The 55,224-nt window shown below is 62.7% G+C and carries 55 protein-coding genes, 1 tRNA gene, 4 pseudogenes and 1 riboswitch; of the genes and pseudogenes, 34 read left to right on the top strand and 26 right to left on the bottom strand.

All coding sequences use genetic code 11. From position 1 onward, the window contains the following. Positions 1-3: 3 nt before the first annotated feature. Positions 4-573 (top strand): CatB-related O-acetyltransferase, encoded by a 570-nt coding sequence (locus APH44_RS01820; RefSeq protein WP_054890988.1) that lies wholly within the window; start codon positions 4-6, stop codon positions 571-573. A 7-nt stretch (positions 574-580) separates the two neighbouring features. Here the strand turns inward: APH44_RS01820 and APH44_RS01815 are convergent, their stop codons facing one another. The 10 genes from APH44_RS01815 to APH44_RS01770 all read right to left on the bottom strand — a co-directional run bounded on the left by APH44_RS01815 (position 581) and on the right by APH44_RS01770 (position 9,221). Further along, positions 581-820 carry a DUF1427 family protein gene (locus APH44_RS01815; RefSeq protein WP_054890987.1) on the bottom strand — a complete coding sequence of 80 codons (240 nt, stop codon included), beginning with the start codon at positions 818-820 and terminating at the stop codon, positions 581-583. A gap of 4 nt (positions 821-824) precedes the next feature. After that, positions 825-1,478 carry a hydrolase gene (locus APH44_RS01810; RefSeq protein ID WP_054890986.1) on the bottom strand — a complete coding sequence of 218 codons (654 nt, stop codon included), beginning with the start codon at positions 1,476-1,478 and terminating at the stop codon, positions 825-827. A gap of 147 nt (positions 1,479-1,625) precedes the next feature. Further along, a complete protein-coding gene (locus tag APH44_RS01805; RefSeq protein ID WP_054890985.1) occupies positions 1,626-2,543 on the bottom strand; it encodes a LysR family transcriptional regulator in 918 nt (305 codons plus the stop codon). Positions 2,544-2,661: 118 nt separating this feature from the next. Then, positions 2,662-3,717 carry an ABC transporter substrate-binding protein gene (locus tag APH44_RS01800; protein ID WP_054890984.1) on the bottom strand — a complete coding sequence of 352 codons (1,056 nt, stop codon included), beginning with the start codon at positions 3,715-3,717 and terminating at the stop codon, positions 2,662-2,664. A gap of 16 nt (positions 3,718-3,733) precedes the next feature. Next, entirely contained in the window at positions 3,734-4,870 is a 1,137-nt protein-coding gene (locus APH44_RS01795) for an FAD-binding oxidoreductase (protein ID WP_054890983.1), read from the bottom strand. After that, complete coding sequence (locus tag APH44_RS01790) at positions 4,867-6,222, bottom strand: NAD(P)/FAD-dependent oxidoreductase (protein ID WP_054890982.1); 1,356 nt, start codon at positions 6,220-6,222, stop codon at positions 4,867-4,869. The genes APH44_RS01795 and APH44_RS01790 overlap by 4 nt, the downstream gene beginning before the upstream one ends. Next, positions 6,219-6,509, bottom strand: coding sequence for a (2Fe-2S)-binding protein (locus APH44_RS01785; protein ID WP_054890981.1), 291 nt, complete (start codon positions 6,507-6,509; stop codon positions 6,219-6,221). Before APH44_RS01785 ends, APH44_RS01790 begins: the two co-directional genes overlap by 4 nt. Position 6,510: 1 nt before the next feature. Next, the gene (locus APH44_RS01780) at positions 6,511-7,305 is read right to left on the bottom strand and encodes an ABC transporter permease (RefSeq protein WP_054890980.1); all 795 of its coding nucleotides are present in this window, start codon (positions 7,303-7,305) and stop codon (positions 6,511-6,513) included. A 3-nt stretch (positions 7,306-7,308) separates the two neighbouring features. Further along, complete coding sequence (locus APH44_RS01775) at positions 7,309-8,199, bottom strand: ABC transporter permease (RefSeq protein ID WP_054890979.1); 891 nt, start codon at positions 8,197-8,199, stop codon at positions 7,309-7,311. After that, positions 8,196-9,221, bottom strand: a complete 1,026-nt coding sequence (locus APH44_RS01770; RefSeq protein WP_054890978.1) for an ABC transporter ATP-binding protein — start codon at positions 9,219-9,221, stop codon at positions 8,196-8,198. Before APH44_RS01770 ends, APH44_RS01775 begins: the two co-directional genes overlap by 4 nt. Positions 9,222-9,458: 237 nt before the next feature. On the opposite strand from APH44_RS01770, the gene APH44_RS01765 reads away from it, so the two are divergent. Next, the gene (locus APH44_RS01765; protein WP_054890977.1) at positions 9,459-10,283 is read left to right on the top strand and encodes an IclR family transcriptional regulator; all 825 of its coding nucleotides are present in this window, start codon (positions 9,459-9,461) and stop codon (positions 10,281-10,283) included. Positions 10,284-10,301: 18 nt separating this feature from the next. Here the strand turns inward: APH44_RS01765 and APH44_RS30610 are convergent. The 3 genes and pseudogenes from APH44_RS30610 to APH44_RS01755 all read right to left on the bottom strand — a co-directional run. After that, a pseudogene (locus APH44_RS30610) lies at positions 10,302-10,814 on the bottom strand (methyl-accepting chemotaxis protein); the annotation flags it as partial. Positions 10,815-11,159: 345 nt separating this feature from the next. Next, a pseudogene (locus APH44_RS30605) lies at positions 11,160-12,209 on the bottom strand (HAMP domain-containing protein); the annotation flags it as partial. A 284-nt stretch (positions 12,210-12,493) separates the two neighbouring features. After that, entirely contained in the window at positions 12,494-13,846 is a 1,353-nt protein-coding gene (locus tag APH44_RS01755) for an APC family permease (protein ID WP_054890975.1), read from the bottom strand. 595 nt (positions 13,847-14,441) lie between these two features. Between APH44_RS01755 and APH44_RS01745 the strand changes: the two genes are divergently transcribed. Further along, positions 14,442-15,950: a YdgA family protein gene (locus APH44_RS01745; protein ID WP_054890973.1), complete on the top strand. Its 1,509-nt coding sequence runs from the start codon at positions 14,442-14,444 to the stop codon at positions 15,948-15,950. Between the two features lie 261 nt (positions 15,951-16,211). Continuing rightward, positions 16,212-17,270 carry a quinolinate synthase NadA gene (gene nadA / locus APH44_RS01740; RefSeq protein WP_054890972.1) on the top strand — a complete coding sequence of 353 codons (1,059 nt, stop codon included), beginning with the start codon at positions 16,212-16,214 and terminating at the stop codon, positions 17,268-17,270. Positions 17,271-17,364: 94 nt separating this feature from the next. On the opposite strand, the gene APH44_RS01735 is transcribed toward nadA, so the two are convergent. Next, complete coding sequence (locus tag APH44_RS01735) at positions 17,365-18,798, bottom strand: M48 family metalloprotease (RefSeq protein WP_054890971.1); 1,434 nt, start codon at positions 18,796-18,798, stop codon at positions 17,365-17,367. 119 nt (positions 18,799-18,917) lie between these two features. Between APH44_RS01735 and APH44_RS01730 the strand changes: the two genes are divergently transcribed. Both APH44_RS01730 and APH44_RS01725 read left to right on the top strand, forming a co-directional pair. Then, a complete protein-coding gene (locus APH44_RS01730) occupies positions 18,918-19,157 on the top strand; it encodes a sulfurtransferase TusA family protein (RefSeq protein ID WP_054890970.1) in 240 nt (79 codons plus the stop codon). Between the two features lie 22 nt (positions 19,158-19,179). Further along, positions 19,180-20,250 carry an AI-2E family transporter gene (locus APH44_RS01725; protein WP_054890969.1) on the top strand — a complete coding sequence of 357 codons (1,071 nt, stop codon included), beginning with the start codon at positions 19,180-19,182 and terminating at the stop codon, positions 20,248-20,250. A gap of 68 nt (positions 20,251-20,318) precedes the next feature. Here the strand turns inward: APH44_RS01725 and APH44_RS01720 are convergent, their stop codons facing one another. Both APH44_RS01720 and APH44_RS01715 read right to left on the bottom strand, forming a co-directional pair. Further along, positions 20,319-20,792 (bottom strand): peroxiredoxin, encoded by a 474-nt coding sequence (locus APH44_RS01720; RefSeq protein ID WP_054890968.1) that lies wholly within the window; start codon positions 20,790-20,792, stop codon positions 20,319-20,321. 9 nt (positions 20,793-20,801) lie between these two features. Continuing rightward, complete coding sequence (locus APH44_RS01715) at positions 20,802-21,359, bottom strand: glycine cleavage system protein R (protein WP_054890967.1); 558 nt, start codon at positions 21,357-21,359, stop codon at positions 20,802-20,804. 260 nt (positions 21,360-21,619) lie between these two features. Here APH44_RS01715 and dapA point away from each other — a divergent pair, with 260 nt between their 5' ends. From dapA to APH44_RS30295, 7 genes and pseudogenes are all read left to right on the top strand, one after another. Then, entirely contained in the window at positions 21,620-22,507 is an 888-nt protein-coding gene (dapA, locus tag APH44_RS01710; RefSeq protein WP_054890966.1) for a 4-hydroxy-tetrahydrodipicolinate synthase, read from the top strand. 17 nt (positions 22,508-22,524) lie between these two features. Then, on the top strand, positions 22,525-23,640 hold the full coding sequence (gene bamC, locus APH44_RS01705; RefSeq protein WP_054890965.1) for an outer membrane protein assembly factor BamC: 1,116 nt from the start codon (positions 22,525-22,527) through the stop codon (positions 23,638-23,640). Then, positions 23,641-24,399, top strand: a complete 759-nt coding sequence (locus APH44_RS01700) for an MBL fold metallo-hydrolase (RefSeq protein ID WP_054890964.1) — start codon at positions 23,641-23,643, stop codon at positions 24,397-24,399. Between the two features lie 29 nt (positions 24,400-24,428). Next, positions 24,429-25,139: a phosphoribosylaminoimidazolesuccinocarboxamide synthase gene (gene purC / locus APH44_RS01695; protein ID WP_054890963.1), complete on the top strand. Its 711-nt coding sequence runs from the start codon at positions 24,429-24,431 to the stop codon at positions 25,137-25,139. A 91-nt stretch (positions 25,140-25,230) separates the two neighbouring features. Continuing rightward, positions 25,231-25,320, top strand: a tRNA-Ser gene (locus tag APH44_RS01690). A gap of 225 nt (positions 25,321-25,545) precedes the next feature. Further along, positions 25,546-27,072: a TIR domain-containing protein gene (locus APH44_RS01685; protein ID WP_054890962.1), complete on the top strand. Its 1,527-nt coding sequence runs from the start codon at positions 25,546-25,548 to the stop codon at positions 27,070-27,072. Positions 27,073-27,222: 150 nt separating this feature from the next. Continuing rightward, positions 27,223-27,427 (top strand): annotated as a pseudogene (locus APH44_RS30295) (lysis protein); the annotation flags it as partial. Between the two features lie 163 nt (positions 27,428-27,590). Here the strand turns inward: APH44_RS30295 and APH44_RS28885 are convergent. Then, a complete protein-coding gene (locus APH44_RS28885; RefSeq protein WP_253781934.1) occupies positions 27,591-29,096 on the bottom strand; it encodes an AAA family ATPase in 1,506 nt (501 codons plus the stop codon). Between the two features lie 804 nt (positions 29,097-29,900). Between APH44_RS28885 and APH44_RS01675 the strand changes: the two genes are divergently transcribed. Continuing rightward, positions 29,901-30,545, top strand: a complete 645-nt coding sequence (locus tag APH44_RS01675; RefSeq protein ID WP_125931594.1) for a hypothetical protein — start codon at positions 29,901-29,903, stop codon at positions 30,543-30,545. A 258-nt stretch (positions 30,546-30,803) separates the two neighbouring features. Here the strand turns inward: APH44_RS01675 and APH44_RS01670 are convergent, their stop codons facing one another. Then, a complete protein-coding gene (locus tag APH44_RS01670; protein ID WP_253781936.1) occupies positions 30,804-31,709 on the bottom strand; it encodes a LysR substrate-binding domain-containing protein in 906 nt (301 codons plus the stop codon). 95 nt (positions 31,710-31,804) lie between these two features. Here APH44_RS01670 and APH44_RS01665 point away from each other — a divergent pair, with 95 nt between their 5' ends. Beyond that, positions 31,805-32,218 carry an ester cyclase gene (locus APH44_RS01665; RefSeq protein WP_054890958.1) on the top strand — a complete coding sequence of 138 codons (414 nt, stop codon included), beginning with the start codon at positions 31,805-31,807 and terminating at the stop codon, positions 32,216-32,218. A gap of 69 nt (positions 32,219-32,287) precedes the next feature. Then, positions 32,288-32,557, top strand: coding sequence for a DUF2790 domain-containing protein (locus tag APH44_RS01660; protein ID WP_054890957.1), 270 nt, complete (start codon positions 32,288-32,290; stop codon positions 32,555-32,557). Between the two features lie 54 nt (positions 32,558-32,611). Here the strand turns inward: APH44_RS01660 and APH44_RS01655 are convergent, their stop codons facing one another. From APH44_RS01655 to choX, 3 genes are all read right to left on the bottom strand, one after another. Further along, a complete protein-coding gene (locus APH44_RS01655) occupies positions 32,612-33,904 on the bottom strand; it encodes an MFS transporter (RefSeq protein ID WP_054890956.1) in 1,293 nt (430 codons plus the stop codon). A gap of 157 nt (positions 33,905-34,061) precedes the next feature. Beyond that, a complete protein-coding gene (locus APH44_RS01650; RefSeq protein ID WP_054890955.1) occupies positions 34,062-34,982 on the bottom strand; it encodes an alpha/beta hydrolase in 921 nt (306 codons plus the stop codon). Beyond that, on the bottom strand, positions 34,982-35,917 hold the full coding sequence (choX, locus tag APH44_RS01645; RefSeq protein ID WP_054890954.1) for a choline ABC transporter substrate-binding protein: 936 nt from the start codon (positions 35,915-35,917) through the stop codon (positions 34,982-34,984). The genes APH44_RS01650 and choX overlap by 1 nt, the downstream gene beginning before the upstream one ends. Positions 35,918-36,239: 322 nt before the next feature. On the opposite strand from choX, the gene hda reads away from it, so the two are divergent. From hda to APH44_RS01630, 3 genes are all read left to right on the top strand, one after another. Continuing rightward, positions 36,240-36,944: a DnaA regulatory inactivator Hda gene (gene hda, locus APH44_RS01640; protein WP_054890953.1), complete on the top strand. Its 705-nt coding sequence runs from the start codon at positions 36,240-36,242 to the stop codon at positions 36,942-36,944. 125 nt (positions 36,945-37,069) lie between these two features. Beyond that, complete coding sequence (locus APH44_RS01635; protein WP_054890952.1) at positions 37,070-37,711, top strand: C40 family peptidase; 642 nt, start codon at positions 37,070-37,072, stop codon at positions 37,709-37,711. Positions 37,712-37,846: 135 nt separating this feature from the next. Beyond that, positions 37,847-38,383, top strand: a complete 537-nt coding sequence (locus APH44_RS01630; protein ID WP_054890951.1) for a C40 family peptidase — start codon at positions 37,847-37,849, stop codon at positions 38,381-38,383. 35 nt (positions 38,384-38,418) lie between these two features. On the opposite strand, the pseudogene APH44_RS30285 reads toward APH44_RS01630, so the two are convergent. Then, positions 38,419-38,998, bottom strand: a pseudogene (locus APH44_RS30285) (hypothetical protein). 136 nt (positions 38,999-39,134) lie between these two features. Continuing rightward, a riboswitch (cobalamin riboswitch) is annotated at positions 39,135-39,355 on the top strand. A 142-nt stretch (positions 39,356-39,497) separates the two neighbouring features. Here APH44_RS30285 and cobO point away from each other — a divergent pair. The 14 genes from cobO (at position 39,498) to APH44_RS01560 (ending at position 51,208) form a co-directional block, all read left to right on the top strand. After that, positions 39,498-40,109 carry a cob(I)yrinic acid a,c-diamide adenosyltransferase gene (gene cobO / locus APH44_RS01620; protein ID WP_054890949.1) on the top strand — a complete coding sequence of 204 codons (612 nt, stop codon included), beginning with the start codon at positions 39,498-39,500 and terminating at the stop codon, positions 40,107-40,109. Then, positions 40,106-41,404 (top strand): cobyrinate a,c-diamide synthase, encoded by a 1,299-nt coding sequence (locus tag APH44_RS01615; RefSeq protein WP_054890948.1) that lies wholly within the window; start codon positions 40,106-40,108, stop codon positions 41,402-41,404. Before cobO ends, APH44_RS01615 begins: the two co-directional genes overlap by 4 nt. After that, positions 41,401-42,051: a 5,6-dimethylbenzimidazole synthase gene (gene bluB, locus APH44_RS01610; RefSeq protein WP_054890947.1), complete on the top strand. Its 651-nt coding sequence runs from the start codon at positions 41,401-41,403 to the stop codon at positions 42,049-42,051. Before APH44_RS01615 ends, bluB begins: the two co-directional genes overlap by 4 nt. Then, positions 42,048-42,956 (top strand): adenosylcobinamide-phosphate synthase CbiB, encoded by a 909-nt coding sequence (gene cbiB, locus APH44_RS01605; protein ID WP_054890946.1) that lies wholly within the window; start codon positions 42,048-42,050, stop codon positions 42,954-42,956. The genes bluB and cbiB overlap by 4 nt, the downstream gene beginning before the upstream one ends. Next, complete coding sequence (cobD, locus tag APH44_RS01600) at positions 42,949-43,941, top strand: threonine-phosphate decarboxylase CobD (RefSeq protein WP_054890945.1); 993 nt, start codon at positions 42,949-42,951, stop codon at positions 43,939-43,941. Before cbiB ends, cobD begins: the two co-directional genes overlap by 8 nt. After that, positions 43,938-45,392, top strand: coding sequence for a cobyric acid synthase (locus tag APH44_RS01595; RefSeq protein ID WP_054890944.1), 1,455 nt, complete (start codon positions 43,938-43,940; stop codon positions 45,390-45,392). Before cobD ends, APH44_RS01595 begins: the two co-directional genes overlap by 4 nt. 1 nt (position 45,393) lies before the next feature. Further along, positions 45,394-45,915, top strand: coding sequence for a bifunctional adenosylcobinamide kinase/adenosylcobinamide-phosphate guanylyltransferase (gene cobU, locus APH44_RS01590; protein WP_054890943.1), 522 nt, complete (start codon positions 45,394-45,396; stop codon positions 45,913-45,915). Then, entirely contained in the window at positions 45,912-46,967 is a 1,056-nt protein-coding gene (gene cobT / locus APH44_RS01585; protein ID WP_054890942.1) for a nicotinate-nucleotide--dimethylbenzimidazole phosphoribosyltransferase, read from the top strand. Before cobU ends, cobT begins: the two co-directional genes overlap by 4 nt. Then, on the top strand, positions 46,964-47,533 hold the full coding sequence (gene cobC / locus APH44_RS01580; protein WP_054890941.1) for an alpha-ribazole phosphatase family protein: 570 nt from the start codon (positions 46,964-46,966) through the stop codon (positions 47,531-47,533). The genes cobT and cobC overlap by 4 nt, the downstream gene beginning before the upstream one ends. Beyond that, entirely contained in the window at positions 47,533-48,267 is a 735-nt protein-coding gene (locus tag APH44_RS01575) for an adenosylcobinamide-GDP ribazoletransferase (RefSeq protein ID WP_054890940.1), read from the top strand. Before cobC ends, APH44_RS01575 begins: the two co-directional genes overlap by 1 nt. A gap of 553 nt (positions 48,268-48,820) precedes the next feature. Next, on the top strand, positions 48,821-49,225 hold the full coding sequence (locus tag APH44_RS01570; protein ID WP_054890939.1) for a MarR family winged helix-turn-helix transcriptional regulator: 405 nt from the start codon (positions 48,821-48,823) through the stop codon (positions 49,223-49,225). A gap of 63 nt (positions 49,226-49,288) precedes the next feature. Then, a complete protein-coding gene (locus APH44_RS01565) occupies positions 49,289-50,491 on the top strand; it encodes an MFS transporter (RefSeq protein ID WP_054890938.1) in 1,203 nt (400 codons plus the stop codon). After that, positions 50,488-50,610 (top strand): hypothetical protein, encoded by a 123-nt coding sequence (locus APH44_RS30280; protein ID WP_256093865.1) that lies wholly within the window; start codon positions 50,488-50,490, stop codon positions 50,608-50,610. The genes APH44_RS01565 and APH44_RS30280 overlap by 4 nt, the downstream gene beginning before the upstream one ends. 46 nt (positions 50,611-50,656) lie before the next feature. After that, positions 50,657-51,208: a glutathione peroxidase gene (locus APH44_RS01560; protein WP_054891091.1), complete on the top strand. Its 552-nt coding sequence runs from the start codon at positions 50,657-50,659 to the stop codon at positions 51,206-51,208. A gap of 24 nt (positions 51,209-51,232) precedes the next feature. On the opposite strand, the gene APH44_RS01555 is transcribed toward APH44_RS01560, so the two are convergent. Beyond that, entirely contained in the window at positions 51,233-51,490 is a 258-nt protein-coding gene (locus APH44_RS01555) for a DUF2798 domain-containing protein (RefSeq protein ID WP_054890937.1), read from the bottom strand. A 118-nt stretch (positions 51,491-51,608) separates the two neighbouring features. Between APH44_RS01555 and APH44_RS01550 the strand changes: the two genes are divergently transcribed. Continuing rightward, positions 51,609-52,538 (top strand): LysR family transcriptional regulator, encoded by a 930-nt coding sequence (locus tag APH44_RS01550; RefSeq protein WP_054890936.1) that lies wholly within the window; start codon positions 51,609-51,611, stop codon positions 52,536-52,538. Positions 52,539-52,581: 43 nt separating this feature from the next. Here APH44_RS01550 and APH44_RS01545 read toward each other — a convergent pair whose 3' ends face one another. The 3 genes from APH44_RS01545 to APH44_RS01535 all read right to left on the bottom strand — a co-directional run bounded on the left by APH44_RS01545 (position 52,582) and on the right by APH44_RS01535 (position 54,943). Next, complete coding sequence (locus tag APH44_RS01545; protein ID WP_054890935.1) at positions 52,582-53,844, bottom strand: OmpP1/FadL family transporter; 1,263 nt, start codon at positions 53,842-53,844, stop codon at positions 52,582-52,584. Positions 53,845-53,989: 145 nt separating this feature from the next. Next, positions 53,990-54,472, bottom strand: a complete 483-nt coding sequence (locus tag APH44_RS01540) for a hypothetical protein (RefSeq protein ID WP_054890934.1) — start codon at positions 54,470-54,472, stop codon at positions 53,990-53,992. A gap of 246 nt (positions 54,473-54,718) precedes the next feature. After that, positions 54,719-54,943 carry a hypothetical protein gene (locus APH44_RS01535; protein WP_054890933.1) on the bottom strand — a complete coding sequence of 75 codons (225 nt, stop codon included), beginning with the start codon at positions 54,941-54,943 and terminating at the stop codon, positions 54,719-54,721. Between the last annotated feature and the right edge of the window lie 281 nt (positions 54,944-55,224).

The following is a 55,224-nucleotide window of genomic DNA, read 5'->3' as shown; positions in this document are numbered from 1 at the left end:
GCGATGGACAAGCTTGAGCGTGCGGCGGAGAAGATCCGCCTGCGCTATCCGCGTAGCACGGTCGGTGTGGGCAGTTATGGTATCCCCGAGGTCACCGATTTTGGTGATGATGCCGTCCTGCGCATCGGTAATTACACCTCCATCGCCGCAGGTGTTCAGGTTCTGTTGGGAGGCGAGCATCGAACCGACTGGCTGACCACCTATCCCTTTCCGGCAATGATCGACGGCCTGGAAGACATCAAGGATTACGCCCCCAGCAAGGGCGACGTGGTGATCGGCAGCGACTGCTGGATCTGCACCAACGCGGTGATCCTTTCCGGAGTCACCATCGGTCATGGCGCCATCGTTGCCGCCGGGGCGATGGTCACCCGCGATGTACCGCCATTTGCGGTGGTTGGTGGCAACCCGTGCAAGTTCATCCGCTGGCGTTTCGACGAGCCGGTGCGCGAAGCCTTGCTGGAGGCGGCTTGGTGGGACTGGCCGATGGAAGAGGTCAAGCAGGTGGCGCGCATGCTCAGCAGCGCTGACCTGGACGCCTTCCTCGGCTACGCCAGAGCCCGTCAGGGCCGCTGACGCCTCGTCAGTCGGGCGGCAGGTCGCGCAGTTCTGCGGGGCGCCGTTGCTCGGTCGTTGTGGTCTGCTCGGCCGTGTGATCAATGCGCAGCAAGCGCTTGCCCAGCGGCAGCGCCTGCTCGCCGACCAACATTCCCAAAAGCCCGACCAACGCGATGACCGGCGGTGCAGGGGAGCGCACGCCGGTCAGCGAATAGATCAGGCCCACCACCACGCCGATGCCAAGCGATAGCAGATAGGGCTTCATCAGCTCACCCCTGGTGGGCGGCGAACATGGTCTTCACGTACTGGATGCCGACCCCGAAGGCGCCGCCGTATTGGCGTGCAACGCCCGTGGTGAGATCGTAGGTTTCAGTGCGCGCCCAGTCACGCTGCAGCTCCAGCAAGTAGGTCAGGGCGGTGATCGGCCGGGCGCCGGCCTGGATCATGCGCTGCACGGCGCGCTCGTGGGCTTCGGCGGTGCAGTCGCCGCAGGCGTCGGTGACCACGTAGACCTCGAAGCCCTGCTCGAGCGCCGACAGTACCGGACCGTTGCAGCATACCGACGTCCATAGCCCGCAAATCACCAGGCGTGGCTTGCCCACGGCGTTGATCCGGGCGACGAACTGCTCGTCTTCCCAGGCGTTGGACGTAGTGCGGTCGATGATTGCAGCCTCCGGAAAGGCCTTGCTGACCTCCTCGAACAGCGGGCCGGCGAACGAGTCGCGGGAAATCGTCGAGATGATCGTCGGTACGCCAAAGCCCTTGGCGGTTTCGGCGAGGATGCCGGTATTGGCGCGCAGGTTGGTGATGTCGATCGACTTGGTGTTGAAGGCCATCTGTGACTGGTGATCGATCAGCACCAGGGCGTGGTCACCGGGGCTGAGCAATGAGCGGGCGGGCTTGGCGGTAGCGTTGATAGTCATGGCGGGATCCTTCTGGCAGCAGGCTGCATGAGTACGTCGAAAGATCGGGAGGGCAGGGCGCCCCCTCGACGCCAGCGAGTCTAGAGCGCCATCTGCGCGAGCAGTGTGCATGCATGCACGGGCGCTCGCGCAAGGGTGCACGGGGCTTCAGTCGAGTCGCCCGCAGCCTTCGATGAAATCGCGCCGGGCGATGATGGCCTCGGCGCAATGCTGCATGAACGCGTGCACCCTGCCGGACTTGCGGATATCGGGATGGGTGAGGATCCACAGCTCATCGTAGACCTCCGGCTGCACCGGGCTCAGGCGCACCAGACCTGGCTGCAGGTCGCCATGCATGCAGGGAAGAAGACCGACACCGATTCCTGCCGCGATGGCCGCGGCGACGCCTGCGACCGAGTCGCTGCGGTAGATCACCTGCTCGGCGGCCACGGTCTGCTCGACGAAGTCGAACGCCCGCAGGCCCGACAATCCCTTGCCGTAGGAGACCCAGGGCATCCCCACCAGTTCACGAGCCTGCGGCATCGGCAGTGGCTGCACAGGTTTGCGGCCATAGACCGCCCAGGCAATGGTTGCGACCTTGCGCCCGAACAGGTTTTCCGGTGGTGCGAGGGTGGCGCGAAAGGCGATGTCGGACTCGCCCCTGGCCAGGTTCAGCGCAGAGTTGCCGACGCTCACCTCGATGCGGATCTGTGGGTTGGCGGTCTGGAAGCGGGCGACGATGGGGGTGAGGAAGTCCAGCAGCAGTGCATCGCTGGTGGTCATGCGCAGCTCGCCTTTAAGTCCTTGGGCGTGACCAGAGACGCGGCGGGCGACGCTGAGAATCTCCAGCTCCAGACGGCCAGCCAGGGCCACCAGTTCGCTGCCGGCGTCCGTTGCGACATAGCCGCTGCGACGGCGGTCGAACAGGCATACGCCCAGACAGGTTTCCAGCGCTGTCAGGCGTCTGGAGACAGTGGAGTGGTTGACCTGCAGGGCAGTGGCGGCGGCCACCAGGTTACCGTGATCGGCAATGGCCTTGACGATGCGCAGGTCATCCCAGCAAAGCGTTTGCAACGGGTCGTTCATGGGGCTCTTTGACTCGGCTGAGGCGGCTTTGCCCGCAGAGTAGGCCCAGGTCCGCTACCGGGCAAGCCTACCGGCGTTAGGTCAGGTCGGCTCCGCTCCGCCTGTATCCGCGCCCTGGTCAGCGTTCGATCGAGCGACTCCAGCGCGCGTTCCACTGCGGCCGCTGCTGGTTGACTTCGTCCCAGTTCACCACCACGGCGCTCTGCTGGTACTGCTGCATCGCTTCGACCTGGCCGCGCGTGCGCTCGGTGGTCGGGGTCGTGGGGTTGGACGGAATCTGGTCGCCTTCCTCCAGCGCCGGGGCCTGGGCCGCAGGCGTCAGCAGGTAGGCGGCGAGCTTCTGCGCCAGCTCCGGCTGGTCGTTGTTGGCCACCACGCATTCGGCGAAATTCAGCACCACCGCTCCTTCCTTGGGCTGGGCGTAGGCCACCGGGATGCCCTTGGCCTGCAGGGTGGTGACCTGGGTGGGCGTCAGCGGGAATAGCGCGGCTTCGTCGGTCTGCACCATCTCGGAGATCTTCGCCGAACTGGCGATGTACTCCAGCACGTTTGGCCCGACCTGCTTGGGCCAGGCCTTGAAGCCCGGTTCGACGTTGCTTTCGTCTCCGCCCTGCAAACGGTTGTACATCAGGAAGCCATGCAGGCCGAAGGTCGAGGAGGCCAGCGACTGGAACACCAGTTTGTCCTTGAAGCGCGGGTCTTGCAGGTCGCCCCACGAGGTAGGTGCTGCCCAGCCGTTCTTCTCGAACAGCCGAGTGTTGTAGGCCAGCCCCGTGACCCCGAGGCTGACAGCTACGGCTTCTTCCTTGATACGTGCCTTCTGCGGAATCTGCGACAAGGCCTCGCTGGGCTGCAGCTTGCTGCACAGCCCCATCGAGATGGCCCGGTACATGATGCCGTCGTCGAGCATCACCACATGCATCTGTGGCTTCTTGCTGTTGGCCTGGACCTTGGCCAAATGGTCGGCCGAAGTGCCGGGCACGATCACCACCTTGACGTTGTTCGCCTGTTCGAAGGCCGGTAGCACCTTGTCGGCGTAGGTACGCTCCATGGTGCCACCGTTCATGCCCAGGTACAGGGTCGGGGTGGCGGCCTGCAGCGTGGGGCTGGCGGCGAGCATAGCCAGTGACAGGCAGGACAAGCCGGTGCCGAGAATACGTTTGACGTGCTTCATGAAAGCGACCTTCCTCTTAGTGGTTACAGGCCAGGTCGTGACGGACCTGGAAACGACGGATGGAAAATGCCTCGATCGGCTGGCGGCTGGCGCCGTCGCAGACCAGTTCGGCCAGTGCCTCGCCGACTGCCGGGCCGATCTGGAAGCCCGCACCGGCAAAGCCGAAGCCATGCAGCAGGCCGGGTTGGGTGGTGCTGGCGCCGATCACCGGCTCGTGGTCGGGCAGGTAGCCTTCGGTTCCGCTCCAGGTGCGGATCGCCTGGGCGCCGGCCAGAAACGGGTAGAGTTCGACGGCGTTGCGCAGTATCGCCAGCACCGCTGATTGCCCTGGGCGGGCGCGGTATGCGTCGAGGGCGAAGCCACGCCCGCCGCCGAGCACGCAATTGCCGCGGGCGACCTGGCGGGCATAGATGCCGCCGCCCTCGACACCGGTGCTGGCATTCATCACCCAGGGCAAGGGTTCGGTAACCAGCATCGCCGGGTGGCCAGACTCCATCGGCACCGGCTCGCCGAACTGCGCAGCCAGGTCGGCGGCCCAGGCACCGGCACAATTGAGCAGCCATGGTGCGCGCAGGCGCAGGCCGCTCTGGGTGTGCAGGATGAAGCGCTGGCCATCGTGCTCGACACGGCTGTCGCCGGCCTGCTCGATGACCCGTGCGCCTTTCTGGCGGGCGGCGCGGGCGAATGCGGGGGAGACCAGGCGCGGGTTGGCGTGGCCATCATCAGCGCAGTACGAGGCGCCGACGGCGATCTCGCCGACCCAGGGGTAGCGGGCGCGCAAGGTGCTGCGGTCGAGCAGTTGCAGGTCCAGGCCGTGGTCGCGGCTGGCCGCTTCATAGGCTTGCAGCGCGACGAAGTCGGCCTCGCTGCGCGCCAGTTTCAGGTGTCCGGAGCGCAGGTACTCGCCATCGATGCCGATCAGCGCAGGCAGTTCGCCCCAGATCTGGTGCGCCCGCTGCGACAATGGCAATTGTGCCAGGCTGCGCCCCTGGCGGCGCACGCCGCCGTAGTTGACACCGCTGGACTGGGCGCCGCAGAAGCCACGTTCCAGCAAGGTCAGCGAACGGCCACGCCGGGCCAGGGCAAGCGCCGCCGAGGCGCCGACGATACCGGCCCCCATGACGATCACCTCCGAGTCGATCCACGGGCTCATGCGTCACGCTCCACGCCGAAGGGCAGGGGTTTGATCGGCGCCTGGGCGCGCAGGCGGCCGACCTCGTGCAGGGCCTTGCCGCTGCAACTGGCGATGATTTCCGCAGCTGCCGCGCCGCACATGCGGCCCTGGCAGCGGCCCATGCCGACCCGACAGTGAGCCTTGACCCGGTTGATCTCCCAATGGCCTTCGCCGACCACGGCGCGCAGCTCGCCGACGCTGATCTCTTCGCAGCGGCACACCACCAGATCATCCGCTGCCTGTTCGGCCCAGCGCTCGGGGAAGGGGAAGGCGGCTTCCAGCCCTTCCCGGAAACGGCCAATGCGTGTCAGGCGTTTTTCCAGGGTGCGGCACCGCTGGGGATCGACGGTGTGGCCGAGGTCCTGCAGCAGCGCCAGGGCGGCGCGTTCTCCGGCCATTTCGGCGGCGTCGGCGCCCATGATCCCGGCGCCGTCACCGGCAAGGTAGACATCATGCTGGCTGCTGCGCCCGGCCTCGTCGCGGCGCGGCAACCAGGCGCGGTTGAGCGTATTCCAGTCGAATGCACAGCCGAGCAGGTCAGCCAGCTGCGTTTCGCTGCGCAGCGCATGGGCGAAGGCCAGCGCATCGCATTCGGTGTCATGAAGCTGGTCGCCCTTGCGCCATATCGCTCGTTGCACCTGTTGCCCGCCTTCGATGCGTTCCAGCGTCGCGCCGTGGTGCACCGGCACGCCATGGGCGCTGAGCCAGGCGCGGTAGTACAGGCCCTTGCCCAGGGTTGCCGGTTGCTCCAGCAGTTCAGGCAGGGCGCGGCACTGGGCGCTGAAGGGCGCGCTGTCGAGCACGCCGAGGACCTTGGCGCCGGCCTTGGCGTACTGGTAGGCCACCAGGTAAAGCAATGGCCCGCTGCCGCAAAACAGCACGCGCTCGCCAATGGCGCAGCCCTGATGCTTGAGCGCGATCTGCGCAGCTCCCAGGGTGTAGACCCCGGGCAGCGTCCAGCCCGGCACCGGTAGCACCCGGTCGGTGGCGCCGGTGGCGATGATCAGGCGCTGGTAGGGCAGGTGCGCGGCATGGCCGTCGCGCAGGGTGTCCAGGGCGCCGTGTTCGGCGTTCCACACCAGGGTGCCGGGTCGATAGTCGATGTGCCCGGCGAGCTGGTCGAGGGTCTGGTGCAGCGCGCTGGCCTTGCGAGCCTCGAAACCGTAGAGCTGGCGCGCCGATCGCGTGAAGTTGGCCGGTTGGCGGCGATAGATCTGCCCGCCGCCCTGGCTGGCTTCGTCGATCAGGGCTGGACGCACACCGTGCTCCACCAGCGTCTGCGCGGCGCGGATCCCGGCGGGGCCGGCACCGACGATCACCACGGCGTTCATGGCCGGCGCCCCGGTTCGCGCAGCACCTGCTGCCCGGCTTCCAGCGCGGTGGCGCAGGCGCGTACGCGGCGGCCATCGCCCAGCCGTACCCAGCAGTCCTGGCAGGCGCCCATCAGGCAGAACCCGGCGCGGGGCTCGGCGCTGAAGTCGCTGCCGCGCAGGTGCGTTCCACTGGTCAGTACGGCGGTCAGCAGGGTGTCGCCGAGCAAGCCACTGGCCGGCTCGCCGTCGAGGGTGAATTCCAGCACCGGGCGCTGGCGCTCGGCGAGGCGTTTGAACAAGGCCATGTCAGTGCTTCCCTACCAGGACCCGATCCAGGCCATAGACCCGGTCGAGCAGAATCATGGTCACCGCCGTCAGGGCGATCACCAGGGCCGACACTGCAGCCATCATCGGATCGATGGACTCGGTGGCGTAGACGTACATCTTCACCGGCAGGGTCTGGGTGGCCGGGGAGGTGACGAAGATCGACAGGGTCACCTCATCGAAGCTGTTGATGAACGCCAGCAGCCAGCCGCCGGCGATACCGGGCAGGATCATCGGCAGGGTGATCTTGCGAAACAGCGTGAAGCGGCTTGCACCCAGCGATTCGGCGGCCTGCTCGGCGCTGCGGTCGACGCCGATGGCGGCGGCGATCACCAGGCGCAGCACGTACGGGGTGATCACCACCGTGTGCGCCAGCACCAGCCAGGTGAAGCTGCCGTTGACTCCGAGCAGGGCGAACAGGCGCAGCAGCGCCACCCCCAGCACCAGGTGCGGAATGATGATCGGCGACAGGAACAGCACGTTCAGAAAGTCGCGCCCCGGGAACTGCAGGCGCGTGATTGCAAGCCCTGCCGGCACCGCGATCAGCGTCGCCAGGCTGGCGGCAAGAAACGCCAGTTGCAGGCTGTTGTTGAAGGCTTCGAGGAAGTCGGCGCGCTCGAACACCGCTTCGAACCAGCGCAGCGAGAACCCCGCCGTGGGCAGGCTCAAGGTGTTTTCCGGAGTGAATGCCACCAGGCACACCACCACCAGCGGTGCGAGCATGAAGACCACCACCAGGCTGTGGAAGGTCAGGGCCAGAGGACCGTTCTTGGACATGAGTTACCCCAGGGATTTCTTGTAGCGGCGTTCGATCATGCGGTTCCACGACAGCATGATCAGCAGGTTGACCAGCAGCAGGGCGATGGCGATGGCCGCGCCCATGGGCCAGTTCAGGTCGGCCAGGTACTGGTCGTAGACCAGCGTGGCGACCATCTTCAGTCGACGTCCGCCGAGCAGGCCGGGGATGGCGAAGGAGCTGGCGGCCAGGCCGAAGACGATCAGCGTGCCGGACAGCACCCCTGGCATCACCTGCGGCAGCACCACCAGACGCATGACCTTGGCCTGGCTGGCGCCAAGTGACAGCGCGGCCTGTTCGGCGGCCGGGTCGAGCTTCTGCAGGCTGGTCCAGACCGGGATGATCATGAACGGCAGCATTACGTGGACCAGCGCGACGATCACCGCGAACGGGGTGTACAACAGCTTCATCGGCGCGCCACCCAGGGCCTGGATGGCGTGGTTGACCAGCCCGTCGGCGCCCAGCAACAGGCTCCAGCCGAAGGCGCGCACCACCACCGAAATCAGCAGCGGAGTGAGGATCACCACCAGGAAGATCGAGCGCCACGGGCTGCCCATGCGGCTGAGGATGTAGGCCTCGGGTACACCGATCACCACGCACAGCAGGGTCACCAGGGCGCTGATGCAGAAGGTGCGCCAGAAGATTTCGAGGAAATAGCTGTCGCCGAGCAGCGCCAGGTAGTGCTCGAAGGTCCAGTGGTCGGCACGGATGCCGACTTCGTAGTCGAACACATTGAACGACAGCACCAGGGTCAGCAGCAGCGGCACGATCAGCAGTGCGGCGAACAGTGCCAGCGCTGGTGCCGACAGCCAATAGCCGCGCAGGTCACGGTGTTGCCTGGCGCAGGTGGCGGGGGCAGGCACGGCGCTGTTCATGCGCTCACCTCGTCGGCGGCGAGCACCCGCAGCAGCTCGGGCTGCCAGTCCAGGCCGACATCGACACCTTCACCCAACGGTGCGCTGCCATCATTGCGCCGCACCACGGTCAGTTCCCCCAGCGGTGTGCCGATGCGGTACAGCCATTGGCTGCCAAGGAAGTAGCGGGTCAGGATGCGGCCCTGCAGACGACCGGCGCCGTTGTCGAGCAGGTCGATCTTTTCCGGGCGCAGGCTCAGGGTCAGGCTGGCGTCGCGGCAGTGGTGCACCTGCGGCAGGCCTGCGCCGTCCAGCTCGCCGGGCAACAGGTTGGCCTTGCCGACGAAGTCGGAGATGAAGCGGGTGCGCGGGTGTTCGTAGAGGCGATATGGCTCGTCGACCTGGGTGACGCGTCCGGCCTGCATCACCACCACGCGGTCGCTGATCGACAGGGCTTCGGCCTGGTCGTGGGTGACCATCAGCGTGGTGATGCCGACTTCGCTCTGGATCCTGCGGATCTCGAACTGCATCTCTTCGCGCAGGTTGGCATCAAGGTTCGACAGCGGCTCGTCGAGCAGCAGCACCGGTGGCTCGATCACCAGCGCCCGGGCCAGGGCCACACGCTGGCGCTGGCCACCGGACAGCTCGCGTGGGTAGCGTTCGGCGTGCCGGTCCAGGCGCACCAGTGTCAGCACCTCGGTCACCTTGCGGCGAATCTCGGTTTCGGGCTGCTTGCGCATGCGCAGGCCGAAGGCGACGTTGTCGGCCACGGTCATGTGCGGAAACAGGGCGTAGCTCTGGAACACCACGCCCAGGCCACGGTTGCTGGGCTTGGCGTGGGTGATGTCGCGCCCGTCGAGCAGGATGCGGCCGCTGCTGACGTCGACGAAGCCGGCGATCATCTGCAGGGTGGTGGTCTTGCCGCAGCCTGAAGGCCCGAGCAAGGAAACGAACTCGCCTTGTTCGATGGCGAGGTTGGTGGCGACCACGGCGTCGATCGCGCCGTAGCGTTTGCAAAGATTGTCCAGTTGCAGAAAGGCCATGACTGCGTTCCACCTGTCTTTTGTCGCGTGTCGGGCACGCTTGTTGTTGGGGCAGATGCAAGGAGGCAAATCGAGGACCGATGAATACTCACGAGGCCACCGGTGTGTTGTTCGATTTGTCCCGGTGGACGCAGAGTAGGCGCAAGCCTAGGATGGCCTCAATGGCGAATTTCACTGAGTCGAGCACTATTTTCAGTTTTATTCGTTCAGTGAAATTCAGGTAAGGAAAAGCACAAATTGAATTCCGATAAACGAAATCAGGAAGAGCCAGGCGTCAGTGTGGTCTCGCGTTTGTTCGCGGTGTTGAGGGTGTTGGGCGAGGCGACGGTGGAGGGCATGCGGGTGATCGAGCTGGCCGAGCAGGTAGGCCTGTCCCAGCCGACCGTGCACCGGCTGGTGCGCAGCCTGGTGGATGAAGGCATGGTCGAGCAGGAGGCACGCAGCAAGCGTTATCGTCTGAGCCTGGCGTTCTTTGCCCTGGCGGCGCGGGCAGGCAACAGCGGCAACCTGCGCGATCTGGTGCGACCCAGCTTGCTGCGCCTCTCGGCTTCGCTGGGCGACTCGCTGTTTCTGCTAGCGCGCAGCGGCTTCGATGCGGTGTGCCTGGATCGCAGCGAAGGGCCGTATCCGATCCGTACCTTCACCGGTGATATCGGTGGGCGTGTGGCGTTGGGTGTGGGGCAGGGGAGCCTGGCGATCCTGGCGTTCCTCCCGGAGGAGGAGCGCGAGGCGGTGATTCGCAATAATCTGCCGCGGCTACGGGATTTCCACCTGTACGACGAGGTGTTCCTGCGCGCGGAGGTGGAGAACGTGCGGCGCCAGGGGTATGCCGCGCGCAACACCGGCGTGTTGCCAGGCATGGCCGGACTTGCGGTGCCGATCCTCGATGGCAATGGCCATGCCGTGGCGGCGTTGAGCGTGGCGACCATCAGCGACCGGCTGGGGCCGGAGCGCCTGCCGATGGTGGTCGAGTTGCTCAAGCGCGAAACGGCGGCGATCGGGCCGAGGATCAATCCGTTCGACCCGACCTTGCGTCATCCTTCGCGGGTGTTCGGTGAGTGAACACCGCAGTACCGCCGATCAGGTCCTGAACTGCTCCATCAGCGCCTGCTGTTGATTGGCCAGCCGGTTGAGCGCCTGGCTGATCCGCGCCGACTCTTCGGCCTGCCCTGACAACGACTCGGTCACATCGCGAATACCCGCCACGTTGCGGTTCACCTCTTCGGCCACCGCGCTCTGTTCCTCGGCCGCCGAGGCGATCTGCAGGTTCATGTCGCTGATCACCGCCACCGCCTCGCCGATCCGTTGCAGCGCTGGCAGCGCCTGGTCCATGCGCTGGGCATTGTCCTGGGCCTGGCGTTGGCCGGCCTGCATGGCATCGACCACGTCGCGCGTGCCTTGCTGCAAGCCTTCGATCACCACGCGGATCTCCTCCACCGATACCTGGGTGCGCTGGGCCAGGTTGCGCACTTCGTCGGCGACCACGGCAAACCCGCGCCCGGCTTCGCCCGCACGTGCAGCCTCGATGGCGGCATTGAGCGCCAGCAGGTTGGTCTGCTCGGCAATCGCGCGGATCACCTCCAGTACAGAGCCGATCTGCTCACTGCGCCCGGCCAGTGAACGGGCTTCGTCCATGGCCGCATCCATGCCCGCGGCCAGGTTGGCGATGGTCTGGCGGGTGCTGGCGATCAGTTGCAGGCCTTCCTGGCTGGCCTGGTCGGCGCCGCGCGCGGCTTCGGCGGCCTGCGAGGCGTTGTGGGCGACATCCTGCGCCGTGGCGCTCATCTCGTTGGCGGCGGTGGCCACCTGCTCGATCTCGCGATGCTGCAACTGCATGCCGGCACTGGTCTGGCTGGCGATGGCGGCCGACTGATCGGCCGTGCCGCGTGCTTCGTGCAGCGACGCCTTGACCTGGGCGATCACCGGCTGGAGCTTGTCGAGGAAGCGGTTGAACCAGCCTGTCAGTTGGCCCAGTTCGTCGTCGCGGGCGTAGTCCAGGCGACGGGTCAGATCGCCCTCGCCGCTGGCGATATCGCGCAAGCGCTCGGCCACGGCAAGGATCGGCCGCGTCACGCCGCGCGCGGTCAGCCACACCAGCAGCAGGCCGAGCACGGCGGCGACGAGGCCGATTAGCAGGCTGCTGAGGTTTGCCTGCTGATTGTGTGCGTCCAGGCGCTGGTTGACCGCCACGGCAGGGGCGCGCAGCACCGCTTCCGGCACTTCCAGCAGCACCTGCCATGGCGCGGCGTCGGGGATCGGTGCGAACGGGTGGGCAACGCGCAGCATCCCGCCTTCCTGGCGCTCGACCGGCTGGCCGGCACGCATCGGTGCCAGCAGTTCGCGTACCGCCTCACCCAGCGCCTGCTCCAGGGGCTTTCTCAACTGGCTGGCGTCCTGGCTGTGTCCGGCCAGCAGGCCGACGGGGCTGACGATGCTGACCTGGCCCTGGCCTTCGAACAGCTCCTGGCGCCCGGCCAGGCTCAGTTGCTGCAGGTTGTCCAGGCCTATGTCCAGGCCGAGCACGCCGATCACCTTGCCGTTTTCCAGGAGTGGCAGGGCGATGCTGGTCATCAGTACCTGACGGCCGTTGACTTCGTCGAAGTACGGGTCGAGCACACAGGCCTTGGCCGTTTCCAGCGGGCAGGTCAGCCAGCGGTTGTAGGCTGAGCCGTTGGCGCCAACGCGGGTGTCGGCCAGCATCGATTCGGGCATCGCTTCGGAGGCGACCTCGCCGGAGTCTTCGCGTGACCAGTACAGCGAGAAGCGCCCTTGCTCGTTGCTGCCCAACTCGGCCTGGCCGCTGAAACGCGCGTCCTGATGCTCCAGGGCGTCCGGTTGAAATACCAGGTAGAGGCCGATCAGGTCGGGGTTGCCTGCCAGCGCGGCACCGGCTTCCTTGACCAGGTCGCTGCGCAATTGGTCACCGCCGCGTGCCCTGAGCACCTGCACCAGGCGGGCGAAACCGTTGCCGTATTGATAGGCGTCCATGAAATAGCGCTGGATGCGCAGCGACTGGGTCTCGGCGTGGGCCTGCAGACGCAGCCGCGCGCTCTGGTCGAGCAACTCGGTGTTGGCAGTGAACACCTGTTCGGCGCTGCGCCGGGACTGGATCAGCGAAGTGGCTACCAGCAAGGCGACCACCGCCAGCAGACACAAGCCGGCAAGCAGGGTGATTTTCCACTGGATGGAGAGACGGCGCAGCGACATGGAGCGTTTCCTTCTCGATCAAGACAACGCCCGCGTTCAGGCGCGGGCGTTGTCGGCAGGGTGGGTCATTCGGCCACGTAGCTTGGCGGGGCCACGCGGAACGCCTTGGTCAGCCAGGCCAGGTACAGCACGCCGCACAAGGCCCAGGCGCCGCCGAACGCCAGCGAGTGCTCGTCCAGGTCGATCCACAGTACGGCGATGATGCAAAAGCCTATCGTCGGCAGCACCAGATACTTGAGGTTGTTGGTCAGGCCCTTGTTGCGCCGCTCGCGAACATAGCAATGGTTGATGACCGACAGGTTGACGAAGCTGAAGGCCATCAGTGCGCCGAAATTGATCACCGAGGTGGCGGTCACCAGGTCGAAGAAGATCGCCGACAGGGCGACCACACCCACCACCACGATGTTCAGCACCGGGGTGCGATAGCGCGGGTGCAGACGGGCGAACAGGCGGGCCGGGATAACCTTGTCGCGGCCCATCACGAACAGCAGGCGGGACACGCTGGCCTGGGACGCCAGGCCCGAGGCGATGGTGTTGATCACCGTGCAGGCGATGAACACCGACTGGAACAGCTTGCCACCGACGTACAGGGCGATTTCCGGCAGGGCGGCTTCATGATCCTGGAAGCGGTCCATGGTCGGGAAGTACGCCTGGATGAAGAACGACATGGTGATGAACACCACGCCGCCGATCAGGGCGATCAGGAAGATCGCGCGCGGGATGGTGCGCGCCGGGTCGCGGGTTTCTTCTGACAGGCAGGTGACGGCGTCGAAGCCCAGGAACGAGAAGCACAGGATGGTTGCGCCGGCGACCAGTGCACTGAACTGCGTCTGTTCATCGGCGAACGGCATCAACGTCCAGGCCGTGCCCAGCCCTTCGCCCTGGTGCAGGCCGCGCACGCAGAGGTAGACGAACACGGCCATGATCGCGATCTGCACCGCCACGAACAGGGTATTGAAGTTGGCCACCAGGTTGATGCTGCGCATGTTGACCAGGCTGATCAGGGTGACGAAGGCCACCACCCACACCCATGCCGGCACCTCGGGGAACATCGCCGACAGGTACAGCTTGGCCAACAGGGCGTTGACCATCGGCAGCAACAGGTAGTCGAGCAGCGACGACCAGCCGACCAGGAAACCCACGTGCGGGTTGATCGCACGTTGCGTGTAGGTGTAGGCCGATCCCGACTCCGGGAAACGCCGTACCAGCGTGCCGTAGCTCACGGCGGTGAACAGGATGCCCAGCAGGGCCAGGATGTAGGCGCTGGGCACGTGACCGGCGGTGATGCCGGAGACGATGCCGAAGGTGTCGAAGACGGTCATTGGCGCGATGTAAGCCAGGCCGATGACCACTACCTGCCAGAGGCGCAGGGACTTGCGAAACTGCTCGTGACGGCTGGCAGGGTGCTCAGGCTGCATGCTGGCACTCCCGGCGATGACGGGACGAGGCGGGCGACGGGCACGGCAAGGTCGGGCGGATGAGCTCCATGTTGTTCACCTTTTATAGCGGAGCGAAGGTTCGCGTGTGGGCGCGGGAGTCAGTACGGGCGAGGCCGGCGAAACGGCGGCGCCTGGGGGCAGGGGCGGACAGGCATGATGGCGGCGCGGTCTTTTTTTTGGTGTATAGGGCGCGGAGCAAGGTGGGGAAAATAAAAGACGATTGGACGGTTGGGTGTCAAGTTAAACATGACAGGGTGATGGATTTTCAGGTTTTTATCGGCTATCTATCCAGACTTAAACTCTTTTATTTGATTTTCACAGTAAAAAGCAGATTTTGGTGTTCGTAAAATTTTACGATCTTTGTCGTGGGTCATGCCTCTTGTAACGGTTTGATCAGTGAGGACAGATGTGCTCTGAGCAGCTGTCACCTGTCGGCAGTTGTAGGACGCGTCGCAAGTGCAGGAAAATCTCCCGGGCGAACACCGCGGCCGGCAAGCGACAGTGCTACGCTTGGCACCCCCGGTCGCGTGCTTCGCGCCACCATCAGCCCTATGGACAGCAATCGGTTCTATTCATGAAGAAATCAGTAGGCATCCTTTCCGGCCTGGCCGTCGCCATCGCCGTCGTCACCACTGCCGGCGCCTGGTACACCGGCAAACAGCTGCCGACGGAGCTGGAGCAGTCCATCGCCCGCGGCAACGCGGAGTTGCAGAAGGCGCTGGTCGGTACGGGTGGCACCATGACCATCGAGTTGGTCTCGCTTGACCAGCACCTGTTCACCAGCGACGCGCAGTACCGGCTCAAGGCCAACGACCTGCGTCTCGGCGAGGGTGAGCCGGTGAGCTTCGAGGTCGGTGTGATCGACCATATCGAGCATGGCCCTTTCCCTTGGTCGCGGGTCAAGGCGCTCAAGCTGCTGCCGGTGATGGCGGTCAGCAACAGCCAGTTGCAGAAGGATGACGGCACCGCATCGTGGTTTGCCGCTGCAGGCGACACGTCGCCGGTGGTTGGCCAGGTCAGCCTGGGCTATGGCGGTGGCGTCGAGAGCGACATCCGGCTGGCGCCGGTGAAGCTGGACGAAGGTGATGGCAATGTCCTCGACTTCGCGGGCATGCAACTGGTGCTCAAAGGGGATCGTGAAGGCAAGGCGGTGGAAATCCACGGCAATGCCGAGCGCCTGGACATGACCCTGGTCGGTGATGATCACCCGCCGGTCAAGTTGCAGTTCAACGGCTTCAAGATTGGTGGCGAGCTGACCAGTACCGGCCACGACATGATCTATGTCGGCCACCTGAACCTGCTGCTGGCCGATCTGCAAGCCACGCTCGGACCGAAGCAGGACGTGCTGGTGCTCAAGGGGCTGGAGCAGAACAGCCTGTACAGCGCCGAGGGCCAGGACAAGCTGGGTGGGCGCCTGGAGTACAAGGTGTCCGACATCACCTACGCCGGTCGCGCAGTGGGCAGCGGGCAGATGGTGCTGAGCATGAAGTCGGTGAACATGCCGGCCACTCAGGCACTGCTGGAGTGGTACCAGACCAAGGCACCCGAGCTGCAAGAGGCCGCTGCCCGTGGCGAGGCGGTGCCGTCGCTGAACATGAGCCCCGAGGAGACCGCCAAGGTCCAGGGCGACCTGCAGAAATTGCTGGCCGACAAGCCGCAACTGGCGGTGGAAGACCTGTCGTTCAAGACGGCCAATGGCCAGAGCCACTTCAACCTGTCGCTGGACTTCGCCAGTCCGACCTCCTTCGACCTGCCGCCGGACCAGTTCGCCAAGCAGCTGATCACGCGCCTGCAGGGCAAGTTGTCGGTGTCCAAGCCAATGGTCGTGGATCTGGTGACGTTGCAAGCGTTGCTCGATGGCCAGAATGATCCTCAGGCCATTGCCCAGCAAGCCGGTCAGGCAGGCAACATGTTCGGCGTGATGGCGCTGCAGAGTGGGATGGCACTGGAAGAGGGCAGCGATATCGTGTCGAAGCTGAACTATGCCGATGGGATGGTCGACTTCAACGGCAAGAAGATGACTGTCGAGGAGTTTGCCATGCTGATGAGCATGCACCTGGCAGCCTTGTCGCCGCAGGGCTGACGATTCCCGAAAGGGCTTTGCGGGTAGGCCCGTTTCTGCAGTGCCAATGCACCTGTGGGAACGGGTTCTTCCTTGAATGCCTCATCCCTTTGAAAAACCCTTTTGCATTCCCCCGATTGCCTGTAGCCTTCGCCGTCCGATAATAATCCGCGCCCGCAGATGGGCCGCGATGGCCCGCCACTGCCGGCCATCCGGCACCGTTAGCCGATCTGCCAGGGCCGGGTGGTACACTCGACTGACGCGCACGCAGGTCCAGCGATCATGACCCAGATTTCCGAACGTCTCCTGGTTCAAGCCCACCTTGACGCCAAGCAGCCCCATCCGCTGACGCCCGCGCAGGAGGCCGATTACCGTGCGGCCATCGCTGCCGAGCTCAAGGCACAGAACGCGGTTCTGGTTGCCCACTTCTACTGCGATCCGGTGATCCAGGCCCTGGCCGAGGAGACCGGTGGTTGCGTTTCCGACTCCCTCGAAATGGCCCGCTTCGGCAAGAACCATCCGGCTGACACCGTGGTGGTCGCCGGTGTGCGTTTCATGGGCGAGACCGCGAAGATCCTTACCCCGGAAAAGCGCATCCTGATGCCGACCCTGGAAGCTACCTGCTCCCTTGACCTGGGCTGCCCGGTAGAGGAGTTCTCGGCGTTCTGCGACCAGCACCCGGAGCGTACCGTGGTGGTTTACGCCAACACCTCGGCAGCGGTAAAGGCGCGCGCCGACTGGGTGGTGACCTCCAGCTGCGCGTTGGAGATCGTCGAGACCCTGATGGATAACGGCGAGACCATCATCTGGGGCCCGGACCAGCACCTGGGCCGTTACATCCAGAAGAAAACCGGCGCCGACATGTTGCTGTGGGATGGTGCCTGCATCGTTCATGAAGAGTTCAAGTCGCGCCAGTTGGCCGACATGAAGGCGCTGTATCCGGATGCCGCGATCCTGGTGCACCCGGAGTCGCCGGAGTCGGTGATCGACCTGGCCGATGCCGTGGGTTCGACCAGCCAACTGATCAAGGCTGCGCAGACGCTGCCCAACAAGACCTTCATCGTCGCCACCGACCGCGGCATCTTCTACAAGATGCAGCAGCTGTGTCCGGACAAGGTATTCGTCGAAGCGCCGACCGCCGGCAATGGCGCCGCCTGCCGCAGTTGCGCGCACTGCCCGTGGATGGCGATGAACACGCTGGAGCGCACGCTGGATTGCCTGCGCAAGGGCAGCAATGAAATCTTCGTCGAGCCGGCGCTGATTCCGCGGGCGATCAAGCCACTGAACCGGATGCTGGACTTTACCCAGGCGGCGCGTCTCAAGCTCTCCGGTAACGCCTGACGCCAGACTGCCGCTCCCTCAGTGAGTGATGCCCTCGCTCGCTGTGGGAGCGGGCTCGTCCCGCGATTGGGGCGCGCAGCGGCCCCTGTCCATATCAGCGCATCATGTCCTTGACCATCCGCTGCTGTTCCATGATCTCCCGCTGGCGCTGGTCGATCTGCGACGCCAGTGGGAAGTTGCTTCCCGCCCGGCGCTTGGCGTAGTCCAACTGCTGGATCGCCTGGTCGAAATCACCCACCAGCGTGAAGTACTCCGCTCGTGCCCGGTGCAGGCCAATCGTGTTGCCCGACAGGCCGCGCACCTCGGCCACGTCATACCAGACATCCGGATCGTCTGGCCGGTTTTTCACCAGGTCATCCAGCACCTTTTCCGCCTCGGCCGGCTTGCTCTGCTTGACCAGCAGGTCGGCGCTCACCTGCTTGAGCGGGTAGTTGCCCGGATACAGCCCCTGCATGCGGGTGACTCGCTGCTGGGCATCGGCCAGGCGGTTGTTGGTGATGTCCAGGTCGATCTGCGCCAGGTTGTAGGTGATGTCGTTGGGCGCCTTGGCCAACAGCGGCTTGAGGTTTTCCCGTGCCTCGTTCAACTGGCCACCCTTGATTTGCGCCAGGGCCAGGCCGTAGCGGGCCGCGTCGATGTTGGGGTTTTCGTCGAGCTGGGCACGGAAACGCTTGGCGGCAAGGCCAGGTGTGCCTTCGTAGGTGAGGGCAACACGGGCACGGATCAGTTGGTAGCGCAGGCTGTCCTCGACACCGCCCTTGGGCGCCTGTTCTGCGCGGTTGCGGGTGTCGGCGATACGCGATTCGGTGACCGGGTGGGTCAGCAGGAATTCCGGTGGCTTGGCGTCATAGCGATACTGGCGGGCCAGGCGCTCGAACATGCTCGGCATGTTGCGCGGGTCGTAGCCGGCCTTTTCCAGGTTGAGGATGCCGATGCGGTCGGCCTCCTGCTCGTTCTGCCGCGAGAAGCGTCGTTGCTCCTGCAGGGCCGCGGCCTGGGTGCCGGCGATCACGCCGATCCCGGCATCGCCACCGCCGCCGGCGGCCAGTACGATACCGGCCAGCAGCGCCGCCATCATCGGCAGCTGCATACGCTGCTGGGCTTCGACACCGCGAGCGAAGTGGCGCTGCGACAAGTGCGCCAGTTCGTGGGCCAGCACCGAGGCGTACTCGCCTTCGGTCTGGGCGTTGAGGAACAGGCCGCCGTTGACCCCGACGATGCCGCCGGGCGCGGCGAAGGCGTTGAGTTCGCGGCTGTCGATCAGGATGAATTCCAGGCGTCGGTCCTGCAACTGGCTGGTCTCGGCCAGTTTGTACACGCTGGTCTCGACGTAGTCCTTGAGCTGTGGGTCGTTGAGCTGGTTGACCTGGCCGCGCAGCAGGCTCAGCCAGGCACGGCCCAGGTCGTGCTCCTGTTTCGGCGAGACGATCGCAGAGCTGGCATCCCCCAGCGACGGCAGGTCGTCGGCGTGGCCAGGAAGGGCCATCAGGCAGGCCAGCGTCAGCAGGGTGGGGCGCAGTAGATTCATGCAGAAGCTCGCGTCGATCAAAAACCCTTACTGTAGCCCGCTCGCACCTTGGCGACCAGTGGCGGTATCCTACCGACATCGTCTGCAACACCTTGTTGCGCCCGCCATGGAGACCGCCGATGATCGATACCCCGACCTGCGATGCTGAGCTCGACGCCAGCGGGCTGAACTGCCCACTGCCGCTGCTCAAGGCGAAAATGGAGCTCAATCGCCTGGCCAGCGGCGCGGTCCTCAAGGTGGTGGCCACCGATGCCGGCTCGCAGCGTGACTTTCGCACTTTTGCCCAGCTTGCCGGTCATACGCTGCTTCGTGAAACGGCCGAGTCAGGGATCTACACCTATTGGCTGCGCAAGGCCTGAGTCTTTTTCCCAAGGATCGTCAATGTTCAAAGTGCTTCGCGACTGGATGCAGCGCTACTTTTCCGATGAGGAAGCGGTGGTGTTGGCGGTCCTGCTGTTCCTGGGCTTCACCGTGGTACTCACGCTCGGTGGCATGCTCGCGCCGGTGCTGGCGGGCATGGTCCTGGCGTTCCTCATGCAGGGGCTGGTCAACGCTCTGGAGCGCTTCAAGGTACCGACGCGCATGGCGGTGTGGCTGGTGTTCGCCCTCTTCATGGGGGCGCTCGGAGTGTTCCTGGTGGTGCTGGTGCCGCTGCTCTGGCACCAGTTGATCACCCTGTTCAACGAGTTGCCGGGCATGCTCGGCAAATGGCAATCGCTGTTGTTGCTGCTGCCTGAGCGCTATCCGCACCTGGTTTCGGACGAGCAGGTGCTGCGCGCCATCGAGTCGGTGCGCGGTGAGATCGGCAAGTTCGGCCAGTGGGCGCTGACGTTCTCGCTCTCTAGCTTGCCGCTGCTGGTCAACGCGATGATCTATCTGGTGCTGGTGCCGATCCTGGTGTTCTTCTTCCTCAAGGACCGCGAGATGATCGCCCGTTGGGTCAGCGGCTACCTGCCGCGTGAGCGCAGATTGCTGACTCGCGTGGGCGACGAGATGAATCGGCAGATCGCCAACTACATCCGCGGCAAGGGCATCGAGATCCTGATCTGCGGGATCGCCACCTATATCGCTTTCATCAGCCTGGGGCTCAACTACGCGGCCCTGCTGGCGCTGCTGGTGGGGTTGTCGGTGGTGGTGCCCTACGTGGGGGCGGTGGTGGTGACCGTGCCTGTGACCCTGATCGCGCTGTTCCAGTGGGGCTGGGGTGATCAGTTCATCTATCTGATGGCGGTGTACGCGATCATCCAGGCGCTGGATGGCAACGTGTTGGTGCCGCTGCTGTTCTCGGAGGCGGTAAGCCTGCACCCGGTGGCAATCATCTGCGCGGTGCTGCTGTTCGGTGGGCTGTGGGGGTTCTGGGGGATCTTCTTCGCCATTCCCCTGGCGACGCTGTTCAAGGCGGTGCTCGATGCCTGGCCGCGGCAGGAGCCTACGGTGGCGCCACTGCTGTAGGGGCGTAGCGTTCTTTTCGCGGGCAAGTCGGAACGCCGAACTTGCCCGCGAAGCAATCCAGGGCGATATCAGGCCTTGTTCAGGGCCTGGGCTGCCGCCAGCACCGCATCCACATGCCCGGGCACCTTCACCCCGCGCCATTCCTGGCGCAGCACACCGTCCTTGTCGATCAGGAACGTGCTGCGGTCCACGCCCAGGTATTCCTTGCCATACAGCTTCTTCAGCTTGATCACGTCGAACAGCTGGCACAGCGCCTCGTCCTTGTCGCTGATCAGCTCGAAGGTGAAGCCCTGCTTGGCCTTGAAGTTCTCGTGCGACTTGATGCCGTCACGCGAGACGCCCAGCACCACGGTGTTGGCAGCCTTGAAGGCTTCGTGCTGGTCACGGAAACCCTGGCCCTGGGTGGTGCAGCCCGGCGTGCTGTCCTTCGGGTAGAAGTACAGCACCACCTGCTGGCCCTTGAGCGCGGACAGGCTGATGGTCTGGCCGCTGGTGGCCTGGGCCTGGAAGTCGGCAACGGGTTGGTCGATGGCAACGGCCATGGGAGCTCCTTAGACAGGGTTCTGTGGGCGCCAGGGTTCGATCAGGGCGTCCAGGTTCAGGGCGTCGGCGAAATCCAGGAACTGGTCGCGCAGCCAGCTGATCTGGGTGCCGGCCGGCAGGATCACGGTGAACTGGGCGTTGAGCATGCTGCTGCCAGTCTGCGGGGCGAGGTAGGTGTCGCAGGTCATCCCGTCGAGCTCGACGCGGTGGTCGAGGAAGAACTGGCACAGCTCGTTGATGATGTCCGGGCGATAGGCGGCGCTGACGTAGGCCACGTAGGGCAGGGCCTGTGGGCGAACCTCCTGCTCGGCGCTGCGCACCACATCGAGGGTCAGGCCGTGCTTCTTGCCAAGGCCGGGGAGGGTGGTCTCAAGACGGGCCAGGGCATCCCAGCTGCCACCGACCTGCAATACCAGGGCGCTGGTTTCGCCGTGGCGCGACAGGCGCGAGGTGACCACCGCGCAGCGGTTTTCGAAGGCCGCGCGGCTGAGGACGTTGGCAAGCTCCATGGGATTGGGGCCCAAGGCACTGATGACGAGGAATTGTTCGCGGGGGGCGGTGGACATGCAGCATTCCTAAAGCGATGAGCGGTCGGCGAAGGACGAGAGCTGGCCTCCCTGTCACCCGCATTCGCAGCCCTCTGGAGGGTGACGAAGTACTGGCGTGGAGCACTGTCGACGGCCCGGCGGGCCGCACTGCGCCGATCAAAGAATCAAGGGTAGCGAAAAGCGAGGCCGAGGGGAATGCTCCGCCCGCCAGCTTCGCTTGTGCAAGGTCGATGGCGCCAGTACCATTACCGCTCTCTTTTTCCGGCAGGAGCAGTTTCATGATCGCGGGCAGTATGGTGGCATTGGTCACACCCATGGATGCACAAGGGCGTCTGGATTGGGACAGCCTCGATAAACTGGTCGACTTCCACCTGGAAAAGGGCACCCACGCGATCGTAGCGGTCGGCACCACTGGCGAATCCGCCACGCTTGACGTCGAAGAGCACATCCTGGTCATCAAGCACGTGGTCGAGCGCGTCAAGCGCAGCGCCCGCCGCATCCCGGTGATCGCCGGCACCGGCGCCAACTCCACCGCCGAAGCCGTGCACCTGACGCAGAACGCCAAGAACGCCGGCGCCGACGCCTGCCTGCTGGTGGTGCCGTACTACAACAAGCCGACGCAAGAAGGCCTGTACCAGCACTTCAAGCACATCGCCGAAGCCGTCGACATCCCGCAGATCCTCTATAACGTGCCCGGCCGCACCTCGTGCGACATGCAGGCCGAGACCGTGATCCGCCTGTCGAAGGTCAAGAACATCATCGGCATCAAGGAAGCCACCGGCGACCTGGCCCGTGCCAAGGCCATCATCGAGGGCGTCGACAGCGACTTCATCGTCATGTCCGGCGACGACCCGACGGCCGTCGAGCTGATCCTGATGGGCGGCAAGGGCAACATTTCCGTCACTGCCAACGTCGCCCCGCGCGAAATGGCCGATCTGTGCGAGGCCGCCCTTGAGGGCAATGCCGAGAAGGCCCGCGCGATCAACGAAAAACTCATGCCGCTGCACAAAGACCTGTTCTGCGAAGCCAACCCGATCCCTGTGAAGTGGGCGCTGGTGGAAATGGGCCTGATGCACAAGGGCATTCGCCTGCCGCTGACCTGGCTGAGCGAAGGCTGTCACGAAAAAGTCCGTACTGCCTTGCGCCAGTCCGGCGTACTGGTTTAATCGAGGAAGTACACCGCATGAAGCGACTGGCTGGTCTTTCCGCGCTCGCCCTGATCATCTCCAGCACCAGCGGGTGCGGCTGGCTGTGGGGCGAGGATGGCTATTTCCGCGATCGCGGCAGCGATTACCTGCAGGCGCACCCGACTGCGCCGATGCAACTGCCGCCGGACGCCGCCAACGTCAAGCGTCTGGATCCGCTGCTGCCGATCCCGCGCAACGTGGCCGACGACAACGCCACCGGCGAGTTCGAAGTGCCGCGTCCGCAGCCGCTGTCGGCCAGCGCCGACGTCAGCGATTTCACCCTGCAGCGCAGCGGTGCCAACCGTTGGGTGCTGGCCCAGCGCTCGCCGGCCGAAGTCTGGCCGGTCGCGCGCCAGTACTTTGAAGACAATGGTTTCCGCATCGCCGAAGAGCGTCCGCAAACGGGTGAGTTCAACACCACCTGGCAGCGCTTCGATGAGCTGTCTGCCTCGCTCGGCCAGCGCCTGGCCAGCACCTCCAGCAGCCCGGACAGCGAAGTGCGCGTCCGTGTGCGCATGGAGCCCGGCGTGCAGCGCAACACCTCCGAGGTGTACGTGGTCAGCGTCGAGCGTCCGGCCGGCAGCACCGCCGAGCCTGGCTTCCCGAGCACGTCGAGCAACACCGGCGTCGACGCATTGCTGGTCGACGAGCTGCTGGCCAGCATGAACCGCAGCGCCGAGAAGGGCGGTTCGGTGTCGCTGCTGGCGGCGCGTGACTTCGATGCCCCGAGCCAGGTCAGCCTGAGCGAGGACGGCAGCGGCAACCCGGTGCTGTTCCTGGGCTCGGACCTGAACCGCGCCTGGTCTGGCGTAGGCCGCGCCCTGGAGCAGGGCGAATGGCGTGTCGAGGACATCAACCGCAGCCTGGGCCTGTACTACATCAACCTGTCGGAGAAACCCGAGGACAAGCAGAACGAGCCGGGCTTCTTCAGCCGCCTGTTCGGCAGCGCGCCGAGCAAGGAAGAGCGTGAGGCACGTGCCGAGCGCTACCAGGTTCGCTTGAGCAAGGTGGGCGAGTCGGTCCAGGTTACCGTCGAGAAGAACATCAACACTGTGGCTCCGGCCGATGTGGCCCGCCGCGTGCTGAGCGCGATCCAGGACCGTCTGGGCTAAGTGCGCTTCGCGGTACTGGGAAGCGGTAGCCAGGGAAATGGCACGCTGATCGCCAGTGACGATACCTTCGTCCTGGTCGATTGCGGGTTCTCTCTGCGCGAGACCGAGCGGCGCCTGGCGCTGCTCGGGGTATCGGCAGCACAACTGAGCGCCGTGCTGGTGACCCACGAACATGCCGACCACGTGCATGGCGTCGGGTTGCTGTCGCGGCGCTACAATGTACCGGTCTACCTCAGTCAAGGGACCTTGCGCGGCATGCGCAAGCCGGTGGAGGTCGCCGGTTTTCTCGGTTGTGGGGACGTACTGGACATCGGCAGACTGCAGGTCAGTGCCGCGCGGGTCGAGCACGATGCGTTCGAACCCCTGCAATACGTGATCAGTGACGGGCGCCGGCGTTTCGGCATGCTCACAGACCTGGGCAGCTACGATACGTACCTGCTGGAGCGTTACCAGGGCCTCGACGCGTTGCTGATCGAGGCCAATCACTGCCGTGACCTGCTCGCACGCGGGCACTACCCGTACTTTCTCAAGCAGCGGGTCGGCGGCAGCCAAGGACATCTGAACAACCACCAGGCTGCCAACCTGGTGGCCGAGCTGGGCTGGAAGCACCTGCAACACCTGGTGCTGGCCCACCTCAGCAGCAAGAACAACCTGCCACAACTGGCCCGTCAGTGCTTCGTCGACACCTTGGGGTGCGATCCGGACTGGCTCCAGGTGGCGAATCAGGAACACGGGCTCGACTGGCGCGAAATCGCCTAGCCCAACCACTCAAGCAAGCGGAGCCCATCATGGAAAAACGCGACGAACTCTACCGCGGCAAGGCCAAATCGGTTTACAAGACCGACGACGCCGACCGCTTGATCCTGCTGTTCCGTAACGACACCTCGGCGTTCGACGGCAAGCGCATCGAGCAGCTGGACCGCAAGGGCATGGTCAACAACAAGTTCAACGCCTTCATCATGCAGAAGCTCGAAGAGGCCGGCGTGCCGACCCAGTTCGACAAGCTGCTGGGCGACAACGAGTGCCTGGTCAAGAAGCTGGACATGATCCCGGTCGAGTGCGTCGTGCGTAACTACGCGGCCGGCAGCCTGGTCAAGCGCCTGGGCGTCGAGGAAGGCATTCAGCTGACCCCTTCGACCTTCGAGCTGTTCCTGAAGAACGACGAGAAGGGCGACCCCTTCATCAACGAATCCCACGTTATCGCGTTCGGCTGGGGCACTGCCGAGCAACTGGTCGAGATGAAGAAACTGTCGCTGAAGGTCAACGAAGTGCTGAGCAAGCTGTTCGATGACGCTGGCCTGCTGCTGGTCGACTTCAAGCTGGAGTTCGGCGTATTCCACGGCCAGATCGTCCTGGGCGACGAGTTCAGCCCTGACGGCTGCCGCCTGTGGGACAAGGAAACCCGCAAGAAGATGGACAAGGACCGCTTCCGCCAGGGTCTGGGCGATGTCATCGAAGCCTACGAAGAAGTCGCCAAGCGCCTGGGCGTGCCGCTGTAACCCGCACGCTCACGCAAGCGCCTGATACCACGCGAATTTTTTTCGAAAAAGGTTTGCCAGAAACGAAAACGCTGGTATGATGCGCGCCACTGGAGAGATGCCGGAGTGGTCGAACGGGACGGATTCGAAATCCGTTGTACTGGCAACAGTACCTAGGGTTCAAATCCCTATCTCTCCGCCATACAAGATGAAGCCCCGCAGATTAAGGTCTGCGGGGCTTTTCGTTTTGGATTGTACGTAGCATTTGTACGTAACGCGATGCTGTGCATCCCGGCTGTCCTGCTTATCAATGCCTTGATCCGACTCAAGTAAATCCAGCAGCCTCGGCTATTCTTTGCCCCTGTCACACGTTACCCTGATCGGGTATAGGCCCTTTTGTAGGGCTTTCATGCGCATAGGAGCGACAATGGCCAAACCTCGCGTTTTCATTGGGTCCTCAGTTGAAGGGCTGAACGTTGCATATCCGGTTCAACAGAACCTTCTGCATGTGGCTGAAGTCACTGTCTGGGACCAAGGCGTTTTTGAGCTGTCTCGGACTACTATGGAAAGTTTGACGACGGCGCTCTCTGCCAATGATTTCGCTGTCTTTGTTTTCTCCCCTGATGATTTGCTGTGCATACGAGACAAGGCAACAACGGCAGTTAGAGATAACGTGCTTTTTGAGTTTGGATTGTTTATCGGGAAGCTTGGTCGGGAGCGGGTGTTCTTTATCCTGCCTTCTGGCGAAGAGTTACACCTTCCAACTGACCTTCTAGGGGTAACTGCCGGAAAGTATGATCTTGCGCGGTCCGATGAAAGTATGCAGGCTGCGACCGGGCCTGTGTGTCACCAAATTCGACAGCAAATTAAGAAGCTCGGTATTGTGCCAGGTCGAGCTGCTATGAATGAAGATATTGGGGGCGGAGTCACAGATGAAATTAAGAAGCGTGATTGGTTGTTTGACTTTATCGACAAAAAGTATGAACAGGCTAAGGACGCACTTCAGGAAGAGATGACGAGCCTTTCAGGCGAAGAACTTCTGGAGAAAAAAGCTTGGCTATTTTATTGTGATCTAAAGTTAAAAGATGATGGCAATGTAGATCCGCTCATGGATCTCGCAACGGAAAACTTCAATGCATCGGAATTGCAATCGCTTGTTGCATCTATACTTCGCGTTGAAGGCCATGGCAGCAAAGCACTTGAATTCCTCTCTGTTGTACAGAGGAGTAGGCCAAAGGATAGCAAGATTGCATTAGCGATTGCGCTATGCCACACGGATGCAATTGATAGTGATAGTGCTATCGCTGCTCTTCAATTTACTGGTTCGGATGGTTTTCCAGATGTAGCAATTCGATTGGCGGAAATATTCGAAAGCGACGATAGAAAAAATGATGCGTTGTTAGCAATCCAACGTTGTTATGCCAAATACCCAGATAATAGAGGGCTGCGATTCAAGTATGGTCGTCTGGCTCAAGACGTCGAGCAGGATTCGATCGCAGTCTACTTATTTGATCGCCTGACATATGATTTTCCAGAATCGTCGGAATACTGGGGGTATCTCGGTAACTCATGCCTTAACTTGGACTTGTATGATATGGCGCTTTACGCATATCGAAGAGCCGAAAAGTTGACGAAGGTTGACAGTGATTCGCAGTGGATATCCGCGAATATAGGAAACCTTCTGATAAATAAAGGCTTGCCAACCGAGGCTTGTGAGTATTTGGAACGGGCCGTTAAGTACGAGCAAAACTCAGAATACTCGCATGACAGATTTGCTATGGCTTTGAGAAAAAAATCTGCAGAGTCGAAAGATTTTCAAAGTAAGTGCGCGGAAGGTAGGCGCCAGTTGCGCGAGGCAGAATCAAAGATATCTCTGGAAAAATGCACCGAAGCCCCGGTTTCGTCTGGGTTGCTTGATGGGCCTCAGCCAACACTTGCATTAAAAGGCGTTTGACGGATTTTCGAGAGTCGACAGGTTTGGCTGGAGGTAGACTTTTTCGACTTTAGCGTCGGGTCGCATCATGGTCGGCGGGCTCCGGAAAGAAATCGGGAGCACAGCATCCGGGATCAGTTGAGTGCTTTGAATGTGGGGTTCATGGAGCCCTTACCTACTGCTGACCTGCGGCTGTCAGTCCTACTCGATGCCGGACGGTGAGGTGCGAGAAGCCCCCGGCGCCGGAGGCCTGGTTCATGGAAGCGTACGTGCCGAACTTGACAGAGCTCATGCTCAACGAATTATCGCCATCAACGATGGAGGCGACCGAGGACTGATCGCGCTGCTGGCCTGCCAGGACTACGTGCGTGAGTAGCCGATGATTCGCATGTGACGCGCCCTGCCCTGGTGTGGGGTAGGGCGCTTCCTTTTGTGGGTAGAATATTAAATGAAGTGATGAGGTACGGTTCTGAATTTTACCAGGGAGATAATTTCTTCGGACTGAAGCGCACCTTTTAAATTTAATTTTGTCAGTAAATTTAAGTCGGGATGCCCTTTCTTTTTGCATTTAAGTGCCAGGTGCTCATACGGCTGATAAATTGCCAGATATCTTGTTCTGTTGGCTTGGTGTAGTTTGAATGCTCAGGGTTGTTTCCCATGGCTTCGAACATTCGAATTAACCATGTTGGCCCATGGCCAGAGATGTTGTGATCTTTCAGCCAGGACTCTAGTTCTCCACCGGGGATTACAAATAATCCATACTCGCCTAGTTGTTGGAAAAGATTTTCAACAGTCTCGCGATCAGAGCCTTCTAGAATGTCAATTCCGCCGTCTCTTTTCATATCCTTGCCTGTTTGGTCGAAGGACTTCTTAATGGAAGTTCGAAGTGATGCGTAAGAGTCGTGGCTAGCTTCAGGAATGTAACCGCACTTGAGAAGATTCTTCCATACGCTGCCTCCTTCTTTGAGGATATCAATATCGAATATTCCTGATACAGGTATTCCTAGATCTCTTAGAGGCTTTAGTAATGTTGGAATGGTTTGTTTGTTTTGGGCGTTAATGAATAAGCAGTTCGGAATTCCCCATTCTGGTTTGAAGCGAAGAAGTCGCTCGTTTATTTCTTGGTAAAATGCTCTGTCTGCGTCTGACTCTGTGATTACTACTGACTCATAAAATAATCCAGAAAGTACCCCGCTAGATCTTAGGAGAGGGTTTCTCATGAGTTCTAGAAGTTCGTCACTCTTTAGACATCTAGAGGTGGCGACTCCGTCTTTATATGTGAGTCTAATAATGTTAAGTGGTTGGCCTGATTGAATGCACCCCATTAGGAAGTTTTGGCTATGCGTGGAGGCAAAAACTTTTTTGCTGGTTGCTGAAATGATTTGCGAAATATTAGAGCCAAGTTTTGAGGCTAGCGCAGGATGAAGAAATGCTTCGGGCTCATCGATTAGAATGATTTGGGGGTCGCCAGCAATCAATTCAACTATGACTCCTGTATATGCGCGAACACCATCGCTGGCTGTGTCAATTGGTTGGGATTGGGAGTGGTAGTTTATTGACTCTCGAGATAGTCCTAGTTCGATTTCTTCTTCTATTTCATGGTCTGCAAGCTTTGCGCGAAGCATTCCAAGATTTGTTGGGTCAATTACAAGGTATTTCCCGAAAGCGTCTTTTGTTATATTTCTGACTTTTTTTCTCTTTTCTTTGTTTTTCAGTAGGCTCATTAGAGTGCTTGTTGGCGGTAGCTGCAAGTCTCCAGCGTTTTGCGTGTTTACTAGGCTGAGCCGATTAATTCCATTGAGCATTAAAGTCTCAGGACCTAAGACCATGCTTCTGTAAGACTCGGGGTTGCTGCTCGGGTTGTCAATGATGTTTTGGATATAGCTTCTTGAGGTCATGAGATGAGAGTTTAGTTCGGATCCTCGCAATACTAAACTGTCGGGGTTTGGGTTGGGTTGGGTGTCTGGAATAGTCCTTTGCTCAATTAGCTTGTCCAGAAATTCCTTTGGTAGAAATTCTGGTTCGATATTTTCAAGTATCTTCATGATTGAAGTGTTAGTGCCCGAGCACGCATCTTTGATTTCGCTAAGGATTTTACTTTTTCCAGAATTATTAGGTCCTATGAAAACAGTGAGTGGCGTAAGAGTAATTTCTTCGCTTTTTTGACTTGGGGAGCTTCCGAATTTGAGTTTTATAGTTTTTAACACTGATGTTTGGCCTATGGTTAAAATGGTAGTAAATTTATTCTACTATACGATAAGAAGGCGGATGCATTTGCTCCATGAGGCAGGATGCCATCATTGGCATGAATGGCAATAGAAATCGGGTATCTGCCGCGGTGCAACGGCCTAACGGATCACCAGTGCGTGGATGAGCATGAGCATGTAGCTGCAAAACATGCGCTGCTAAATAGCTGCAGTGAACCAACGTGGAGAGCATGGGTGAAGAAGACGTTATTGGGGTTGCTAGAGGCTGGTGAGCCGCTGATCTTGGAGGCTATTGACGCGAGGCGAAGGCTCCACCAGGCAGAAGCCAGGTCGGCTGATGAGCTAGAACGGTTGCGCGTCATCGCGGATTCGTTGTGTCAGGCAGTGACGGAAATCCAGCTCAGAACAGCAGATGGTCGCACGCGGCATTAGCAATAGCGTGAGGCAAAAATGGGGAAAACCGAGCGCCATTCTATGCCCTTTGGGCGCTTCGCAGCCAGACACAAAAACGACCAAGCCCTTGGTACATGGGGCTTTGGCGCTTTCCCTCGTTAATACTCCAGCACAATCGGTATGTATTGCCGGAGCTGGACCAATGTTCGAAATCCCTTCAAGCTGCATGATTTTTGAAGGATCGCAGGTGTGAAATTTCACTTCTCAGAAAGCATGAGGGTTGCCACTGCATGGGTGCTTTGGGGATACCTATCACTGGGTGTTCTGGGGTGGGGGCTTTGGGTGGTGCTTGATCAGGTCGGATCGCTCAAAGATGCGCCGGCCTGGGTGCAGGCAATTGGAAGCATCGCGGCGATCCTTGCTGCCGTCCTTATTGCGCAACGCGCGTCAGTCAAGCAGAACCAAGATAAGGCTCTCTCAGATTATTCGTACATGCAGAAGGCCTTTGAGATTGCTGTGTATGGGAATGAAGTCATTGCTGCCGCAGCACGCTACATTCTAGAGGGGGCCCCCAAGGGCCTCGTATTGAAGTATCACATTAGTTTGTTGGAGATGGCTCTAGAGGACCTGAAGGGAGTTGATCACACTCGCATCGTTGAATCACCCGTAGCAGCGGCTTTCCTAGCGCTCAGACGTAGCGTGAACCTTACGCGTTCGGCAATTCTGCTCCGGCTTGAGGCTGAGATACGCTTTGACGTTGTGCAGGTAGCGCAATGGGGTCCGAACTCCCTTGAAGAAGTCAAAAATATTTCTAGTGGGATGATGAATTACTTAGCGATGCATCCCTGGTTGACCGACGAGGTTTATGCTCGCCAGCAGGCACGAATGCGTTAATGGGAGGAGGGGCAAAGGTATGCTCCTGAGTTGTCCCTTAGTCACAGAGGTTAGGGCAAATCTAGGGCAAGTGCAGGGCCGCCATGGGCCTCAATGGCCCGTCTTCACACGCGTCGCCGCCCCATTTCGCGGGCCTGCCAAGTCCTGAGCAATCATGCGGGCGGGTTCAAATCCCTATCTCTCCGCCATACATGAAAAGCCCCGCTGGTGAGAATCAGCGGGGCTTTTTCGTTTTCACATGTTGTTCGCCGATCGCCTTCACACCAGCGCACTTCTGTTAATCAAGCCCTCGCAAAGCAGGCTGATCAATTGCTCGACCAGGTGTTGCATGGCTGGATCCTGTGCAATCACTGCAACTTCGGTACTGGGCAGCGCCGGCAAGACGGTGGATGGCTCGAGGATGCGCATGCCGGGTTGTATGAACGACGCACCCAGTGCAGTGATACCGAGCCCGCCCGCGACTGCTGCTTGTACCCCGGCCAGGTTGTTGGCGGTGCAGGCTGTGGCCCATTCGCGCCGGCTGGCGGTCAGCGCATCGATCATGATTGCGCGGTAGGCGCAGGGCGGGCGCATCATGACCAGCCTGACCGTGCCGGCCGGCTCCATTACGTAGTCGCTCGCAGCCATCCATACCAAAGGCTCGCGCCATATGACCCGGCCGTGTTGGGCCTGGTTGCCAGCCTTCTGCTTCGCAATCACCAGGTCCAGTTGCCCCGCCTCGTGCTCCGCGAGCAGGTCGTGGCTCAGTCCGGTGCTCAGCTCCAGCTGCACGTCTGGATGAAGTTGGGTGAAGCGTGACAGCAGCCTTGGCAGTTGTGTGGGCACCAGGTTCTCGGAAATGCCAAGGCGCAAGGTTTTGACGCGAGTTGGTTGCTTGAGTTCACTGAGGAACGTGTCGACATGCAGCATCAACTTGCGGGCATTGAGCAGCAACTGCTCGCCTTCGCGGGTCAGCGTCAGTGTCCTGCTGGTGCGCTCGAACACTCTCAGTCCCAGGATTTCCTCAAGACGAATGATCTTTTGGCTCACTGCCGATTGCGATCTGCCGACAGTCTCTGCTGCTGCTGTGAAGCTACCCGCTTCGGCGACTGCGATGAATGTACGCACATGGTCGATTTCAAGTTGGGAGAGTGACATATCAATAAGCCGATCGACTGGATGCAATTAATATTATGCGTTTGTCTTCTGAATCGTAAAGGCCGAGCATCCGTTCTGCGCCTGATCTGGCGCATCCCGTTGGCAATGGTCAGGAGGCAGGCATGTCGGTGGATAAGTCGGTGGAGATCGTTGAGGCGTTTTGGCGTGAGGTGTGGCAGGCGCGAAATCCCAGGGCGGCGGCAGGGCGCGTGGCCAAGGATTTCGTGATCACCTCCGGTGGCCTCGAGATCGTTGGGCGTGAAGCGTTCGTCGAATGGGTTACGGCTTTTTTGCAGGGGATCGATGCATTTCAATTCAATAGCATCGAGTCCTTCCAGAATGCCGATGGCAGCAGGGTTGCATCGCGCTGGATGTTTACCGGCAGGAACAGAGGGTTTCTGGGCGGGCGTGACTGCGGAACACCATTCGAGATGCGTGGTACTGCCATCTTGCATGTGCGGCCGGATGGCCTGTTACAGCACAACTGGGTCGAGCGTAACGCGCTGGAAGTCTATCGAGAGGTCATAGGCCTGTAGTGGCGGCTTGGGTACGACGGCGCGTCGTTGCGGCGCTGGTATTGACTGTCTGGTAATCGGGAAACTTCTGTGAAAAGGCTATTGGTCGTTGTGGTGATGTTGGGTGCGTTGTCGGTGCAGGCCCAGGAAAAGACCATTGAAGTGGAGGGCGAGAAAGTGCCAGTGCAAACCTACCGATATGGGATGGATGTCGAAATGGTCGAAGTGTTGTCCGTCAGCCCAACCCCTGCGGGTTGTGGTGTTTTCCCTCGTATCGTTGTCTATCGTGACGCGACGGCGAAGCTCAAGGCCATCGAATACCTTGAGCCGGCCCGGGATTGTGGCAATGACAATGGTTGAGCGTGCGCAGTCCGAGACGGATCTTCCTGTACATCAGAAAGATCCGTCACACCCTCAGGCAACAGCCGTGCTGCGGGCAGGCCGACGGCGATACAGCACAAGCGTTGCAGTGAACGCACACAGCGCTGCGAACATCAGCCAGTAAGCCGGGGCGGCCTTGTCTGACGTGGCATGGATCGCCCAGGTGGACACCGCCGGGGTGAAGCCGCCGAACACCGCGGTGGCGAGGCTATAAGCCAGGGAGAATCCGGCAACGCGCACTTCGGTGGGCATGATTTCGGTCAGGGCAGGGATCAGTGCGCCGTTGTACAGGCCATAGAGGCACGAGAACCACAGCAGCACCTCCAGCATGTGAGCGAAGCTGGGGGCCTGGGCCAGGTATGACAGCGCAGGGTATGCCGTGAGTACGGTCAGCAGGGACATTGCCGCCAGCAGCGGTTTGCGTCCCAGGCGATCGCTCAACGTGCCGCCGATCGGCAGCCACAGGAAGTTGGACACGGCGACCAGCAAGGTCACCATCAATGCGTCACTGGTATCGAGCTGCAGCACGGTCTTGCCGAAGGTCGGGGCGTACACGGTGATCATGTAGAAGGCGGTGGTGGTCATGGCCACCATCAGCATGCCCAGGATCACCACCGATGCGTTGGCGCACAGTGTCTTGAACACCTGGCTCATGGTCGGGCGATGCTCACGTTTGGCGAACTCTTCGGTCTCCTGCAAGTTGCGGCGCAGCAGGAAGATGCACGGGACGATCAGGCAGCCCACGGCAAAGGGAATCCGCCATCCCCACTGGGACAACTCCTCGGCGGACAACCACTGATTCAGGCCATAGCCCAGGGCCGCGGCAACCATGATGGAGACCTGCTGGCTGGCCGATTGCCAGCTGGCGTAGAAGCCTTTGCGCCCGGGCGTGGCCATCTCTGCCAGGTAAACAGAAACGCCACCGAGCTCGGCACCGGCCGAGAACCCTTGCAGCAGCCTGCCGAGCAACACCAGGGCCGGCGCCCACAGGCCGATGCTGGCATAGCCGGGCACGAACACGATCAGCAAGGTACCGCTGGCCATGATCGCCAAGGTCACGATCAGGCCTTTGCGTCTGCCCACGTCATCGATGTAGGCGCCGAGGATGATCGCCCCCAGCGGGCGCATCAGGAAGCCTGCGCCGAATACGGCGAAGGTCATCATCAATGAGGCGAATTCGTTGCTGGCAGGGAAGAACGCGGCAGCGATCTGGGTGGCGTAGAAACCGAACAGGAAGAAGTCGAACTGTTCGAGAAAATTGCCGGAGGTCACCCGGAAGACTCTTCCGGCTTTGGACGGTGCTTTGGCAGGGAGGGGGGGATTCATCACGTGCTCCAGCTATTCAGCGAATCTTTGTAAGAGGTTGTAACTAAAGATTCTTGCAGAAAGAGCATGGGTCAAAACATGAAACTTTCATTAGGTAGGCGCTTCCCTCTCGTGACGAGCCCGCGCTTGCAGGTCGGGCGGTTTCGGTAAAAGGGGCTCAATCGAGGCTGTTCCTGAGCGCTGCAAACAGCGCCTCGTACAGTGCCTCCACCTCCGGCAACCCCCTGGCCCGCAGGCAGCCATGGACCAGTCCATGGCCTGGGAAGTCATCGACCGCCACTCCGTCGTCTCTCAACCGTTGTGCATAGCGCAGGCCGTCATCGCGCAGTGGGTCGAATTCGGCCACGGCAATGAAAGCGGGCGCCAGCCTCGTGAGGTCGCGGGCGAGCAATGGCAGCGCCAGCGGGCTGTGAGTAGTGGAGGGCAGATAGGCGTTCAGGCAGGCGCGCATGTCGTCGACAGACAACAGCGGTGCATCGGCACATTCGCGCCGCGACACGCTGTCCTCATCACCCAGCGCTGGATAGATCAGCGCCTGCATGCGCGGCTGCGGCTCATCCGCTTCACGCAGTGCCAGGCACAGGGCGGCGGCGAGATTGCCCCCGGCGCTGTCGCCGATGGCTGCCAGTCGTGTGGGGTCAACCGGCACATCCAGCGCGCCATCGCGCAGGGCGCGCCAGACGGCGAGGCTGTCGTGCAGGGCGGCGGGGAAGGGGTGTTCCGGCGCGAGTCGGTAATCCACCGCGACCACCGCCACTCCCAAGCACGCCGTCAGTTCGGCGCAGAAGAACGCGTGTGAGTCGAGCCCACCGAGCATCCAGCCACCACCATGCATAAATAGCAGCGCTGGCCACCCTCCGGCCGGTGCTGCTTGTGCCGGTTGGAACACGCGCAAGGGCACCAGTCCCGGCATATTCAAATCTCGCACCTGCACGCCTTCCGGGCATGGCGGGGTGAAGGCTGCGGCCATGCGCGAATAGGCCGCGCGCTGGGCTGCCAGTGCAGGATCGGCCACGCCGAAGGCGCGGGTCCGCTCGATGAAGGCCTGCATGTCGGCCGAGAGAGGGTAGCGCTGCATTACTGTTGCGCGACCAATGCCGCATTGGCGGGCTTGCCGTCGAATGTGGTCACGCCCTCGAGCCAGGCCGAGACTTGCTCGGGGTGCGCCTTGAGCCAGTCTCGAGCGGCATCGAGCGGTGCTTTGCGGTCGAGGATCGGCTCCATGACCTGGCTGACACCTTCGCTGGTAAAGCGCAGGTTGTGCAGCAGCTTGGCGACGTTGCCGCATTGTTGCTGGTAACCGGCTGCGGTCATGATCGAGACGGTGGCCGAGCCTTCGTTGGGGCCGAAGGCGTCGTCGCTGCCGGAGAGGTAGCGCATGTCGATCTGCAGGTTCATCGGATGCGGCTTCCAGCCGGCGAACACCACCCACTCGTTCTTCTGCACGGCACGCTTGACCGCCGTCAGCATGCCGGCCTCGCTGGACTCGATGCCCTTGAAACCCTTCAGGCCGAATTTGTCTTCGGCGATCATCTGTGCGGTGATGCGGTTCATGCCGCTGCCCGGTTCGATCAGGTACAGCTGGTTCTTGAGCTTGTCGCGAAACCTGGCGATGTCGGCGAAGGTCTTCAGGCCCGCGTCGTAGGCGTAGGCGGGCACGGCATAGGTGGACTGCGCATCGGCGAGGGTGGCGGGGCTGATCACGTCGATCTGCTGTTTGTCCAGGAAAGGCTTGGCCACCGATTGCATGGTCGGCTGCCAGTAACCGAGAAACACATCGAGACGTTTTTCCGCCATGCCGGCCAGGATGATCTGCTGCGAGGCGCTGGTCTGCTTGACCTTGTAGCCCAGGCTGTCGAGCAGGGCTTCGGCGACGGCGCTGCTGGCGACGACGTCGGTCCAGTTCACCGAGCCCATGCGCACGTTCTGGCAAGCGGCGGGTTCTGCGCCCCAGCTGGCTGCGCTGATACCCAGGAGTGCGGCGCAGGTGGCCGCCTTGATCGATCGCTGCATGACTCTTCCCCTCACGAGACGGTGATTATCGTTGTTATGTCATGACGCCCCGCGCGGCGGTGGCTGCCGTTCAGGTTATGAGCCGGGCGAGTGGAAAAATCGCACCCAGGCGACCTGCTTTTGCACCCAGGCGACTTCGAGTCTGGCACGCTAATGGGCGGGGCGCGTGGCCGAGGTGATGCTCTGATTGCTCAAAAATCACGCAACCTGTTGATTTTACTTGCGCTATTCCCTTCCCCGATTGTGCCGCCCGCGCTGCGGGTATAGACTTTGCGCACTCTTCACCAAAGGCCCCCTTTGGTCCTCGCGACCGCCAGCCAGCATGAAACCAATCCAGTTGCCCCTGGGTGTGCGCCTGCGCGATGACGCCACCTTCATCAACTACTATCCGGGCGCCAATGCCGCGGCATTGGGCTACGTCGAGCGGCTGTGCGAAGCCGACGCGGGCTGGACCGAGAGCCTCATCTATCTGTGGGGCAAGCAGGGCGCAGGGCGCACCCACCTGCTGCAGGCTGCCACCCACCGTTTCCAGCAACTGGGCGAGCCCGCCGTCTACCTGCCGTTGGCGCAGTTGCTCGACCGAGGCGTGGAGTTGCTCGACCATCTGGAGCAGTACGAGCTGGTGTGCATCGACGACCTGCACGTGATTGCCGGCAAGGCCGACTGGGAAGAGGCGATGTTCCATCTGTTCAATCGCCTGCGTGACAGCGGCAGGCGTCTGCTGCTGGCGGCCTCGAGTTCGCCGCGTGAGCTGCCGATCAAGCTCGCCGACCTCAAGTCACGGCTCACCCTGGCACTGATTTTCCAGATGCGTGGCCTGTCCGACGAAGACAAGCTGCGTGCCTTGCAATTGCGCGCCTCGCGCCGTGGTTTGCACCTGACCGATGAGGTCGGGCACTTCATTCTCACGCGTGGAACGCGCAGCATGAGTGCACTGTTCGATCTGCTCGAACGCCTCGACCAGGCCTCGCTGCAAGCCCAGCGCAAGTTGACCATTCCCTTCCTCAAGGAAACCCTCGGCTGGTAACCCTGAAAACACCGGGCCAGAGCGGCAAAACGCAAAAGTCACATTTTTTTCGATAAAATTTGCAAATAGGTCCGATAGAAGGCATAGTTTCCCACTTCTAAAGGATTACAGACACGGTCGTGCCCATGCTCAAGCGCTTCGCACCCCTCGTGCCACTCGCACTCGTGACCCTGCTTTTTGGCTGCGCGGCCCAAGGCCCGATTTCCCAGCCCCAGGATCACCCATCGGTCACCGCGCAAACCGCGGTCAAGGCCAAGGCTTCGCATTCGTCGGTATTCGACGAAGAAGACCTCGCCACCGATGAAGACCTTCAAGCCTTCTCCAGCAACAGCAAGCCCTACCAGTTGCCCGTCCTTGCAGACAGCATTCTGGAGCGTGGCATGTCGCTGATCGGCACCCGTTATCGTTTCGGCGGTACTTCCGAGCAGTCCGGCTTCGATTGCAGCGGCTTCATCGGCTACCTGTTCCGCGAAGAGGCCGGCATGAACCTGCCGCGCTCGACCCGCGAGATGATCAACGTCGATGCCCCCAAGGTCGCACGCAACAAGCTCAAGCCGGGTGACCTGCTGTTCTTCAGCACCAATGGCCGTGGCCGTGTCAGCCATGCCGGCATCTACCTGGGTGACAACCAGTTCATCCACTCCAGCAGCCGCCGCAGCGGTGGTGTGCGCATCGACAACCTCGGTGACCGTTACTGGAGCAAGACCTTCATCGAAGCCAAGCGTGCCTTGGCCATGGCGCCGACCACCACCCTGTCGCGCAACTGATATCAAAATGATGTATCCTCGCACGGCGGCGTAGCTGAAAAGCTAGCCGCCGTGCGCATTTACGAATAGCGTCTAATCTAAATCCTTAACTCTTTTTTCGGCTGCGGCCGATTGGTCTCAGACAGGTTCTGACCCATGGCGATGATGACGCGCTTCGCATTCCTTTCCCTGGTGGCACTGCTTGCCGCCTGTTCCAGCCGTGCTCCGGCACCGGCACCTGTGGCCAAGCCGCAGATCACCTTCATCGACCAACCTTCCTCGTCGCCTGTGGCTGACGATGTGTTGATCCGTGCCATCGGTCTGGTCGGCACCCCGTACCGCTGGGGCGGCAACACCCCGGATTCGGGTTTCGATTGCAGTGGGCTGATCGGTTACGTCTACCGCGGCGCGGCCAACATCAACCTGCCACGCTCGACCCGCGAGATGATCGTCATGCGTGCGCCGACCGTGGACATCAATTCGCTGCAGTCCGGTGACTTGGTGTTCTTCGCCACCGGCGGTGGCTCGCAGGTGAGCCATGCCGGGATCTACGTGGGGGAGGGGCGCTTCGTGCATGCGCCGTCCACCGGCGGTACGGTGCGCTTGGACTACCTGTCGAACAGCTACTGGTCCAAGGCCTACTTGCAGGCCAAGCGGGTGTTGGCGCCGGGGCACCTGGCGCAGAATCCCTGAGATTGTCGGGGCTGCACAGCAGCCCCGGCGTACGTTCAAGCCTGCTTGAGCAATAACGCCACACCCGGGTGGTATTGCCCTGACTCGTTTAGGCAGCTTGCGGTACGCATACGGGAAGTACCAGGCAATCGCGCAGGCCGTGTGCTTGTTCAAGTCATCGACCATATCCTGTAGTTCCTCGGGGCTTGCATGCTGCCCCGCCTTCCACGGGCTGACAAACAGCGCCCCGGCCTTGAGCTGGCTGGGATAGGCTGCCAGCCGCGCCAACGTCGCCGCCTCCTGCAGGGCGCCCGCCAGGTCCAGGCGGGCGATCTTCGGCCAGCGCTGCTCAGTGTGCAGATGAATGGATTGTTCGGCGCCGGCAATCGACAGATCGCAGCGCCCTTCGCGCTCGCCTTCGTCACGCTGCTTCTTGCTCTGATAGTGCTGCAGCGCCACCAGCTCGGCCTGCCAGGCAGCGGCGGCGAGGATACCGGCATTGGCCTGGGCGCCGTGCCAATAGGGCGCATCGCCGTCGCCGTGGATCTGGTTGAAGCGGTCGATGCAGTCGATCCAGCGCTCCAGGGCCGGGCGCAGGAATTCCAGGTGCGGGTTGTTGATGATCAAGCCTTGCATGCCGCGCTCTCCTTTTATTATGGTCGCGTACAGCCGGTGATGGCTATGTGATATCACTGCTTCCATACTGAGACAAGCATCCAGATCAACCGTTCATCGTCCGCGTTTAATTGACGCTCCCTGTGCAACCCTCTAACCTTCGCGGCGTGTTTCAGGTGCTCTGCGGATCAGCTCCGGCAGGGTGAAACTGGGAAGCCGGTGGGCGCCAGCAGGGCGCGAATCCGGCGCTGCCCCCGCAACGGTAGGTGAGTCAAGGCCGCGCAAGGCCACTGGGTGTCCGCACCCGGGAAGGCGCGCGGTTTCGGGCCAAGGCCCGGCTCACGAGCCCGGAGACCGGCCTGTCACTGTCAACGGCATCACGGAGGGTGATGCGCGCTGCCCCGTGGTGTCCACGGCCTTTGCGCGCTCCCTTCGCCTGCCTGCCTTGTTTATCTGTCGTTGCCTGGTGCCCGCCCGCGAGTGCCCGACCGGCGCGTCGACAGCCTGCGGAGAACCCCTGATGAGCGAATCCATCGAGCGCGACGAACGCCACCTGGCACGCATGCAGCGCAAAAAAGCGATCATCGACGAACGTATCGCCAATTCCCCGAATGAGTGCGGCCTGCTGCTGGTGCTCACTGGCAATGGCAAGGGCAAGAGCAGCTCGGCCTTCGGCATGCTTGCCCGTGCGCTGGGGCATGGCATGCAGTGCGGGGTGGTGCAGTTCATCAAGGGTCGTAACAGCACCGGCGAGGAGCTGTTCTTCCGCCGCTTTCCCAACGAAGTGCGCTACCACGTGATGGGCGAGGGCTTCACTTGGGAAACCCAGGACCGCCAGCGCGACATCGCCGCAGCAGAGGCGGCCTGGGCCGTCTCCCGCCAGTTGCTGCAGGACCCGTCGGTGCAGTTTGTAGTGCTCGATGAGCTGAATATCGCCCTCAAGCACGGCTACCTCGACCTGGACCAGGTGCTCTCGGACATCCAGGCCCGTCCTCCGATGCAACACGTGATCGTCACTGGCCGCGGGGCCAAGCCGGAAATGATCGAGCTGGCCGACACCGTGACCGAGATGGGCATGCTCAAGCACGCCTTCCAGGCCGGTATCCGCGCACAGAAGGGCGTTGAACTGTGAGTCGAGCCACCCGTCATTGCCCGGCGGTGCTGATTGCCGCACCAGCCTCCGGCCAGGGCAAGACCACCGTCACCGCCGCCTTGGCGCGCCTGCACCGCAACCTCGGGCGCAAGGTGCGGGTGTTCAAGTGCGGGCCGGACTTTCTCGACCCGATGATCCTGGAGCGCGCCAGCGGCGCGCCGGTGTACCAGTTGGACATGTGGATGATTGGCGAACAGGAGAGCCGCCGTCTGTTGTGGGACGCTGCCGCCGACGCCGACCTGATCCTCATCGAAGGCGTCATGGGGCTGTTCGACGGTACGCCGTCGAGCGCTGACCTGGCGCGGCATTTCGGCGTGCCGGTGCTGGCGGTGATCGATGGCACGGCCATGGCCCAGACCTTCGGGGCCCTGGCCCTGGGCCTGGCGCGCTACCAGCCTGACCTGCCATTCGCTGGCGTGCTGGCCAACCGGGTCGGCAGCCTGCGCCATGCGCAACTGCTCGAAGGTAGCCTGACCGAATGTTTGCGCTGGTATGGCGGGTTGTCTCGCGAGCGCGGCATCGAGTTGCCCAGCCGTCACCTCGGCCTGGTCCAGGCCAGTGAGCTGAACGATCTGGATGCACGTCTGGACGCTGCCGCCGAGGCCTTGGGCGCCAGCTGCGATGCTGCCTTGCCGCCGCCGGTGGCCTTTGTCGAACCACACGCCGACCCCTCGACCGCAAGCCTTGCCGGTGTGCGCATCGGTGTGGCCCGCGACGAGGCGTTCGCCTTCCTCTATGGCGCCAACCTCGACCTGCTGCGCGATCAGGGCGCGGAGCTCGTGTTCTTCTCGCCCTTGCACGACCGGCACCTGCCTGCAGTCGACAGCCTGTATTTGCCCGGCGGCTACCCCGAATTGCATCACCACGCCCTGGCGGCCAACGCGCCGATGCGCGAGGCGATCCGCGGCCACCATGACGAAGGCAAACCCTTGTTGGCCGAATGCGGCGGCATGCTCTACCTGCTTGAGGCCTTGACCGACGTTGCGGGCGAACGTGCCGAGCTGCTGGGCCTGTTGCCCGGCGAGGCCGTGATGCAGAAGCGCCTCGCCGCGTTGGCGCTGCAGGCCGTCGAATTGCCTGAAGGCACCCTGCGTGGCCATACCTACCACCACTCGCTGACCACCACCGAGCTTGCGCCCATCGCCCGTGGCCTGAGCCCCAATGGCGGACGTGGCAACGAGGCGGTCTATCGTCTGGGGCGCTTGACGGCGTCCTACGTGCACTTCTATTTCCCTTCCAACCCCGAAGCGGCGGCGGCGCTGTTGCGACCATGAACGAACACGCTTTCAGCGAGGCCGAGCGCGCTGCGGTCTACCGAGCGATCGGCGAGCGGCGTGACATGCGCCACTTCATCGGCGGCGATGTGGCGCCTGAGCTGCTCGCCAGGCTGCTGGCCGCCGCGCACCAGGCGCCCAGCGTCGGGCTGATGCAGCCCTGGCGCTTCATTCGTATCAGCCAGCGCGATCTGCGCCTGCGCATCCAGGCGCTGGTGGAGGAGGAGCGGATTCGCACAGCCGAGGCCCTCGGCGAGCGCTCCGACGCCTTCATGCAGCTCAAGGTCGAAGGCATCGGCGAGTGCGCCGAGGTGCTGGTTGCCGCCTTGATGGACAAGCGCGAGCCGCACATCTTTGGCCGCCGGACCCTGCCGGAAATGGATTTGGCGTCGATGGCCTGCGCGATCCAGAACCTCTGGCTGGCTGCACGCGCCGAAGGCCTGGGGATGGGCTGGGTGTCGCTGTTCGACCCGCAGGCGCTGGGCGAGCTGCTGGGCATGCCGGCCGGGGCCAAGCCTGTGGCAGTGCTGTGCCTGGGGCCGGTGGCGAAATTCTACGAGGCGCCCATGCTGGTGCTGGAAGACTGGGCGCGTGAGCGGCCGCTGAGCGAGATGCTCTACGAGAACCAATGGGGAGAGCAGGCATGAGCATCGCCTTGCTGACTGTTGCCGGTGTGGCGCTGGATGCGCTGCTGGGCGAGCCGCAGCGGCGTCATCCGCTGGTGGCATTCGGCAATTTCGCCGGGCGTCTGGAGCAACGCTTGAATGCCGGTGGCCGCGGCTGGCGCAGCCATGGGGTCAGCGCCTGGTTCCTGGCCGTGGTGCCCTTGACCCTGCTGGCACTGATCCTGTCGTGGCTGCCCTACATCGGTTGGCTGGTGGACGCCCTGGCGCTGTATTGCGCGCTGGGCATGCGCAGCCTGGGCGAGCATGTATTGCCCGTGGCCCAGGCCCTGCGCCAAGGGGATCTGGATGAAGCACGGCGGCGGGTGGGCTATCTGGTCAGCCGCGAGACCCGCGAGCTCGACGAGCCTGCCGTGGCCCGCGCCGCGACCGAGTCGGTGCTGGAGAATGGCAGCGATGCGGTATTCGCCGCGCTGTTCTGGTTCGTCGTGGCCGGTGCGCCGGGCGTGGTGCTGTACCGCCTGAGCAATACCCTGGATGCCATGTGGGGTTATCGCAACGAACGTTTCGAGCGCTTCGGCTGGGCCGCAGCGCGTATCGACGATGTACTCAACTACCTGCCGGCCAGGCTGGTGGCCTTGACCTACGCATTGCTGGGCAAGACTCGCCTGGCGCTCAGTTGCTGGCGCAACCAGGCGCCGCTGTGGGACAGCCCCAACGCAGGCCCGGTGATGGCCGCAGGGGCCGGTGCCCTCGGCGTGGAGCTGGGAGGCCCGGCGGTGTACCACGGTGAGCTGCACGAGCGAGCGCGCCTGGGCGAGGGGCCGGTGGCCGACGCCGATGCCATCGAGCGCGGCTGGAGCCTGGTGCAGCGCGGCGTATGGCTGTGGCTGCTGGTGATCTGCACGGGGGCCTGGCTCTATGCTTGAACATGGTGGCCGCCTGCTGCGCGCTGTGCACCAGTACGGTATCGCACGCGAAGACTGGCTCGACCTGTCCAGCGGTATCGCCCCCTGGTCCTTCTCCATTCCATCGATTCCGCTGGAGGCCTGGGCGCGCCTGCCTGAGGTCGAGGATGGCCTGGAGCAGGCCGCGCGCGCCTACTACGGTGTCGATGAACTGCTCGCGGTGGCGGGCTCTCAGGCAGCGATCCAGGCCTTGCCGCACTTGCGCACGCGCGGGCGGGTCGGCGTGTTGTCGCCGTGCTATGCCGAGCATCCGCATGCCTGGCAGCGCGCCGGGCATGAGCTTGCCGAGCTCGATGACGACCAGGTTGAAGCGGCCCTGGACCGCCTCGATGTGCTGCTGCTGGTCAACCCGAACAACCCCACGGGGCGCTGCGTGCCGCGCGAGCGCCTGCTCGACTGGCATACACGCCTGGCTCGACGCGGCGGCTGGCTGGTGGTGGACGAGGCGTTCATGGACAACACCCCTGCACACAGCATCACCGACCAGAGCGGGCGTGGCGGATTGATCGTGCTGCGTTCGTTCGGCAAGTTCTTTGGTTTGGCCGGTGTGCGCCTGGGCTTCGCCATGGCCGAGGCGCCACTGCTGCAGCGCCTGGCCGAGATGCTGGGGCCGTGGACGGTCAGCGGCCCGACCCGGATCATCGGCCAGTCGTGCCTTGCCGATGGCCAGGCGCAGCGGGCGCAGATCGTGCGCTGCGCCGAAGCCAGCGCACGCCTTGCAGCACTGCTGGCCGAGTCTGGCTTGCCCGCCACTGGCGGCTGCGACCTGTTCCAGTACTTGCGCGATCCGCGCGCCGCCCAGCTTCACGACTTTCTCGCCCGCCGCGGCATTCTCGTGCGCCTGTTCGAGGCGCCTGCCGCCGTGCGTCTTGGCTTGCCTGCCAGTGCGGCGGATGAACAGCGCCTGCGCCAGGCGCTGCAGGACTACCAGAAGGAATCGGCATGACCACCCTCATGGTGCAAGGCACCACCTCCGATGCCGGCAAGAGCACGCTGGTCACCGCCCTGTGCCGCTGGCTGTTGCGCCAGGGTGTCGGCGTGGTGCCGTTCAAGCCGCAGAACATGGCGCTCAACAGCGCGGTGACCGCCGACGGTGGCGAGATTGGCCGCGCCCAGGCGGTGCAGGCCCAGGCCTGCCGGCTGGCGCCGCATACCGACATGAACCCGGTACTGCTCAAGCCCAACAGCGACACCGGTGCCCAGGTCATCGTCCATGGCCGCGCGGTGACCAGCATGAACGCCGTCGCCTATCACGACTACAAGGCCATCGCCATGCAGGCGGTCCTGGCCTCGCACCAGCGCCTGAGCGCTGCCTACCCGGTGGTGATGGTCGAAGGCGCAGGCTCGCCTGCCGAGATCAACCTGCGGGCCGGCGATATCGCCAACATGGGGTTTGCCGAGGCGGTGGACTGCCCGGTGATCCTGGTTGCCGACATCAACCGTGGCGGCGTGTTCGCCCACTTGGTCGGCACCCTCGAACTGCTGTCGCCCAGTGAGCAGGCGCGGGTGAAGGGGTTTGTCATCAACCGTTTTCGCGGTGACATCGCCTTGCTGCAACCGGGCCTGGACTGGCTCGAGCAGCGTACCGGCAAACCGGTGCTGGGCGTGTTGCCCTACGTCACCGACCTGCACCTGGAGGCCGAGGACGGCATCGACCGGCGCCAGTCGCTCAAGGGCGATCGTGTGCTCAAGGTGATCGTTCCGGTATTGCCGCGCATCAGCAACCACACCGACTTCGACCCGCTGCGCCTGCACCCGCAGGTGGACTTGCAGTTCATCGGCCCCGGCCAGCCGATTCCCCCTGCCGACCTGATCATCCTGCCCGGCTCCAAGAGCGTGCGCGGTGACCTGGCGCAGTTGCGCGAGCGCGGTTGGGACAGCGCCATTGCCCGTCACCTGCGTTACGGCGGCAAGCTCATCGGCATCTGCGGCGGGCTGCAGATGCTGGGGCGCCAGGTGCACGACCCGCTGGGGCTGGAAGGGCCGGCGGGTTCGAGCGCTGGGCTGGGCCTGTTCGACTACGCCACCGTGCTGGAAGCCGAAAAGCAGCTGCGCAATGTCGAAGGCGTGCTGAGCCTCGAGCAGGCACCGGTGTCGGGCTACGAAATTCATGCAGGCGTCACCCAGGGGCCTGCGCTGGAGCAGCCTGCGGTGATGCTCGCAGATGGACGTGCCGATGGCGCGATCAGCGCTGACGGGCAGATCCTCGCCACCTACCTGCACGGTTTGTTCGAGGGTAGCCAGTCGTGCGCCGCGCTGCTGCGCTGGGCCGGGCTGGATGACGTCGAGGTGGTCGACTACGAGGCATTGCGCGAACGCGATATCGAGCGCCTGGCCGACCTCATCGAGCAGCACCTGGACACCGCGCGGTTGCGCGCCTTGTGTGGAGTGGCCTGAGATGCGCAACCTGATCCTCGGTGGTGCCCGCTCGGGCAAGAGCCGCCTGGCCGAGCAACTGGCCGTGGCCAGTGGTTTGCCGGTCACCTATATCGCCACCAGCGAGCCGCTGGACGGCGAGATGAATGAACGCGTGCGCCTGCACCGCGAGCGCCGGCCTTCTGACTGGGGGCTGATCGAAGAGCCTCTGGCCCTGGCCCGCGTGCTGCGCGCCGAAGCAGACGTAGGGCGTTGCCTGCTGGTGGATTGCCTGACCCTGTGGCTGACCAATCTGCTGATGCTCGATGACCCGCAGCGCCTGGTCGAGGAGCGTGACGCGCTGCTCGACTGCCTGGCCAGCCTGCCCGGCACGCTGATCCTGGTCAGCAACGAAACCGGCCTGGGCGTGGTGCCCATGGGCGAGCTGACCCGCCGTTACGTCGACCTGGCCGGCTGGCTGCACCAGGCCGTGGCCGAACGCTGTGAGCGTGTGGTGCTCACGGTTGCCGGCCTTCCTCTCATGCTCAAAGGACCTGCTCTATGAACACCTCCTGGTGGCTCGATGCCTGCCAACCCCTCGACAACGACGCCATGGAGCAGGCGCGCACCCGTCAGCAGCAACTGACCAAGCCCGCCGGATCGCTGGGCCAACTGGAAGCGCTGGCGATTACCCTGGCCGGCCTGCAAGGTCGCGAGCGTCCGACCCTCGAGCGCGTGGCGATCGGCTTGTTTGCCGGTGACCATGGCGTGGTGGAGGAGGGTATCTCCGCCTATCCCCAGGCTGTGACTGGCCAGATGTTGCGCAATTTCGTCGGCGGTGGGGCGGCGATCAGCGTGTTGGCGCGTCAACTGGAGGCGACGCTGGACGTGGTCGACCTGGGGACCATCGACCCGGAACTGCAATTGCCGGGCGTGCATCACCTGCGCCTTGGCGCCGGCACTGCCAACTTCGCCCGCCAGCCGGCGATGACCGACGCGCAACTGCGCGCCGCGCTCGGGGCCGGGCGCGACAGTGCCTTGCGCGCCGCAGGCCAGGGCGCACAGCTGTTCATTGGTGGCGAGATGGGGATTGGCAACACCACGGCAGCGGCAGCCCTGGCCAGCGCATTGCTGGGGTGCCCGGCCGATGCCCTGAGCGGCCCGGGTACTGGGCTCGACAGCGCCGGCGTGCGGCACAAGGCCGAGGTGATCGAGCGAGCCCTGGCACTGCATGGCCTGCAGGACGGTGACCCGCTGCGGGCATTGGCCTGCGTCGGTGGTTTCGAGATCGCGGCGCTGGCGGGTGCATACCTGGCCTGCGCGCAGAGTGGGATCGCGGTGCTGGTCGACGGCTTCATCTGCAGCGTGGCGGCCTTGGTTGCCGTACGCCTCAATCCGCAGTGCCGTCAGTGGCTGCTGTTCGCCCACCAGGGCGCCGAGCCTGGACATCGTGCCTTGCTCGAGGCGCTGCAGGCCGAACCGTTGCTGGCCCTCGGGTTGCGCCTGGGCGAGGGCAGCGGTGCCGCGCTGGCGGTGCCGCTGATGCGCCTGGCCTGCGCCCTGCACGGGCAGATGGCGACCTTCGCTGAAGCGGCGGTGGCGGATCGTCCGGCATGATTCTCGATCTGCTGCGTCATGGTGAGACCGAACTGGGTGGCGGCTTGCGCGGCAGCCTGGACGACGCCCTGACCGCGCAAGGCTGGGCGCAGATGCGCGCGGCTGTGGCGGTGGGTGGGCCTTGGGATGTGCTGGTCAGTTCGCCGTTGCAGCGTTGCGCACGTTTCGCCGACGAACTGGGCGCAAGTCTCCAACTGCCGGTGCAACTTGAAGCGGGTGTGCGCGAGCTGCACTTTGGCGAGTGGGAAGGACGCAGCGCGGCGCAGATCATGCAGACCGAAGCGGACGCGTTGGGGCGTTTCTGGGCCGACCCCTACGCCTTCACACCGCCTGCGGGCGAGCCGGTGGTCGACTTCGCCGAGCGTGTCCTGGCAGCGGTCGAGGCCCTGGCCCGCCAGCACACTGGCAAGCGCGTGCTGCTGGTGACCCACGGCGGTGTCATGCGCCTGTTGCTGGCCCGCGCCCGTGGATTGCCGCGCGAGCAGTTGCTGCAGGTCGAGGTGCGGCACGCTGCGTTGGTGCATCTGGCGCTGCAGGCCGATGGCCAGTTGCGTGAGGTGGTTTGATGCTGCCGTTCTGGATTGCCCTGCAGTTTCTCAGCAGCCTGCCGGTAAGCCTGCCGGGCATGCCAGAGCCTCGGCAGATGGGCCGTTCGCTGCTGTTCTACCCGGCAGTCGGGTTGCTGTTCGGCCTGCTGTTGTGGGCTGCCAGCGCGCTGCTGCAGGGCGTTGCGGCACCGTTGCAGGCGGCATTGCTACTGACCTTGTGGGTGCTGCTCAGTGGCGCCCTGCACCTGGATGGCTTGGCCGACAGCGCCGACGCCTGGTTGGGTGGCTTCGGCGATCGCGAGCGCACCTTGCAGATCATGAAAGACCCACGCAGTGGCCCGATTGCCGTGGTCACCCTGGTGTTGGTGCTGCTCCTGAAGTTCTGTGCCCTGTGGGTGCTGGTCGAGCGTGGTGTGGGTGCCTGGCTGGTTCTGGCGCCAGTGGTCGGTCGGGCTGCGATGCTCGGTTTGTTCCTCTGTACGCCTTATGTGCGTGCCGGGGGGCTGGGCTCGGCGCTGGCCGAACACCTGCCCAGGCGTGCGGCGGGCTGGGTACTGCTGGGCAGTGCGCTGGCCTGTCTGGTGCTGGGTGGCTGGCTGGCGCTGTGGCTACTGCTGGTGGCAGCGCTGGTCTTTGCGTTCTTGCGGCGGCAGATGTGCCGCCGATTGGGCGGGACCACTGGTGATACCGCAGGCGCTTTGCTGGAACTACTGGAGTTGACGGTGGTGGTGGGGCTGGCACTTTCGTGTTGATACGCGTGCCTTTCAAGGTGTTTGTGTAGAGGTTGGCAGGCGCTAGTCGAAGGGTTTTTAGCGCTTATGAGATCGAGCGCCGCCCGCGCGGCGCTTCGCGGGCAAGCCCGCTCCCACATTTGTTTCGGGCCAATTATTCCTCAGTGATTGGCGCGCGCCCACTTGTCTGCCCACTTCGATATCGCATTTGAGCAGTTGCCTTTCTTCCATATTCAGCCATACGCCAAGGGGCCGCGCACAGATGGATGCTGGAGGAACTGGCCCGAAACAAATGTGGGAGCGGGCTTGCCCGCGAAGCGCCGCGCGGGCGGCGCTCGATCTCATAGACGCTGAAAGACTTTCGACGAACACCTGTCAGCCCTGACGCAATCACATGCGAACACCCTTCGACGCTTGAAAACCTACGGTGCTGGAAAGCCATCGATGAAGGTGCGCCCGATCCGCTGGTACGTCATGCCAGCGAGGCATTCGAACCAATCCGTCGTCGCTTGCAGCCCTGAGCAGGAGCAGAAACTTCTTGCAACATCCAAGGTGCGGGTATATACACGCATTTATGTTGACCAGTGAATGCATCTGCACCCATCTACGTCGTGCCGCCCGTGGGGTGAGCCGACATTACGACGAAGCCTTGGCGGATTTCGGGATCAATGTCGCGCAGTTTTCCCTGCTGCGTCATCTGCAACGGCTTGATCAGCCGAGCATTACCAGCCTGGCTGAGGCCATGGGCCTGGATCGCAGTACCCTGGGCCGCAACCTGCGTGTGCTGGAAGCTGACGGGCTGGTGACGCTCGGCGAAGGCAGTGACCTGCGCAATCGTCTGGTGTGCCTGACCGGGGCAGGCAAGGCCTGCCTGGCTGCCGCGTATCCAGCTTGGGAGCAGGCTCAGCTACAGTTGGTCGAGCATCTGGGCGAGAGTCAGCGCGATGAACTGGTTCGCTTGCTGGAGCGTTTGGCCTGAAATGTGCCCTACAAAGCGGGTATATACCCGCACAAACCTTGCGATGGCTAGGAGATAACAACAATGACTTCTGTTTGGCGAACCAGTGGCTGGGTGCTGCTCGGGGCGGCGCTGATCCTGGCGCTGTCGCTGGGTGTGCGACATGGCTTTGGCCTGTTCCTGGCCCCCATGAGCGCGGATTTTGGCTGGGGGCGCGAAGTCTTCGCCTTCGCCATTGCCCTACAGAACCTGATCTGGGGCTTGGCCCAGCCGTTCGCCGGCGCGCTGGCCGATCGCCTGGGCGCGGCGCGGGTGGTGATCATTGGCGGCATTCTCTACGCTGCCGGCCTGGTACTGATGGGCATGGCCGATTCGATCTGGTCGTTGTCGCTGAGTGCTGGCTTGCTGATCGGCATCGGTCTGTCCGGTACCTCGTTCTCGGTAATCCTCGGTGTGGTTGGCCGTGCGGTGCCGCCGGAGAAACGCAGCATGGCCATGGGTATTGCCAGCGCGGCGGGATCGTTCGGCCAGTTCGCCATGCTGCCGGGTACGCTTGGGCTGATCCAGTGGCTGGGCTGGTCGGCAGCGTTGCTGGTGCTGGGGTTGATGGTGGCGCTGATCGTGCCTTTCGTCGGGCTGCTGCGTGATCGGCCGCTACCCAGTCAAGGCGGCGAGCAGACGCTGGGCCAGGCACTGCGCGAGGCGTGCTCGCACTCCGGTTTCTGGTTGCTGGCCCTGGGCTTTTTCGTCTGTGGCTTCCAGGTGGTGTTCATCGGTGTGCACCTGCCGGCCTACCTGGTCGACCAGCACTTGCCGGCGACCATCGGCACCACGGTGCTGGCACTGGTCGGGTTGTTCAACATTGTCGGCACCTACACCGCCGGCTGGCTGGGCGGGCGCATGTCCAAGCCGCGTCTGCTGACCAGCCTGTATCTGCTGCGGGCGGTGGTGATCGTGCTGTTCCTGTGGGCACCGGTGACCGAATTCAGCGCCTACCTGTTCGGCATCGCCATGGGCCTGTTGTGGTTGTCGACGGTGCCGCTGACCAACGGCACGGTGGCGACCCTGTTCGGGGTGCGTAACCTGTCGATGCTGGGGGGCATCGTGTTCCTGTTCCACCAGCTTGGCGCCTTCCTCGGTGGCTGGCTGGGCGGGGTGGTGTATGACCGCACGGGCAGCTATGACCTGGTCTGGCAGATCTCCATTCTGCTCAGCCTGCTGGCGGCGGCCCTCAATTGGCCGGTGCGCGAACGCCCGGTTGCGCGCCTGCAGGCCACGTCGGCATGAACCGCTCCTTGCTGCGCGGGCTGCTGGTGGCGGGTGCGCTGCTGGTGCTGGCGCTCGCCTGGTGGGGCTGGCATCAGGGCGGACTGGCATTGATGCAGCTGGGCATGGGTGTTTGTTAAGCGCTACCCTGCAAGGCAAGGAATTATCTTGCAGGAGAACAAGAACATGCTTACTCGTTGGTTCGCCGTACCTTTGCTGGCCCTGACAGCCACTGCTTCCAGTTGGGCGGCCGACTGTCCGGCGCTGCTGCAAGGCAGCCTGCCGGAGCTACGCGGCAAGGGCCAGGTCGATCTGTGCCAGCGCTACGCTGGCAAGCCGCTGGTGGTGATCAACACCGCCAGCTACTGCGGCTTCGCGCCGCAGTTCGAGGGTCTGGAGGCTGCCTACAAGGAGTATCACGAGCAGGGGCTGGAAATGCTCGGCGTGCCCTCCAACGACTTCAAGCAGGAAGATGCCGACAGCGAGAAGACCGCCAAGGTCTGCTACGCCAACTACGGTGTCACCTTCACCATGACCAAGACTCAGCCGGTGCGCGGCAAGGATGCGATCCCGCTGTTCGTCGAGCTGGCAAAGCAGAGCAGTGCACCCAAGTGGAATTTCTACAAGTACGTGGTGGACCGGCGAGGCAAGGTGATCGGCAATTTCTCCAGCCTGACCAAGCCGGATGATCCTGCGTTCCGGGCGGCTATCGAGAAGGCCATAGCTTCGCAGCCCTGATGCCGGGCTGTCTCGTGCGGGCGATCAGTGCGGATGCACGGTGATGGCCACCAGGCGCATCACCACGGGCCGCACCATCAGCACGCAGACGAACGCCACCGGCATCGCCAGTTGGTAGGCCTGGAGCACCTTGCGCAAGTAGTCCTGGTCGATGCCGGCCGTGGCAGCGGTGATCACGAAGCACATCAGCATCGCCATGATCGCCGACATGTAGAAAGCGAAGACATAGGGTGTGGCACTGGCGCGGAGCTTGCGACGGCGTGGCTGGGGCAAAGGGGTCATGAGGGCGCCTCTCGGTTGGACATGAGAAGCCCAGGTTAACAATGGTCAGTTGTGCGCTGTAGACCAGCCGGGTTGAGTTCTTTATAAAGAGATTCTTACGAATCCCAAGAGCCCTGCCATGGATCTGCTCAATGCCATCCGCAGTTTCATCAAGGTCGTCGAGGCCGGCAGCATTGCCGGTGCGGCGCGCACACTGGGCCTGAGTGCGGCAGCGGTCAGCCAGAACCTGGCGCGCCTGGAGGCGCACCTGCAGGTCCGGCTGCTGTCGCGCAGCACGCGCAGCATGGCGCTCACGCCTGCTGGCAGCCAGTATTACAGCCGGGTCAAGCATGTAGAACGTGACCTGATCCTGGCCGAACAGGAGGTCACCACTCCCGATACCGAGCCGCAGGGGCGTTTGTGCATTGCCGCCTCATCGGCATTCGGACGCCGCATCCTGGCGCCCCTGATTCCTGCCTTCAGTGCACGTTATCCGCTGCTTTCGATAGAAATGGTTGCGAGTGATCGCCGGGTCAGTCATGCCCGCGAAGATGTCGATGTCAGCCTGCGTATCACCCCGCAGCTGGAAGATCACCTGCTGGCGCGACATATCGCCCGGATTCCGTTCATCTGTTGCGCCTCGCCGGGATATCTGGCCAGGGCTGGCCGACCGACCACGCCCGAGGCGCTGCGTGATCATCGCTGCCTGGTGTTGCGTTATCCGGTCGATGGTCGCCTGCTGCGCTGGGGCTTCGTGCGTGATGGCATGCGCTTCGAGGCGGAGTTCGACAATGTGTTGATCAGCGATGACATCGAGGCCCTGGCGGAAATGGCGCTCAATGATGGTGGGGTGACGCGCCTGGCCGAGTTCCTTGTGCGTCCGCACCTGGACAGCGGTCAGTTGGTGCCGTTGTTCGACTCTGCCCAACCTGGCGAGGCCTATGCGCAGACCGAACCGATGGATGTGTTCCTGTGCGTGGCCGATCGCTTTGCCATGACCACCAAAGTGCGGGTATTCATGGAATACCTGCAGGCGAGCCTTGGCGAGCATTGGCGCGTGCAGGCATGAAAAAACCGCCACGAAGGCGGTTTTTCATGCAGCTTGAACCCACTCAGAAGCGGTAGGTGAGCGACGCTCCGATGCCGTGAGCGCTGTTCTCGTACTTGGCCTGGTAGGTGCCTTTGGTGGCGCTGGCCAGGTTCACCTTGGTGTCCTCTTCCCACAGGTAGGAGTACGCCACGTCGATGGTCACGTCGTCGGTCGGGCTGTAGCCGGCACCCAGGCTGAAGATCTTGCGATCGCCAGTAGGGATGCGCGGAGAGCGGTCGTGGTTGTTGGTTGGCGACTGGTCGACGGTGAAGCCGGTGCGCAAGGTCCACTCCTTGTTCACCTTGTACGAGGCACCGACGGCGTGAGCCCAGGTGTCGTGCCAGTTCTGCTCTTCGCTGATGGTGCCGAACTGGCCGGCCAGCGGTGCAGGGACGTCGTTGGTGACGGTGATGTCCTTCAAACGGCTCCAACGGGTCCAGGTGCTGCCTGCGTACAGTGTCCACTGGTCGTCGAGTTCGTGGGTGACCGAGAAGTCCACCGACTCGGGCGTCTTGATCTTCAGGTCGGCGTCGAATTTGCTGCCGCTGAACGGGCCGATCAACGCGTTGTTGATCTTGGTCTTGCCTTCGAGCTTGTAGTCGACCATCGAGTGGTAGGTCAGGCCGAGGCGGGTGCGGTCGGTGGCCTGGACCAGGATACCGATGTTGTAGCCAACGGCGGTGTCATCACCCTTGATCTTCACTTCGCCATCGTTGCGGCCAGGGGAGCGCGGGTTGATGGTGCTCGAACCCAGCTCGCCCTCGATGCGGTTGATGGTCGGGCCGAAACCGATCGACACCTTGTCGTTGAAGGCGTAGCTGACGGTCGGCTGGAAGGTGACCACTTCGACGTGGCTCTTCTTGCCCCAGTAGCGTGCCGCGTGGTTGCTGCCGTAGTCGGTGACCAGGCCGAAGGGCACGTAGACGCCGAAGCCCAGGCTCCAGTGATCGTCGATTGGCTTGACATAGTAGCCCATGGGCACGCCTACGAACGGCACCATGTCACCGTCCATTTTCCCGCCCAGGTTGCTGCCGCGGCCGGAAATGTCGGTCTTGGCGATGACGGCCGCGCCGCCTACGGTGATCTGTTCGCGCTTGAGGCGCGACATGCCGGCAGGGTTTCCGTAAATGGTGCTGGCATCGTCGGCAGAGGAAGAACGACCCGCAAAACCTGTCCCCATGCCACTGACGCTCTGTTCGTTGAGGGCGAAGCCGCTGGCGAACAGTTGGCTGGAAGCGAGCGCGATAGCGACGCCGAGAGAGGTTTTGAGCATGACTGTTTTCATTATTAGAACTCCTTGGGATCTCCGGGGCGAAAAGCTACCAACAAATCACGCACTACGCCATAGCCTGTATCGGCGGAGATAGAGCGGTTTTGTAGGACAATCCGACCAAAATTCCCTTTTTTCCGGTTTGCTTGTAGGACGGTTCTTAAGATGCCTGGGACATTATCGGATTTACCCAGCAGTGCCAGGCCTGGGTGAAGTCGCGGAGGCGTCCCTGGGGGTGGAAGGTCTGTCGCCAGATTCGTGCGAGCCCTAGAAGATCGTCGGGGGCGGGTAGAGGCGTGGCCTGTTCTTCGATGAGCATCCAGGCGATGGCGGTGGCATAGCGCAGGTTGACCGTCAGCTCCAGGTGCGGGCCGCCAAGGAAGGCATGCTGACTGGCAAGCCCGCGGACCAGGCTTGCCAGCTCGGGATCGCGGGCCAGGTAATCGTCCCAGAGGGTTTGATGGCGCGTCTCGCCGATCCTGTACAAGCCGTGACCGCGACGGTCATGCAGGGCTGCTCCAAGGCTGGACTGGCTAGCTGCAACGCCCAGCAGCAAGGCTTCGGCGCTCGCGCTATGGCGATCCAGATAGATCAGCGTGGGGCGGATCACATATTGATTCAACTCGTTCGCAGCGATACCCATGATGCCCTCGAACTGTCAGGGGCCGACGGGCGCTGGAGCTTGGCAGCTAATGGATGATCAGGCCCGCCGGAAGCGGCTCGCACCGCTCGAGTTGAAGTGTAGTGTGATAATCATGGTGTAAAGGGCTGTTTTTAAATCGATTGCTGCCGCAGCGTCTCTGCCATATGCCTTGTGGCAATTAAGCAAAGAGCGTTTCGGGCAGCAATCAAGGGCGGTCATTCATGGGGTGAATCCTCACCCATTCATTCATGCGACCAACGACTGGCGGGTGCGATCGATCACCGCCTGCAGCGGCTCTGCGTGGGTGTATTGCTCTGGATACAGGCGCTCGGTGTGGCAGGCCACGCCGTGTTCGTCGACCAGGGTGAAGCTGAAGCTGCCCTTGCGAGGGGCAACGATGAGGCACTTCAGTGGGGCGAAGGCCTGAGAAAGCGTGCCGAAGGCGCGCTGGATCTGATGGTGATTAGTCATTTTTTTAGATTTCCTGCTCAAGACACGGGATTCGATCCGTGCACAATAGAAACGTTCCGGTGACGCCTTTATTAAGGGAGGCGAAAAACCTGACCGGAACAGAGCAGCCAGAGGTAGCGCAAGCACAAGTAAGGCGCCGGGCTGACTGGTAGGTACTTCGGAAGGCGGGCAGCATCCCACGGACCAGGTTCGAGGCCACTGGGTGAAGATCCCGATCAATTTGTCATTAGGTGATTCGTGCTGGAGCGGCTGTTGCCGTCGAGGGAATCATCGAGTGGGCC

Origin of the sequence: Pseudomonas sp. NBRC 111143 (genome assembly GCF_001320965.1) — a bacterium.
Taxonomy (GTDB): domain Bacteria; phylum Pseudomonadota; class Gammaproteobacteria; order Pseudomonadales; family Pseudomonadaceae; genus Aquipseudomonas; species Aquipseudomonas machongensis.
This window is presented reverse-complemented; position numbering and strand designations above follow the sequence as displayed.

Excerpts from the sequence above, each read along its gene's own strand:
- APH44_RS01820 (WP_054890988.1), top strand. The coding sequence starts at position 4 with ATGGACAAGCTTGAGCGTGCGGCGGAGAAGATCCGCCTGCGCTATCCG.
- APH44_RS01815 (WP_054890987.1), bottom strand. The coding sequence starts at position 820 with ATGAAGCCCTATCTGCTATCGCTTGGCATCGGCGTGGTGGTGGGCCTG.
- APH44_RS01810 (WP_054890986.1), bottom strand. The coding sequence starts at position 1,478 with ATGACTATCAACGCTACCGCCAAGCCCGCCCGCTCATTGCTCAGCCCC.
- APH44_RS01805 (WP_054890985.1), bottom strand. The coding sequence starts at position 2,543 with ATGAACGACCCGTTGCAAACGCTTTGCTGGGATGACCTGCGCATCGTC.
- APH44_RS01800 (WP_054890984.1), bottom strand. The coding sequence starts at position 3,717 with ATGAAGCACGTCAAACGTATTCTCGGCACCGGCTTGTCCTGCCTGTCA.
- APH44_RS01795 (WP_054890983.1), bottom strand. The coding sequence starts at position 4,870 with ATGAGCCCGTGGATCGACTCGGAGGTGATCGTCATGGGGGCCGGTATC.
- APH44_RS01790 (WP_054890982.1), bottom strand. The coding sequence starts at position 6,222 with ATGAACGCCGTGGTGATCGTCGGTGCCGGCCCCGCCGGGATCCGCGCC.
- APH44_RS01785 (WP_054890981.1), bottom strand. The coding sequence starts at position 6,509 with ATGGCCTTGTTCAAACGCCTCGCCGAGCGCCAGCGCCCGGTGCTGGAA.
- APH44_RS01780 (WP_054890980.1), bottom strand. The coding sequence starts at position 7,305 with ATGTCCAAGAACGGTCCTCTGGCCCTGACCTTCCACAGCCTGGTGGTG.
- APH44_RS01775 (WP_054890979.1), bottom strand. The coding sequence starts at position 8,199 with ATGAACAGCGCCGTGCCTGCCCCCGCCACCTGCGCCAGGCAACACCGT.
- APH44_RS01770 (WP_054890978.1), bottom strand. The coding sequence starts at position 9,221 with ATGGCCTTTCTGCAACTGGACAATCTTTGCAAACGCTACGGCGCGATC.
- APH44_RS01755 (WP_054890975.1), bottom strand. The coding sequence starts at position 13,846 with ATGCAGCCTGAGCACCCTGCCAGCCGTCACGAGCAGTTTCGCAAGTCC.
- APH44_RS01745 (WP_054890973.1), top strand. The coding sequence starts at position 14,442 with ATGAAGAAATCAGTAGGCATCCTTTCCGGCCTGGCCGTCGCCATCGCC.
- nadA (WP_054890972.1), top strand. The coding sequence starts at position 16,212 with ATGACCCAGATTTCCGAACGTCTCCTGGTTCAAGCCCACCTTGACGCC.
- APH44_RS01735 (WP_054890971.1), bottom strand. The coding sequence starts at position 18,798 with ATGAATCTACTGCGCCCCACCCTGCTGACGCTGGCCTGCCTGATGGCC.
- APH44_RS01730 (WP_054890970.1), top strand. The coding sequence starts at position 18,918 with ATGATCGATACCCCGACCTGCGATGCTGAGCTCGACGCCAGCGGGCTG.
- APH44_RS01725 (WP_054890969.1), top strand. The coding sequence starts at position 19,180 with ATGTTCAAAGTGCTTCGCGACTGGATGCAGCGCTACTTTTCCGATGAG.
- APH44_RS01720 (WP_054890968.1), bottom strand. The coding sequence starts at position 20,792 with ATGGCCGTTGCCATCGACCAACCCGTTGCCGACTTCCAGGCCCAGGCC.
- APH44_RS01715 (WP_054890967.1), bottom strand. The coding sequence starts at position 21,359 with ATGTCCACCGCCCCCCGCGAACAATTCCTCGTCATCAGTGCCTTGGGC.
- dapA (WP_054890966.1), top strand. The coding sequence starts at position 21,620 with ATGATCGCGGGCAGTATGGTGGCATTGGTCACACCCATGGATGCACAA.
- bamC (WP_054890965.1), top strand. The coding sequence starts at position 22,525 with ATGAAGCGACTGGCTGGTCTTTCCGCGCTCGCCCTGATCATCTCCAGC.
- purC (WP_054890963.1), top strand. The coding sequence starts at position 24,429 with ATGGAAAAACGCGACGAACTCTACCGCGGCAAGGCCAAATCGGTTTAC.
- APH44_RS01685 (WP_054890962.1), top strand. The coding sequence starts at position 25,546 with ATGGCCAAACCTCGCGTTTTCATTGGGTCCTCAGTTGAAGGGCTGAAC.
- APH44_RS28885 (WP_253781934.1), bottom strand. The coding sequence starts at position 29,096 with ATGAAGATACTTGAAAATATCGAACCAGAATTTCTACCAAAGGAATTT.
- APH44_RS01665 (WP_054890958.1), top strand. The coding sequence starts at position 31,805 with ATGTCGGTGGATAAGTCGGTGGAGATCGTTGAGGCGTTTTGGCGTGAG.
- APH44_RS01655 (WP_054890956.1), bottom strand. The coding sequence starts at position 33,904 with ATGAATCCCCCCCTCCCTGCCAAAGCACCGTCCAAAGCCGGAAGAGTC.
- APH44_RS01650 (WP_054890955.1), bottom strand. The coding sequence starts at position 34,982 with ATGCAGCGCTACCCTCTCTCGGCCGACATGCAGGCCTTCATCGAGCGG.
- choX (WP_054890954.1), bottom strand. The coding sequence starts at position 35,917 with ATGCAGCGATCGATCAAGGCGGCCACCTGCGCCGCACTCCTGGGTATC.
- hda (WP_054890953.1), top strand. The coding sequence starts at position 36,240 with ATGAAACCAATCCAGTTGCCCCTGGGTGTGCGCCTGCGCGATGACGCC.
- APH44_RS01635 (WP_054890952.1), top strand. The coding sequence starts at position 37,070 with ATGCTCAAGCGCTTCGCACCCCTCGTGCCACTCGCACTCGTGACCCTG.
- APH44_RS01630 (WP_054890951.1), top strand. The coding sequence starts at position 37,847 with ATGGCGATGATGACGCGCTTCGCATTCCTTTCCCTGGTGGCACTGCTT.
- cobO (WP_054890949.1), top strand. The coding sequence starts at position 39,498 with ATGAGCGAATCCATCGAGCGCGACGAACGCCACCTGGCACGCATGCAG.
- bluB (WP_054890947.1), top strand. The coding sequence starts at position 41,401 with ATGAACGAACACGCTTTCAGCGAGGCCGAGCGCGCTGCGGTCTACCGA.
- cbiB (WP_054890946.1), top strand. The coding sequence starts at position 42,048 with ATGAGCATCGCCTTGCTGACTGTTGCCGGTGTGGCGCTGGATGCGCTG.
- cobD (WP_054890945.1), top strand. The coding sequence starts at position 42,949 with ATGCTTGAACATGGTGGCCGCCTGCTGCGCGCTGTGCACCAGTACGGT.
- APH44_RS01595 (WP_054890944.1), top strand. The coding sequence starts at position 43,938 with ATGACCACCCTCATGGTGCAAGGCACCACCTCCGATGCCGGCAAGAGC.
- cobU (WP_054890943.1), top strand. The coding sequence starts at position 45,394 with ATGCGCAACCTGATCCTCGGTGGTGCCCGCTCGGGCAAGAGCCGCCTG.
- cobT (WP_054890942.1), top strand. The coding sequence starts at position 45,912 with ATGAACACCTCCTGGTGGCTCGATGCCTGCCAACCCCTCGACAACGAC.
- cobC (WP_054890941.1), top strand. The coding sequence starts at position 46,964 with ATGATTCTCGATCTGCTGCGTCATGGTGAGACCGAACTGGGTGGCGGC.
- APH44_RS01575 (WP_054890940.1), top strand. The coding sequence starts at position 47,533 with ATGCTGCCGTTCTGGATTGCCCTGCAGTTTCTCAGCAGCCTGCCGGTA.
- APH44_RS01570 (WP_054890939.1), top strand. The coding sequence starts at position 48,821 with ATGTTGACCAGTGAATGCATCTGCACCCATCTACGTCGTGCCGCCCGT.
- APH44_RS01565 (WP_054890938.1), top strand. The coding sequence starts at position 49,289 with ATGACTTCTGTTTGGCGAACCAGTGGCTGGGTGCTGCTCGGGGCGGCG.
- APH44_RS30280 (WP_256093865.1), top strand. The coding sequence starts at position 50,488 with ATGAACCGCTCCTTGCTGCGCGGGCTGCTGGTGGCGGGTGCGCTGCTG.
- APH44_RS01560 (WP_054891091.1), top strand. The coding sequence starts at position 50,657 with ATGCTTACTCGTTGGTTCGCCGTACCTTTGCTGGCCCTGACAGCCACT.
- APH44_RS01555 (WP_054890937.1), bottom strand. The coding sequence starts at position 51,490 with ATGACCCCTTTGCCCCAGCCACGCCGTCGCAAGCTCCGCGCCAGTGCC.
- APH44_RS01550 (WP_054890936.1), top strand. The coding sequence starts at position 51,609 with ATGGATCTGCTCAATGCCATCCGCAGTTTCATCAAGGTCGTCGAGGCC.
- APH44_RS01545 (WP_054890935.1), bottom strand. The coding sequence starts at position 53,844 with ATGAAAACAGTCATGCTCAAAACCTCTCTCGGCGTCGCTATCGCGCTC.
- APH44_RS01540 (WP_054890934.1), bottom strand. The coding sequence starts at position 54,472 with ATGGGTATCGCTGCGAACGAGTTGAATCAATATGTGATCCGCCCCACG.
- APH44_RS01535 (WP_054890933.1), bottom strand. The coding sequence starts at position 54,943 with ATGACTAATCACCATCAGATCCAGCGCGCCTTCGGCACGCTTTCTCAG.